Origin of the sequence: Allotabrizicola aquatica (SeqCode) (assembly GCF_965194375.1) — a bacterium.
Lineage (GTDB): Bacteria > Pseudomonadota > Alphaproteobacteria > Rhodobacterales > Rhodobacteraceae > Tabrizicola_A > Tabrizicola_A aquatica.
In genome coordinates, this window is record NZ_CBDAEL010000007.1 from 1 (window position 1) to 55,977 (window position 55,977).

Genomic DNA, 55,977 nt, shown 5'->3' on the forward strand with positions numbered 1-55,977 from the left:
CACACCATATTCGGCTGCCAGCTCCGACACTGTGCGCTCGCCTTTCAGCGCCTCTAACGCAACACGCGCCTTGAACGCCGCGTCATGGTTCCTGCGTTTCTTCATGTTCTGATCTCCTCGTTCTTGGAGACCAGCAGACGTCAGATCGTAGCTTCCGTCACTGTCCGGTTTTCGGGGAGTAGCTCAAACTGTCTTCACGCGTCACGGCAACTAACCAACTGTCAGAGGCAATGATGAGAAAACCGAGTGACAACTTTTCAGCACACGACTGTGCGCCGCATTTGTCATGGTTCTAGATTGAACGCCACTCAAGTTTTGTTCTGCTTTAATTGCTCCAATATCCTGAGGAGAGGCGCTTATTGCCTCCCGCTTGGGGCGCTATGTGCGAATGTTTCCCTGAATAGTTACGGGGTCTTCTAGTCATGCGGTATCCATAAATGGCGCTGTAATACTCTTGTACTATACACTTCTAAAAGTTTGGCGAGCTTCTCCAATATCAATGCATTTTCGCAGTTAATCCCGTTCGATTTCAAGGAAGGCGAGTTTATCATTTTTAGTTTTCTTGATGCGCTTGGCAAGCTTCTTGGTATTGCGAGGATTCCTTTGTCTCCTTAAAATCTGATTAGGTTTCACGGAGTTTTGACTGGCTGCGAGTTTCTTGGGAGAATCTCGCTAATTGATCACAAAGTTTGTTCATCCCATCCCCTTTTACGTGAATGTGAGCAAGGCCCCTGTCCAAGATTCTTCAGGACCAAGATTCACATCCGCGTCGGGCATATCGACCTGTAATCAAGTCAGAGATCACATCGAGCCAGACTGCGGACTATCTGGGCTTCGATTTGGTGATGCGCGACAACATGTCCGAGCAAGCAGTTCAACGGATTGATCGTCGATAAAATTCTGATAATGCTGGGATAAGTTTAGCGGCGCACAGTGCAGCACCTGTGATCACGATGGGAGAGTGCCGCAAGCTGCGAGTTCCATTCGACCAGACGCTTCCCTGACCCCTGAACCTCGTCAAGCGGCACTTTATAGGTCGCAAACTGTCTGGCGTTTCGTGACATGCTCTGAGAACACGAGTTAAAGATCCCTTGATCTAATCGACTTAAGATTGCGTGCCTGTCGCTAGGTTATTTGACATCATGACCTAGTAGAAGCCTCTCAAGAATTGCAGTATGAGTTCCAACTAGGGAGCAGTGTTTCCCGTTTCGGTTGGTGATTGGACCGCGGCATGACGCACGACGACGGTAAAGATGTGCCAGGGCTGTTAAGGCATCGGGACTTTCTGCTTTTTTCATTCAGCCGAGCGTCAAGTGTGACGGCCTCCCAGATGCTGACCGTCGCCGTTGGTTGGATGCTATATGCTAGGACCGGTGATCCGTTTACGCTGGCGCTTGTGGGATTGTTCCGGTTCCTTCCAATCTTTGTGCTCTTTCTTTGGGCTGGCGCCGCCGCAGATCGTTACGACAGGACGTGGATTATCGGGATTTGCTGCCTGACCCAAGCGATGTGTGCAGGGTTGATCGGTCTCGCCCTGCTTTTGCCCGACGGCTTGCTATGGCCGGTCTATCTTCTGCTGACAGTGCATGGTGGTGCGCAAGCCTTTCTGCAGCCCGCCCAGCAGTCAACATTGCCGGACATCGTTCCCAGACCGCTCTGGGCCCAGGCGGTTGCAGCGACATCCACCATCATCCGGGTCGCGCAGCTTGGAGGCCCCGCATTGGCTGGCGTGCTGATCGCCTTCACAGAGAACATGGTCTTTGCTGTCATTTTTGCTTTGTCGCTCGCTGCAGCGGCAAGCGCCGCCATGATCCGAAAGCACTCTCGGCCCAAACAATTGGAAACGTCCGACCGCCTGACACATCTGCTTGCCGGCTTTGGCCATATCCGCCGGACGCCGATTGTGTTCGGCGCAATTTCCATTGACCTTGTGGCAGTTCTGTTCGGCGGGATCGCCGGGTTACTTCCTGTGTTTGCTTTGGATGTTCTTGGCGTCGGCGCAGTGGGCTTGGGCGTCATGAGAGCAATGCCCGCAATCGGAGGTCTTGGTATGGGGCTTTTGCTTGGGGCGATGGCGCCAACGAGCAGATCGGGCCCCTTGTTCTTCTTCGCCCTTGCCATGTTCGGGCTTTCAATCGTTGTCTTCAGCCTGTCCAACGTATTATGGGTGTCGCTGGTGGCGCTCTTCATCTATGGCGCCACAGATATGTTCAGCGTCTACGTGCGACAGACGCTGGTGCAGATCGCGACACCTGACGACCTGCGCGGGCGCGTGAACGCGGTAAACTCGGTCTCGATCAGTGCATCCAATGAACTGGGCGATTTTCGAGCGGGCAGCATGGCTGTCTTGATCGGCACAGTACCGGCGGTCGCCTTGGGTGGCGTGGTAACGCTTGGGGCGGCCGCCCTATGGTGGCGCGTTTTTCCCGATTTGCGGCGGGTGCGATTGACCTAAGGGCGCCGCATCCGTTCAGCCGAAGTTGATGGCTTCAGCAACGCGATCTCTGGTCAAAGGAAGCCGCCGAACTCGCACGCCAAGCGCCTGCGACACAGCGTTGCCGATAGCTGCCGCAACCGGTCCCTGCGCGGCCTCGCCTGTTCCTAAGGGGGGCTCTTCCTTTCGGTTCCCGAGGAAGTGCGTCTCGACTTCGGGAACCTCGGAGAAACGAAGGATTGGATAAGTGCCCCAGTCAAATGCCGGAACGCGGTCGCCTTCAAGCCGTACCTCCTCCTTAAGGGTCCAACTTGCAGCCTGTAGAGCGCCACCTTCAATCTGGCTCCGAGCGCCTTCTGGGTTGACCAGGTAACCCGCATCAAGGCAGAGCCAGAGCCGCTCCAGCCGGACGGCGTCGTCCACGCTAACCTCAGCGACAGCTGCAAGATATGCGCCTTTACCCTTGTAGCGTGCCATTCCGATTCCGCGCCCACGTCCTTCCCGCAGAGCTTTCTGATCAGGCCAGTTGCACATGGCAGCAACCTCCTCCAGAACAGCACGCGCGCGCGGATCGCTGAGGTGATTTAGCCTGAATGCAAGCGGATCAACATCGGCAAGACTGGCGAGTTCATCCATCGCGCATTCGATCGAATAGACATTCAGATAAGCGCCAAGCGACCTGAGCGACGAGGTTCGGATGGGGCTGCTGGTGTCGATTTCAACCTGCACGTGCTGATACGCGAAGTCGTAGATCGCGACCGAGTTTCGTGACGCCCCGCCTCCGGTTGTGGCCGGGAGATCCTCCACCGCATTCGGCAAAAACGCAGCGTTCAGCGCCTCGGCTGAAGTTAGGTTTACGTGTCCTCCAGAACCGGGCCGCTGCGCGTGGGGGGCGCTGCGGACCGTCATCGACCATTCCGAAACCTGACCACCCAGTCCAAGCGTTGCCTCCACCCGGGATGACATGGCGGCACCCAGCGGGCCTCGAGAAAGCTCATCCACGCGTGACCACTGAACTCGGACCGGTCGGCCAGTTTGGTGCATCGCGATAATTGCTGCATCAAGGGCCGCATCATCCGCGCCATTGTGACCGTAGCAGCCAGATCCTTGTGCATGGATCACCCGAACATTCGCCTTGTCCAGACCGAGGCAGCGGGCAATTTGATCGCGTAGTGCAAAGATGCCTTGGGAATGGGTCCAGACTGTCAAGCTGCCCTCGTTCAGCAAAGCGATGCTGCACGACGGGCCGATGGATCCATGCGCAATATTGCCGCGCGCAAAGTCGGCAACGATCCGGTTCGAATTGACGTAGGGGGTGTTTTGGGGCTGGCCAATGATGGTGGCCTTGGGTTCCGAAGTGGTTGCAGGCTTCCAGCGACCAGCGATCTCTTCCCATCTTACAAACGTGTCGGCCGCCTCTTGGGCGCGAGCAACGGCGTACTCATCTCTTGAGATCAGAGCAAGAAAATCGGCTTGCCTAAAGATTGAGATGTCAGGATGGCGGCGGCTCAAAAGGGCTTCGTCGACATCGGCAAGACGGGCGAGCCGGAAAGGTTGCCGGATGACCCGGGCATGGAGCATTTCCGGTAGGTCTAGGTCATGAATGAAGCCGCCAGCCCCGATCTTAGCGACCATGTCGATCCGCATTGCGTTCGTACCGACGATGCGGTGGCGTGAGGAGCCGGGAGTTTGGACATCCGAGCGAATAAGCTGCGACCAGTCCACGTCTGCGGCGACGGACCAAAAATCCAGACCAGTCTCTAGTCCGTCTTGGTAAAGCGCACCGTCGCGCGAGGTCAGCGCCTCGGGCGTGATCCCAAGGCGTCTTGCCCCAGCCTCAATCAGCGCGGCATGTGCTTGGGCTGCGGCCAGGCGAACAGAGGCGCCCGAAATCTCTACGGACTGACTTCCCGCCGTAATCCCCTCGTTAGGCGAAAGAGCCGTATCTGCAGCAGCAATATCGATTAACGCCATGCCGATAGCCAATTCATCTGCGACGATTTGTGCGAGTGCCGTCAGGATGCCTTGACCCAGTTCGACCTTGCCGGTTCGAACAGTCACCCGTCCGGAAATGTCGAACGAAATCCATTGCCCAAGACGCGGATTATCCAAGATGCTTTTCGGAAGTTCGGCAATCATCGTCACACCTCCGCCCCGATCCTTGCAACTGCGCGCTCAACGGCGCGAATGATCGATCCATGTGCCCCACATCGGCAGAGATGGACATCAAGCGCGGCGATGATGGCGGCCCGATCGGCGGTCGGGCAGGCGCGCAGCAAAGCGTGGGCACTGACCAAGATGCCTGAAAGGCAGTAACCACATTGCCCGGCATGTTCATCGCGGAAGGCTTCCAGTAATGCGATGCCCACCGGGTCTTCGCAAAGCCCTTCGGCAGTCAGTACATCCGTGCCTGCAACCGCAGAAAGCGGGCGCGTGCAAGAGTAGGTTGGCTGGCCATCAACAGAGACTATGCAGGCCCCGCAACTTTCCTGCCCGCAGCCAAATCGAGTTGCCTTCAGGCCTAGGTCATTCCGCAGTGCATAGACCAGCGGGGCATCGTCTGATCGATTGACCGTGACGTTTTGTCCGTTCAGGCGAAACGATACAGCATTGTTCATCTCTTGGTCTCCTGTCGGGGGGAGATCATGGGCGTTATGCCAGCAGGCGCGGGTCAGTTAGAAGGCTCACGTAATGAGACAAAAACTTCGCAGCACTGGCCCCGTTGATCACACGGTGGTCGTAAGTCAGGTCAAGCGGGACCATAGGGCGCGGGCAAAAGGTAGCACCGTCCCAAACGGGGGTGATCTCCGTCCGGGTGATCCCCAGAATGGCAACTTCGGGAGGATTGACGATCGGCGTGAACGCTGTTCCACCGATACCTCCTAGGTTCGTAATTGTCATCGACGCGCCGCCCATCGCATCCGGGCGGAGCTTTCGCGCATGGGCTAGGCAAGCAAGATCTGTGATCGCGCGAGAGATGGCAAATAGGCCAAGCTGGTCAGCATTTCTTATCACCGGAACGGCAAGGCCCATCGGGGTATCTACAGCGATCCCGATATGAACATAGTCCTTAATCACCAAGTTTTCGCCATCTGGGGTCAAGGAAGCATTAAAGCGCGGAAACGCGCGAAGCGTACGAGCGAGCGCCTTAACGTGAAAGGAAAGAGTCGTGAGCTTAACTCCCGCTGCCAAGGCGTCTTGACGCAGGCTGGCGCGGAAAGCTTCGATTTCGGTTAGATCGGCGCGGTCATGGTGAGTTACGGCCGGTATCGTCGCGTGTGCAGCAGCCAGGTTAGATGCCGCCACACGGTCAAAGCGGCTGAGAGGTTCTACGCGAACAGCGCCATAGGCAGCGTGATCGACGTCCCAATACTTGGACATGCCTGAGTCCGTTGGGGGTGTCGATCCATTTGGTGCCGCAGCCCCAGGCTGAAGGCTGTGATCGATGTCATCGCGTGTGATTGTCGTCCTACCCAACCGAACGGCCAAGGCTTCTATGTCCACGCCCCGTCTTAGGGCATGAATGCGCGTGGACGGACTTGCAATCACCTCTTTCATCACGCCTACCAGTTGGCCGAGATATACTGCGTTTCTTGGAATTCACGCATGCCTTCGTGCCCGCCTTCACGGCCGAGACCTGATTGCTTGGTTCCGCCAAAGGGCGCAGCAGGATCAGACACAAGCCCTCGGTTCAACCCAACCATACCGTAATCAAGTTGTTCGCAGACCTGCATTCCCCGCTTCATATCTGCGGTGAAGACATACGCGACAAGACCGTACTCTGTATCATTGGCGCGGGCGATAACATCGTCCTGATCGCCAAAAGTCTGGATTGCGGCGACAGGTCCAAAAATCTCGTCACGCACACAAGCAGCATCTGCCGGAACATTGGTCAGAACGGTCGGAGGGTAGAAGAAACCCTTACCGCTCGGTCGCTTGCCACCGAGTAGAACCCGCGCACCCCGCGCCACAGCGTCGTCGACAAAGGCGGCAACCTTGTCACGAGTGTCGGCATTCACCAGCGGACCGACATCGACCTCTGGATCAAGACCATTGCCCATCTTGAGGCGTGCCATCGCCGCAGTGAACCGTTCTGCAAAGGCATCAGCCACTTTCTCGTGCACATAAAATCGGTTTGCAGCCGTGCAGGCCTCGCCCAGATTGCGCATCTTGGCGAGCATGGCGCCCTGTACCGCGACCTCGAGATCGGCATCCTCGAAGACAATAACCGGAGCGTTACCGCCAAGCTCCATCGCAGGCTTCAAAACCTGGTCTGCGGCAGCTTGAAGTAGCTTTCGCCCGACTTGGGTGGATCCAGTGAAGGAAACAACCCGCACGCGTGGGTCGTGCAAAAGATGGTCTACGAGAGCGCCGGTGTTACGTGACGGCAGGACCTGCACGATGCCCGGAGGAACCCCTGCCTCTTCTAGAAGCGGCATCAGTGCAAGCATTGTAAGCGGCGTTTCAGAGGCTGGCTTGATGATCACGGGACAGCCAGCTGCAAGGGCGGGTGCAATTTTGCGGGTGCCCATCGCTGCCGGATAGTTCCACGGCGTAATCAAGACAGCAATCCCCGCGGGTTTGTGCTGAACGACGATCCGCGCGCCAGACGCCGGGGCATGTGCAATATAGCCCTCGTTGCGGACCGCCTCTTCCGAGAACCAACGGAAAAACTCAGCAGCATAAGTCGCCTCGCCCATAGCGTCAGAACGACCTTTGCCATTCTCCAATGTGATGAGACGAGCAAACTCGGGCAAACGGGCCGACATCAGGTCGAAGGCTCGGCGCAGGATGATTGAGCGGTCGCGGGGTGATCGAGCGGCCCATGCGCCAAAGGCAGCTTGTGCCGCGTCCAGCGCCACTCGGGCATCGTCGATCGTGGCCGAGGCGACCGTGGCGATACTGGTTTCGTCAGCGGGATTGAAGACCTCAAAACGTCCACCGTCCGAGGCCGGACGCCACTCGCCATTAATGTAAAGATCGGTATGCATGATCAGCCTGCTTTACAGAAGGTGGCGGAGCGGCTGTTCAATTCGCCGCGCGACGCCAATGATGAGAGCAATGGCAGCAGAGGTCGATAGGCTGCCCTCGGGCCAGGTGAGGGTAAGTCGGTATGCCCCTGCGATACAAAGAACGGGCTGAGTGTCAGCCACCAATGCAAGTTCGTCCAGCGGGCTATCGATCAAGTCGCGTACGATCAAAGTCGGAGCAGACCCAAGTTCGCTGGGAGTGACATTCGACAACGGGGTAAGGTCGGGGTCGACATAGATCGTTGCAGGCGCGTCAGAAAGCATCTCAGTTCGAATGACAATCGAGGTTCCGTCAGCATTGTCCGTCGCGCGAATAGATCCGGACGCAAAGGCTGCCCAAAGGACCGACCTTTGAACCTCGCCAGTTTGCGAATTGAGCAATGCGTGGAAGGACGTGAAGTTGTCGTGAGATGCAGTGGCGGTGACGCGGTTTATGCCAGCCCCTGGCTGCGCGGCGTGCAACGCGGCAAGTCGGTTCAAGTCCGAGACGTGATAGGGCTCTGGGTGGCCAGCAGTTGCGAGGCGGCCAAGGTCAAGGCCTTGTTCCAACGCAAGGCGACGCAGCTTGGGTGATGCGAGGATACGGCCCGGCTTTTTCGGGATTGTGACAGCGTTCGAAATGGGCCCTGATTTTTGGATCGGGGAGGTTACCTCAGGTGCAGGAGCTTGTGCCGCCGCTGGAGCAGAAACAGGGGCTGGCGCAGGTGCTAGTGCCTGCGGCTTTGTAGAGGAAGATGTCAGCGTTGAAGGTTCGGCTATGTCAGGCTTATCAGGTAGGATCATTGCCACAACTTCGCCTACCGGAACGATATCTCCGGGACCATAGCGCAGGTCGGCAAGATAGCCGTCATGGGCGGCTTCGACTTCCATCGTAGCCTTGTCAGTTTCAACTTCCATCAACGGCTCACCAGCGCGCACGGCATCACCATGGGCCTTGAGCCAACTTACAATGACACCTGTTTCCTGCGCCATTCCAAGCATGGGCATGATGACCGTCTGCGCCATCACACCTCTCCCTTGACGCAAGCCCTAGCACGCGCGGCAACAGATTCCGGTGTCGGCACAGTCAGGTCTTCCAATGCAGGCGAGAAGGGCACTGGGACGTCCATAGCACCCATGCGCTGGACCGGGGCATCCAGATGGTAGAAGCATTTCTCAGATATACGGGCAGCTATTTCAGCTGTGACGCCAAAATTCTGATGGCCTTCGTCAATCACAATCGCCCGGCTTGTCTTCCGGACGGACGCTAAGATCGTATCTTCGTCAAGCGGCACAATTGTACGGGGATCGATGACCTCGGCGCTTATGCCCTCTGCCTCGAGCAAAGTTGCCGCCTTGAGCGCGACTTGCACCATCGACGAGGTCGCTACGAACGTGATGTCAGTGCCTTCACGCTTAATCGCCGCGACACCAAACGGGATAAGATACTCTTCTTCCGGTACCGGTGCCTTGTCTTGGTACATGAGCTTGTCTTCAAAGATGACCACGGGATTGTTGTCCCGAATGGCTGTCTTGAGAAGGCCCTTTGCCTCATAAGCCGATGAAGGCAAGGCAACCTTGACGCCTGGAATATGGGCCACAAGCGCATGCAGCGACTGGCTATGTTGAGCGGCAGAACGGCGTGTCGCACCCAGATTCGTGCGCAGAACGAGGGGAACATTCAGTTTGCCACCCGACATGTAATGTGTCTTTGCGGCCTGATTGCAAAGCTGATCCATGACCAGAAACAGAAAGTCACCGAACATGAGATCGACGATGGGGCGGGACCCCGTCATCGCTGCACCAACGGCAAGCCCCATGAAACCGGGCTCAGAAATTGGTGTGTCGATGATGCGTTCCTTGCCGAATTCATCGACAAGACCAGCAAGGACCTTGAAGGGGGTGCCGGCCTCGGCCACATCTTCCCCGATCAGAAAAATTGTCGGGTCCCGGCGCATCTCTTCGGCGATGGCCTCGTTGACCGCTTTAGACAGGGTTATCTCACGCATTTCCTGATCCTTAGGCCGCATAGACGTGTTGGGTGACTTCGCCCGCGTCCGGGTAGGGTGCGGCAAGCGCATAAGCAACGGCGGCACCAGCATCAGCCTTCACCTCGGCTAGAATAGCCTCGAGCTCCTCGCTTGACGCGATTTTCTGCCCTTTCAGCCATTCGCCGAAATTGGTTATCGGATCGCGTTCCGTCTTCCAAAGGGTCTCTTCTTCTTTGGAGCGGTAATACTCGCGATTGATATCGCCAACATGGTGTCCGAAATAACGGTAGGTCCGCAATTCAACAAAGAACGGTCCTTCTCCCGCCCGCGCGCGCGCTACGAGGCTGGTCGCCAGTGCGTTGACCGCAAGCACGTCCTGCCCGTCAACGATGTGCGTTTCAATGCCGAAGGCCTGCGCACGCGCAACGAGTTCGCCTGCCGCCTGTTCGTCAGTCCGGGTGTATTCGCCGTACAAGTTGTTCTCGCAGGCATAAATGACGGGGAGTTTCCATAGCGCGGCCATGTTCATGCATTCATAAAGCAGTCCCTGCCCAAGCGCGCCATCACCAAAGAAGCAGACCGCCACATCGCCTGTGCCCAGTCTTTTTGCTGAGAACGCAGCTCCAGTCGCGATCCCGGCAGAGCCACCAACGATCGCGTTGGCGCCGAGATTGCCGTTCGCCTGGTCGGCGATGTGCATCGAGCCCCCTTTGCCGCGGCAGTATCCCTCGACCCGGCCAAGAAGCTCGCAGAACATCTCGCGGAAATTGGCGCCTTTTGCGACGCAATGGCCGTGGCCGCGATGGGTCGATGTGATCTTGTCAGATACGCGCAACGCTTCGCAAATGCCGACGGCAACCGCTTCTTGTCCAGAATACATGTGGGTCAGACCAGGCATCTTCGCTTCAAGGTAAAGCTGGTTTGCGTGATCTTCAAAAGTGCGTATCCGGGCCATCTGTCGGTACATCCGAAGATACTCGGCGGCATTCGGGACCTGCGCTTCGGGCGGGGCGGCCATGTTTCTTTCCTTCTCACAGGCGTGGACCGGATGCAGGTACATAACCCAACAACCGGTCCAGCAAGGTGTCAGTAGCGGTTGGCGATTGGAAGCTCTTCAGCCGGGAAAAGGCTGATCACAGTGCAGCCCTTGTCCGTAACGACAACTTCTTCTTCGATCCGAGCAGCGGAATAACCGTCGGTGGCAGGGCAATAGGTCTCAAGCGCGAAGACCATGCCCGTCTCAATCACCATCGGGTTTTCAAGGCTGACAGCGCGGCTGATGATCGGCCGCTCATGCAGCGCAAGTCCCAATCCGTGTCCAAACTGCAAGCCGAAGGCCGCAAGTTCGTTCGGAAACCCGAGGCTTTCGGCGGTCGGCCAGACTTGAGCAACCTTGTCAGTTGTGACACCCGGTTTGATGGTGGCGATGGCAGCATCCAGCCATTCGCGCGCCTTCACATAGGCGTCATTCTGCGACGGAGTCGCACGGCCGATATTGAAGGTGCGGTAATAGCAGGTGCGATAGCCCTGATAGCTTTGCAGGATGTCAAAGAACGCCTGGTCACCGGGCCGGAAAAGACGATCTGTGAAGTTGTGCGGGTGCGGGTTGCAGCGTTCGCCCGAGATGGCGTTGATCGCTTCAACGTCGTCAGAGCCCATGTCGTAGAGCATCTTGTTGGCCATCGCGACAATCTCGTTCTCGCGGACACCCGGTTTTAGCTCTTCCCAAATCATGTGGTAAACGCCATCGACCATGCTGGCGGCCTGGTTGAGCAAATGGATCTCATCGACGTTCTTGATCTCGCGCGCTGACAGCATGATCTGCTGACCGTCCACTACCTTGACCCCAGCTTCTTGCAGGGCGAAGAACATGGCTGTTTCAGCATAGTCCACGCCCACCGGCATGTCCGCAACCCCTGCCTTCTTCAAAAGACCGTAGATTTCTTCAGCATAGCGCTTCATCAGGCCGAAGGATGGCGGAATCGTTCCACGCATACCGACCACGCCAGCAAGCATCCGCTCAGGATCCAGCCAGTCGCAATACTGCCGATGGTGAACGGCGGCGGACCCGAAATCCCAGACATACGGCTCTTCATCAGCGGCCAAAAGGGCAAAGCGGCACATCTTGTCTCGCTCCCATTCCCCGATCTTGGTGCCGGAGATGTAGCGGATATTGTTGACGTCAAAAGTCAAAAGAGCGCCGCAGCCCGACTTCTTAAGCGCATCTTTGGCGCGGCTCAGTCGGTATCGACGCAGTCGATCGTGGTCCACTCGCTTTTCAAAGTCGACCGCCATATGCCCCATTGCGGGCAGGCGCTTGTCCCACCGCCAGTTGGGGTCCATGTCACCGGGCTGCAAGATACGGGGTTTAAGTGCGTTCATGAGATGCATCCTTTCATGTCACGGCGCGCAATTCGCGTGCCATCCAGTCGCCCGTCTGCGAGCGGTATTTGTACGGTCGGTTGTTGGCGACATGCGCCCCATCCTCGACCATTGTCAGGGTCACGGGTCCCGAGACCGCACGCGCCAATCTTTCAGCATGATCAGGCGGCACCACTCGGTCAAGTCGCCCACCCACGATGTGTATGGGGCAGGTGACGCGATGGGCGACTTCGCCAAGATCCATACGCGCAGCTACAGCCAACGCCTCCTCTTCGGTCTGGCTAAAGCTGCGCGCAACAAAGACCTCACGTGTCAGTTCGGGGGCACGACCAAAGGTTTCAACAAAGTTGAAAGGACCTGTCAGCGCCACGACCGCCTTGACGCGCGGTTCGAAGGCCGCAGCCCGCGGGGCATAGTAACCACCGAGGCTCACACCCCAGAGCCCAACCCTCTTTGAATCCAGATCATCTCGCCCTTCAATCCAATCGATTACAGCAGCGACTGGGCGTTCGTATTCGGGGCAGATAGGCAAATCATACTCAGCCTCACCCTGCCCAGGCCCATCAAAGGCGAGTGTGGCAAGCCCACGGGCAAGAAAAACTGCCTCGTTCGAGTGCATTTCCTCTTTGGCGGAATCAAGCCCCATGACCATGACCACCACTGCCGGGCGCGCTACGCCAACCGGCTTTCGCAGGTTGCCCCATAGGATTTGCCCGTCATAGGGAATGGCGACCCGTTCGCCTTGCGGAACTAGATGAGGCAGAGAGAGCGTCCGGCAAGACACTGCCTTTTCATGGGCGATCCGCATCTGGTCACGATCTTTGACGAACAAAAACTTTGCAAAATGGTAGCAAGCGGCGGCAGTTGTCAGATGTTCGCCAGCAGTCAGCGTCCTGCCTTCGTCCAGCGCATTCCGGCCAAGGCCCTCGTGCAAGCCGCCGCGTTCCACCCACGCGCTACACCAGTCGTTCCAGGACGTGATCGTTCCCGTCACATCTTGAAAATCCGCCAACGGGACGCCGTTGGTCACCATACGATGTGACCAATGCGCAGAAGCCTGTTCGATTCTGCTGTCGCGGGCACTGGAATTCGGGGCGCTCATGTTCGATCCTTTTTGGCTATCCACGCAAAACCATTGCGGCACCGACAAGCACCAAGAGAAATCCGCAGACGCGGAGAAATGACACTTCACGAACGGCAAGGCCAAAGGCGCCCAGATGGTCCATCAACATCGCCCCGAGCAACTGACCCGCGACGATCAAGATGAAAAACAGAAGCGCCCCCGTCACGGGCGCAATTATGACGCCCGAAGCAACTAACACCGCTCCAACGACACCGCCAAGATAGACCCACCAAGGCAAGCTGGCCAAAACACTGGGCGTGATCTGGCCACGTCCAGTGACTTGGCTGATCAACAAGATCGTACAAAATGCGACGAAAACTGACACGACTGTCGCGCCGTATGGGTTGCCGATCGCCCGGGCAAGGATTGCATTCACGGCTGGCTGAATCGAAGAGGCTGCACCGATCAATAGGGCCGCCAACATATAGAGTGCCGCACCCATCGTGCCTATTCCTTGCCGAGCACCGGTCATTCCGCCGCCTGTGCCGGGACCTCGAGACCTGTTGGGTAGTATTGGTTCTCGCTCTTCAGCGTGAGGCCTGCATGGGTTGCAACGGTTTCCATGATCGCAGCAAAGTCTTGCTGCAAATAGGCTTCAGGATCCGCCGTGAGCGTCGCCATCCCAAAATGCGCTTGAAGCGCTTCACGCGTGGCAGCGGTCACAGGAACCGGTACACCAAGGTTACGTGCTGCGGAGAGACCAAGATCAAGGTCTTTGCGCAGCAGTTCCGCTGTAAAGGTGGTCGTCCAGTCAAGATTGACGATGGCGTTGGTCTTGTAACGCGTGAAAACCGACCCCATGACGGAATTGTTCATGAAGTCCAAGAAATCGAGTCTCGGCACGCCGGCCTTCTCCGCCAGAACTGTGATCTCCGCCAAGTTCTGCATAACGACACCCAAGAAGACGTTATGTGCGATCTTGCAAAAGCGCGACAATTCCCCTTCGCCCACATAAGATACGCCAGCCGGTGCAATTGCTTCGATCAGGGGCTCCACCCGCTCAAACGCCTCGCGCGGCCCAGACGTCACAGAGCTCAGCTTGCCAGCTTTCACACATTTCCCGTTGCCGCTTACCGGGGCAGCCACGAACTGCGCCCCCCGTGCTGCGATACGCTTGCGGAAGTCTGCAGATTGCTCGACAGAAATAGAAGAGCAGTCCACGAAGATTGACGGCACACGGTCCCCGGTCAGGACACCATCCTGCCCGAACAGCACCTGCTCGAGGTCTTTCCCAGTCGATACCATCGTGAAAACAATATCTACGTTCGAAAGATCTCGCGGGCTTTGGACGATTGTGGCCCCTTTGGCGACCAACGGCTCTGCCTTCGCAACAGTGCGGTTCCAGACCCGCACTTCGTGTCCGGCCTTACAAAGGCGTTCAGCCATAGGGAAACCCATTCTTCCCATACCAATCCAGCCAATCGTCATTTTCGCCATTTCATTCTTCTCCCCTAAGAGCATTTTGCACAGATGCTTTGAATTGTGCAATCGATTGCTTGATCCTTAGCAGAACAATTTGGAGCCCGTCAACGCCCAAGGAAGATGTTCGTGAGAACGGCCGTTTCGCGGCGCCAAAGATGCAAAACTGCGGTTGCAGCTTTTTGCGGCCCTAAAGCCGCAATAGCTTGGTTGCGTTACCGCCCAGTATGCGAGCTTTGTCTTCTACCGGCAGGTCAAAACCCTGCATCCATGCCGTCCCATCGGTGTTGCGCACATAGGGCCAGTCCACGGCGAAAAGCAGACGGCTCACGCCCAACTCCTCAAGGCAACAGCGCAGTGCTGAATCGGAGAACGCCCCACTCGTGGTGACGTGGAAGTTTGATCGAAACACCTTCGCAAAATTGACCGGGGCATTGCCTGGCCGAGACAGAGCTTCATCGATTCGCGACAAAAAGAACGGGATACCTTCGCCCAAATGGCCAAGAATCACCTGAAGATCTGGATGCTTGTCAAACAAACCACTCAGAACCAGCCGGATCGCGTGTGTTCCCGTTTCGACACCAAAGCCCCAAGCAGCACGGACAAATGCAGGGTGGCTTTCCGCATAGGGCCCGTAATAGGCGGATGTAACGCCTTTGTCTGGCATCGCCGGATGGAGGTATATCGGTACGCCCAATCGTTCAGCACGCGCAAAGATCGGCCAAAAGCTTGGCGCGTCCAAGAATTGTCCGGCACTTTGCCCATGGATCATTCCGCCGACGAGGCCAAGTTCCTCGACGGCGCGTTGCAATTCGTCTGCGGCCACCTCGGCCGAGGCCGTCGTCGGGATCATGGCAAAACCTGAAAAGCGGTTGGGTGCTTGGCTGATCATTTGGGCGAGCGCATTGTTTGCGGCTTCGCACACGGAAACTGCGATATCCGAGGGCAAGCGCTGGCTTCCCGGTGATTGGTGAGAAAGGACTTGCCGGTCAATTCCAGCTTCGTCCATTTCCCGGATGCGAATGCCGAGAAAGTCGAACAGCCTGTCACTTATCGAAGCTGGCTGCGCCAGTGCCGCCGCCGGAAAATGGTCGGACAGGCTGCTGTGCATAAAGTGTTCTTCGAGAGCGATGACCGGAGCACTTGGGGAATGTGGCGTCGAAGCTGTCGTCATGGTCGATTTCCTTGGGGCATGTGGGCGGATCAATGTGGGAGCCAACGAGGCTGACCCAATCTGAAGACCTGGGCAGCTGAAAGATTGAGATAGCGAACTGTTGACACTATGCGAACGATTGCACAACAGTATAGTAAAGGTAAAGCGCTGCTTATCGCGGTCAGTGTGGGCCTTTCAACAGGAGGAAGCTTGCATGGCATATACTTCGCCCCATTGGGAACAAATCCAAAGCAATTTGGACAAGAACAAAGTGTTCAACACCATGCGGGACACGCCCTATTTCCGAGATGCCGTCTATCCGCAGTTCTCGCGTGCCGAGTATGAACGCCGGTTTGCCGCGCTGCGCGCCAAGATGCAGGAACTAAATCTAGATGTGGTGATCTGCCCAGGCGGGCCCAGCCACTGGAGTTTTGGTGGTGGCATGCTTTGGCTGTCCGGGCATTGGGAATGGCATGCCCTTGCAGCCTATGTCGTTTTTCCCAAAGAAGGAGAGCCGACACTGGTCTATGGCATGGGAGGTACGCACATCGAAGCCGTTCGCCGCTTAACATCGGTCGCTTTGACCGATGTCAGGTCCAGCAGAAACGGCCACTATGGCGAAGTCATGGCCGAGCGGATTGTCGAACTTGGTTTTCAACGTGGCCGAATCGGATTCATGGAAATTGACGCCCGGCACGGGGACTATTTGCCAGTGAACCAGTACGAAGCCATGAAACAGGCACTGCCCGAGGCCGAATTCGTGTTCACGCAAAAGATGATGCACGAACTACTTTCGGTTCACAGCGCCGAAGAACTTGATTGTGTGCGCGAAGCGGGGCGCCTTTGCACCAACGCAATGCAGGCGATTGCAGACCGTGCCCGCCCTGGCGTGACCGAGGTGGAACTCCGCGCCGCGGCGGGGGCCGCGATTCTTGAAGGCGGTGGCGACATCGACTTTATCATCATTGGATCGACACCTATGGCAGACCCGGCTCTGGTCTTTGGCAACCCGCGACCGTCGTGGCGCAAGTTGTCGGAAGGTGACATGATCCTTATGGAGCTCGCCGCTGGGTATCGGGGATACTCTGCTCAGATTGGCCAGCCGATCTGTCTGGGCACCCCTCCAGATGACATTCGCAAATTCTGGGATGAGATTGCGAAGCCGGGCTATGAACGTGTCGTCGAGGCCATCAAACCGGGGCGGCCGGTTGAAGATATGCGTAAGGCTGGCTCATTTTTCAGGCAGATGGGCGTACAGTCACGTCCAATCTTGGTGCATGGCATCGATTTTGTGTCTGACGGTCCGCACGTCTATGTCGAACGAACCGACGTTCATCACTATGAAGAAATCCTGAAGCCGGGAATGGTTCTGATGCCTGAACCCAACCCCATCGCGGCAGACGGCCGCATGGGTATGTTTGTCGGCCACACCGTCATCGTCACAGAGAACGGCCACGAATGCGTTGACCAATGGCCACTCGAATTGACCGTCGTCTAAGAAACAACGCATGAACCTGCGTAAGGATGCATTACCCACTCTTGCTGGGGGGAATGCAGGCGGAATTTTGGATTTTAACTCGATCGTGGTGGCTGGCGGACAGTGAAGCCATTCTACGTTTCAATCCTAAAAACGCCGAAATCTCGGAGTGCCAGACGCATTTTGACCAATGCCGCGCTACGACCCAGCTGATTTGTCGGCCATCGGGGCGCGCCGACCACCACGCTGTCATCGAACCTGCGGACGTCATCCGCGCGACCATATGCCAAAAGCATCCCATGCCGCATTAGGTCGAAGCCTGCGAAACGGGAACTTCAGGACACGTGACTGCTGCCGACTGAAGAACTGGTGAGGTTCAGAACCCGCGACCAAAGGTTCGAATCAACCATGAACGTCATTTGGCAGACTTGATTGTCTCCAAACCTTAGTCAGGGCCTCGCCGTGTAGGTCCGCCCAGCTTGTCAGCTAGCCATGCGAAGGACGCAGGCGCCCATTCGCGGGAATGTTCAAAGGCGCAATGTCCGGCATCGGGATATACGCGCACTTCCTTACCGGCCACGGGTCCTCCTTCCAACATGAAGTAGATGTTGCCGATCGGTGCGAGATGGTCTCGCTTGCCGTTGATCATCAGGACCGGCATCGTGATCCGATCGATCAGGCCGAGCTCTGAAAGGGCCCAGCGTTTAAAGATACGGTTCTCATGTTCTTCGGACCAGACCGGAAAAGACGGTGGCCCCCCTGGCTGTCCAAAGTTATGGACCGCCCGGCGACTGCGGGCCTCGACATAGGTCGACATTTCGGCAGGTGTCATGCGGTAGCCGAAGGGATGTCCGGCAACCGCGACCACAGCCTGAACCTTGTCGGGCGCTGTGCCCGCAAGCTGCATGACGGAGTACCCACCTCTGCTAAGCCCGAATGCGCCGATTCTCTCTGGGTCGACCTCAGGGCGTGCGGCAAGCGCGTCAAGAGCCGCGACCCAAGCACGAACCGATTCGGGTTCCCAAGGAAATGGGTTCTCACCCGTGCCCGGTGCGTCCATCACAAGTGACGCCAGTCCATTTGCCAGAGCCATCTCTGCCGCCCAGCCACGATCCTCCTTAAACACGTCAGACCCACACATGATGAGCACGGCAGGGACCGGGCGATCGGACTTAGGCGCCCGAAAATGAGTTCGGATCGTTTGCTCCTCAAGCTTTAGATCCAGCACCTCAAGCGGAGGATCGAGATGCTCGCAAGCCTTGCGGTAAGCGCGCGCGCAATCTGCGCTAACGTCGGCTTTGGCAGGGGTAATTTCCCCAGGAAATCGCGCGATTGCGAAGTAGGTCTTTGCAAGCAAGTAAGCCTTGCGTGCCGCGATAAGGTCACCCGCGGCAACCAGCCTATCACCCTCGGCCTCGTGGCGCTGGCCCGCGGCACGCCATGGCGGGATCCACAGATCCTCTGTCGTGCCGGTAAGATTCCCGACGATCTCTTTCAGTTCACCGAGGTCGGATATCATCGAAAGCCAACGGCGGTAGAACCCGCCTTTCACGACGGCAAACGGGTTCTCATCGGGCACAAAGTCCAAAAGATCGGGTTCAGACATTCTTTGGTCCTTTTTTAAGGTCGAGCGGCTGCGGTGCATCTTCTCGTAGACAACGCCATTTTGGCTGTGTAGCGTGTGAGCAATCGATTGCATAAATGGAAGAGGCCGTAAAGGTCACGCAACATAGGGAGGAGATCTAATGAAACACGATCAAAGAATAGGGTACTCAGCAGTTGCCATCTTGGCACTGCTGTCTGGGCTGCCAGCCCATGCACAAGAGGTACCGAATCCGGGGCTGCTTGTTTATGCCGCCGATGACGAGCCGAGCACGCTTGACCCGGCCGCAGTAGAGCCGGGTGAAGGGGGCGAAACAATCATCCTTCAGGTCTATGACCGGTTGCTTGAATTCGCGACCGACGGCCCGACGCTGATTCCCTCATTGGCAACTGAGATCCCCTCAATCGAAAATGGGATGATCTCCGCGGACGGATTGACCTACAAGTTTCCGATCCGGCAAGGTGTGGTGTTCCATGATGGCACGCCACTGACGGCGTCCGACGTCAAGGTCTCATGGGACCGCGCCATGACGATGGCATTGCCAGAAGGCAACGCAAGCCTGTTGAGCGACATCGTCGCGTCAACTGAGGTTGTGGATGACTTCACCTTCCAAGTGACCCTCAAAGAACCGAGCGCAGGCTTCCTGAACTCGGTTGTTGTTGCGATGGTTGCCTCTGTTATCAGCGAAGACGCTATTGCCGCCAATGGCGGGGTGGTCGCTGGCGAACCGAATCTGTTTCTGACCGACAGCGCTGTCGGAACCGGCCCTTATCAAATGGCTGCGTGGAATCGGAACGAGAACCTGCAGCTTGAAATCTTTGATGGATATTGGGGCGAGCCTGCAAAGCTTGATGTTCGCATTGATATCGGCGCCAACCCCGACATCCGTGTGCTTGGGCTGCGCGCCGGGGAGTATGACGTCATCGAAACCGATCCGTCATTCATTGCTGACATCGAAGGTGCAGAAGGTGTGAACATCTTCCGCGAAGGGCTGCTGCTTGAGCCGCTGCACATCGGTTTCAACCTCAACATCCCCGAAGGAGCACTGCCTCCGGAAGACACCATCCCGGTCGACTTCTTCCACGATCCTCGGATCCGGCAGGCATTCAACTATGCCTTCAACTACGAGGGCTTCATCAATGGGCCTCTGGGCGGGTACGGCGCGCCGATGCCGCATTACATGCCGATCGGTCTTTTCGGGTACGATCCTGAAGCGCCCGTCTACACCACCGACCTTGCCAAGGCAGAAGCCCTGTTCCGCGAGGCTGGCGTCTGGGATGAAGGCTTCTCGGTCTCGGTCATCACTGAAGAAGGCAACCTTTTTGCCCTGATGTCTCTGGTGTTGAAGGATTCCATCGAAAGCCTGAACCCCAAGTTTAAGATCAATGTGCTCGCCGTTGCCGAGTCGGTTTTCGACGATGCCTTGGTCCAAGAACCCCTGCAATATGCTATGTGGGCTAAGAATGGCGATCCTGCCGCCGACCCGCATGCCTACTTCGCGGCCTATATCCATCCCGATGGAGAGTGGGGTACCGTACATGGTATGCGTAATGGCTACAAGAACGCCGACAAGATCGCAGAGTTGATTGATCAGGGATCTTTGGAACTTGATGTGACCAAGCGGGCGGCGATCTATGCAGAGTTGCAGCGTCTATCGTTCGAAGACCCAATGTGGGTCATCGGTGCACAGGAAGGAATCGTGATGGCTTACCGTGATTACGTTCAGGGCTTTGCCATGCAGCCGCTCTGGCCTCGCCCGAGCCTGAAGTTCGCGATTTTCGACAAGTAATCCTTTTTCAGGGCATCCGGCTTATTCCGGATGCCCTGATTTTTTTCTGAATGGACCAAGCTTATATGCGTGGTCGTCTGTGTTCCCATTCAACGATCTAAAGACAGGACAACTGCAAAATGCAGCTTCGTGACTACATCATACGGCGGCTCTTGATCCTACCGTTTCTTGTTATAGGCGTGTCGGTCATCGTCTTCTTGCTGACGCGGGTGGCTGGGTCTCCCATCGCCATCTACCTTTCTCACGAAATGACAGCCGAAGAAGTTGCGCTGATTGCTGAGCGCTTCCATCTCGATAAATCACTGCCTGTGCAGTATTTTTACTGGGCTTGGGGTGTCCTTCAGGGCGACTTTGGCTGGTCCGGAATTGCTTCGGCGCCGGTGGCAGAAGTTTTCCCCGCCAAGTTCGCCGCCACCATGGAACTGTCGATTGCGTCTGGCCTTGTTGCCGTAGTCCTTGGTCTCTGGATGGGTACTTATTCTGGTGCGCACCGAAATCAGCTGCCTGATCACATCATACGTGTTGTTTCGGTTGCGGGATCAAGCTTGCCGCTGTTTTGGCTTGGTATTGTGCTCCTCATCGTCTTCTGGGCTCATCTCGGGTGGCTTCCTATCGGTCGCAGCGATCCCAACATCTGGGCGAGCATTGAACACCCGACAGGATTTTACCTGATTGATTCTCTCTTGGCCGGAAGCGCCACGGCGTTCGCGGATGCGGTCTGGCACTTGATCCTGCCCGCGCTGACGCTGGGCTTTGGCGCAACGACAATCATCACGCGCATGATGCGCTCTGCTTTGGTAGAGGAACTTCAGCAAGATTACGTTGACGCTGCCCGAGCGAAGGGGCTGCCAGAACGTCTCGTCCTTAAGCGGCACGCACGGCGCAATGCCTTGGTGCCGACTGTTACTGTGATTGGCCTGACATTCGGCTTCCTCTTGCAAGGGGCCATCTCCGCCGAGATCATTTTCCTTTGGCCCGGTCTTGGGCTCTGGATGGCTGATTCCGTGGTCCGCGGAGATCAGGCGACCATTATGACTTATGTTCTGTTTACCAGCGTGTTGTTCCTGACAGTCAATCTCGTGGTCGACGTGGTCTATGCCCACCTTGACCGCCGCGTCGTATTGGGAGGTTAAGCGATGGGTGATGTTCCCCCCGCCGGTCATGTTGAGCACGGTCGTAACGAGCTGCCAACAACCGCTTTTCAGGTTCGCATGCGCCGCAGTCAGGACCTTGCAAGACGTCTGGTCTCAGACCCGACAACGCTGTTCGGTCTCATTATCATCGTTTTGCTGATCCTCATGGCCATCTTTGCACCCTGGCTTACTGTGCCGAACGAGCCTGACCCCTACCAAATGCCTCGCGATTGGGCGGCTGTGCGCATGCCACCGGGAACACCGGGTTACCTCCTTGGGACGACCAATGAAGGTGGGGATGTGCTGTACGGCATCATCTGGGGCAGTAGGACTTCACTTCAGTTGTCCGTGATAGTTGTCGGCTTTGCTGTCGTCTTTGGCACGATCGTCGGCAGCCTTGCCGCAATGATGGGTGGCTGGATCGACGAGGTTCTGATGCGGATCGTGGATGTGCTTCTTGCCATTCCCGAACTGATCTTCGCGCTGGCGATTGCCGCCTTTCTCGGGCCGTCATTCACGAACATCATCATCGCGCTCAGCCTCGTTTTCTGGGTGAAATTTGCGCGCATCATGCGATCGCAAGTCCTGATCGTAAAGAATAGCGATTATGTCGATGCCGCGCGTGCCATCGGAGACAAGCCGCTGAACATCTATCTGCGCGACATCCTACCAAATTCGATAACACCAGTGACGGTTCAGGCAACACTCGACATGGGCAACGTGGTGCTCTTGGGGGCGACTCTTTCCTTCATTGGACTTGCGGAGTCTGGGATCGCCGAATGGGGCGTGCTCGTGTCTGAGGGCCAGTCTGGTATCGCCTCGGGCCGGTGGTGGGCGTCTACATTCCCTGGACTGATGATCTTTCTTTGGGCGCTGGCCTTTAACCTAGTGGGTGATGGGATCCGTGATGTGCTTGATCCGCGGACGGAGGCGGGACGATGACTATCGAAAAGATGAAAATCCCCGCAGTAACTCCGGGTCAGGCGACGGTCGCCTCGGTGGTAGACCTAAGGGTCCACTTCCAGTCTAAGCGAGGCAGGGTTCACTCTGTTGACGGAGTGAACTTTGATATCAGGGACGGTGAAACACTTGGTCTCGTTGGTGAGACTGGCTGCGGAAAAAGCGTCACAGGCCGAGCCTTCATGCGGCTTATTCCCATGCCGCCCGGAATCGTGGCAGGTGGAGAAATCACCTTCCGGCCGCAAGTCCAGTGCCCCGACTGTGGCGGTGAGGGATGCCAGTCTTGCGCGTCAACCGGACGGTGCGCAGCAGCTTGCCCACAATGTAATGGTACAGGCTGTACGACCTGCGCCAGTACGGGCAATGAAACGGTCGACCTTTTGAATGTTCCGCAAGAGCATTTACGCAAGATGCGTGGCGACCGTATCGCCATGATTTTTCAGGACCCAGGCAAGGCTCTCAACCCAACGCTTTGTATTGGAGATCAGGTGTCCGAAGTGTTCTTGCAACACCGCAGCGCCGAACTCATGCGTAGCGCTGGGGTCACCGAGGATCAAAAGGGTTTGCTCGCATGGCTCTTGCGCCGCATGGCCTCCCAACGTGAAGGCATGATCGACCGACTGCTGCTTTCGCTTCCAGGTTTCAGGTCACGCCGCCAGCGGTTGCAAGCAAGCCTTGATTCCATGGTCGCCGAAGCCCTAGCCGAAACGCAGATTCCGAACCCTCGGCAAGTCATGGCCCGGTATCCGCACGAACTCTCGGGCGGCATGAAGCAGCGTGTGATGATCGCGCAAGCACTTGCCTGCAATCCAGATTTGTTGATCGCGGACGAGCCCACGACCGCCCTCGACGTCACAGTCCAAGCGCGTATTCTGGACCTTATCAGCCAATTGCAGAAACGGCGGCGCACCAGCGTCCTCTACATCAGCCATGATCTGTCGTTGGTAAGGCGTATCTGCGACCGGGTCGCCGTAATGTATGCTGGCCGCATCGTTGAGATTGGCGAAACAGAAGCTCTGTTCGCAAATCCGCGCCATCCCTACACACGCGGGCTTCTTGCGGCCCTCCCGGCGGCTGGCGTGCCTCGAGGGCAGTTGGCGGCAATTCGGGGCACAGTCCCTGAGTTGGTCGATCCTCCTGTTGCATGCCGTTTCGTTGGTCGCTGCCCTAGCGCATTGCCCTCTTGTTCGACCGCTGACCCCATGCTCAATCCAGTTGCAAACGGCCATTCCGTGGCCTGTTTTCTGCACCATCCGATGCCAACCAGCGTTGCGCCAAGCCAGAACGGGAGGTCGTAATGGCGATGATCGAAGAAAATATGGTGGCTCCCGGAACTCGGACGGCAGGCGATGTAATACTGGCCGTTCGCGGCGCTAAGAAACACTTCCCGATCCGTGAAGGTGCGCTTCAGCGTGTTGTCGGACAGGTCCGTGCCGTCGATGGCGTCAGCTTTGACATCATGCGTGGTCAGACACTTGGCCTTGTCGGCGAATCCGGTTGTGGCAAAACAACGCTCGGGCGTTGTGTCAGCGGCCTTTCGAACCTGACGGGTGGAAGTGTCTATTTTGACGTGCCGGCGGCCAAGCTCGCGGAACTCGACCGTATCCTTGCTGTGCCAGAAGCAGAGCGAACCGAAGCTGACCGCCAGACGTTTCAACGTATTGAAGCGGCACATAGGATCGACCATCTATCTGCGGACGAACACGCGCGGTTTCGCCGCAATTGCCAAGTCGTATTTCAGGATGCTTTCGCATCACTGAACCCACGCCACCTTGTGATTGACCTCGTAGGTCGACCGTTGAAAGTGCACGGTGTTGCATCTGGAGCAGAACTGACCGAACGCGTTGTGGCTTTGCTGGAACAGGTCGGTCTTGGACGGCAACACCTCTACCGCTACCCTCACCAGTTTTCGGGCGGCCAACGTCAGCGCATCTCGATCGCACGGGCGCTGGCGCTTGATCCTGACCTCATCGTCCTTGACGAACCCACAAGCGCACTGGACGTGTCGGTTCAAGCACAGATCCTGAACCTGCTCAGCGACCTGCAGGCGAAGCGCAACCTTGCGTATCTTTTTGTCACGCATGATCTGTCGGTTGTGCGACATATGGCTGACCGGATCGTGGTTATGTATCTGGGCCGCGTGGCAGAGGCAGGCAGTACCGAAACACTGTTCGAGAAAGCCGAACATCCCTATACGCGCGCATTGATGGCCGCAAAGCCTGATCTCTCGACCAGCCGTGACGCGCCAATGCAGGCGCTGGAAGGGGCGATACCCGACCCCGCACGCCCGCCGCAGGGTTGTTGTTTTCACACCCGATGTGCAGTCGCCACCGCAGCTTGCGGCTGGGAAGTTGATGATGTCGTCCGCTGGCTTGAAGATCGCGATGGCCTTTTCGACACTCTCTCGGCGGTCAATCGCTCAGGGCCATTTGCAGCGGAACTCGGTTTCGCAGATGCGCAATCTGCACATGCCTTGGTCGCGGCGCTGCAATCCGATGCAGTGCCCGCCGCCATGCGTGCTGCGCTGCAAGAGGCGACCGTCAAGGACACCTCTGTTCGCATCCGCTTCCAAGAGGTCGCGCCTGTCACGCTGAGCCAACGCGGCCCTGGACACGTTGCAGCCTGCATTCTCGATCTAAAGTCTGGCCCCGAAGGAAACCCAAGATGAATCATGTAGCAGCCACCTCATCCATTGACTCGGAAAACGTGATCCTAACCGAAGTGATCGACGGAAAGTCGGTTGACCTGATGTACGTCGAGGTATGGGACGGCCTTTACGCACCCATCGGTATGCGGCGACCGGAAGGTCCAGGCCCTTTCCCAGTCGTGCTCTTGGCGTCTGGCAATGGGGGCGAAGGCATGCGCTGGGTGCGCGATGCGATGCAGAACCGCGCCTATACAATCGACCGGCTTGTCGAAGCCGGCTTTGCATGCGCTTGGCTGAGGTACCGCACCGAGGTTGAACTGGGCTATAATGATGGAGGGAAGTTCATTCGGGATAAACGGCAGGGACGCGAGATGTTCAATCGCTCTCCGCTGGAGTACGAGGATGAGATCGCCATCATTGAGTATGTGAAGCGCCTACCCTACGTTGATCCCGACCGGGTCGGTCTGATCGGCCTGAGCCATGGCGGAGAGATGATCCTAAAGCTGACGTCCGAGTATCATGGCGTCGCAGCCGCGGTGGCAAGCGAACCTGCTTCGCATGAATTCCTTGCCCTGACCCCTGACGACACCGCATTCGTAAACGCGGAAACTGGGCTGCGCGACATCGAAAATATGAACATGGCTGACACCGCGAAAGTTCGCCGTCGGATCGATATGCCTCTTGCCCTTGAACGGATCGCGTCTATTGCCACTCCGATCATGGTGATGGGACGGGACGAAGATCACCTGCAAGGAATCTTTCGTACATCTTACGATCTCTTGAAGGAAGCGGGCAAAGATGTTGAGTGGGTCAGCTATGATCATGACCTGCACGGCTATGTGTATCCGCTGCGCGGTGCGGATGGGGCCTATGAGGTCAACGACGTTCAGGTTGACGCGATCAAGACTGTGATCGCGTATCTGTCCCGATATCTGAAGCCCTGACGGTTTAGCAACGACTTGATTTACCGATCAAATCCGTCGACCGTATGACGCTTGTAGCGGAAAAGACTATTTCGGCCAGTCTGGGAGGACCGCAGAGCATCGTACTTTGAGCAAGGACTTGGCCGCTGATGCATGAGATTGCACCAGCGGCCACGCTTGACTAACGCCTTTGTGTGTCGCAGGAACTGCATATGCGACACGGCTCCACACTCAAAGACATTGCGCGCGAAATTGGTGTGCACCCTTCCACGGTTTCCCGCGCCCTTGATCCGCAGAGGCGCGCAAAACTTACGCCAGACGTTATCGAAAAGGTACGCCTTGCAGCAGAAAGGCTGGGGTATCGTCCCAATCGTGTGGCAGCCTCACTGCGGACGAGTCGGAGCATGACGGTCGGCGTGATGATCCCCGACATCACCAACACGATCTTTCCGCCAATCCTGAGAGGCGTCGAAAGTGTCCTTGAGCCGCACGGCTATGCTGCGCTGGTCGTTAGCACTGACAACATACCGGAACGAGAGGCGCGTTTGGTGGAAGTACTGCGCGAACGTGGGGTGGATGGGATCATCCATGCAGGTGCCCAACGTTTAAATCCCATGATCCCCAGGATCGTGGAGGAAGGTACGCCTGTCGTGACGGTGAACCGACGCGTCGATGGGGCCCATATCCCAGCTATCATCAATGATGAAAAGGGCGGCATGCGCCTTCTCGCGGACCATCTTCAATCCTTCGGTCACCAAAAGATCGCCCATATCGCGGGTCCGAATTCCTCATCTACCGGACAAGAGCGTTTTGACGCACTCCGTTTGGCGCTGTCCGAACGCAAAATGTCGCTGGTCGCGGTTGCAGAAGCTGACCGCTACGTTGAGTTGGAAGGGATCCGCTGTACGAAGTCGCTCTTGGATTCCGACACGCAGTTTACAGCGATTGTTTGTGCAAACGACAGATTGGCCATCGGAGCGATCGAAGCTCTCCGCGAAGCCGGACTGCGCTGCCCGGAAGATGTTTCCGTGACGGGCTACAACGATATGCCCCTGATTGATCGCATCCAGCCGGCGCTAACGACCATTCGCATTGAATCATTCGCGACTGGGCAAGCAGCTGCACATGCGCTTTACGCGCTGATGTGCGGCGATCAGGACAAGGTACCGCTCGAAACCATTATGCCGGTCGAGATCGTGATCCGGAACAGTGTTGCACAGTCTTCAAGGCTGACGCTCTGATTGCCCTGATTTCGAGAAAGCCTCCGCCTCAACCTTAGGATCAAACGAATAGTGGCTTAGGCCTGTGTAGAGACTAGGGCCGGGGTGTTTGGCATCCCAAAACCGAACCGGCCCTGTCTGCGATCTCTTTATCGCCTCAAGATATAGCTCATTTGGCAAAGGTGCCGGTCTGAGATTTCCCTTGTAGAGATCATTTATCCAATGGCAGCCGCACGAATTTCTTCGTCGATGAACGGAACGTATTTCGCGAAGTTTGCTGCAAACATCCCGACCAAACGCCGCGCAGAAGCATCATAGGCGCTGGGGTCGGCCCAAGTCTGCCTTGGATCGAGCAGCTTGGGGTCTACCCCGTTGAGTGCCACGGGTACATCAAAACCAAAGAAGGGGTCTTTGCGGAAAGCGCCCCGAGTCAGCGACCCATCCAGCGCGGCGGCCAGCAAGGCGCGCGTTGCCACGATTGGCATGCGTTTCCCCGTGCCGTAAGCGCCACCCGTCCAACCCGTATTCACCAGCCAGCAAGTGGCACCGTGTTTCGCAATCTGGCTTTGCAGCAGCTTGCCATAAACTTCGGGTCGCCGCGGGATAAAGGGTGCCCCAAAGCACGTCGAGAAGGTCGGCTCAGGTTCCGTCACGCCTCGCTCGGTGCCCGCAACCTTGGACGTAAAGCCAGACAGGAAGTGATAGGTCGCTTGGCTCGGCGTCAGCCGTGCAATCGGTGGCAGCACACCAAATGCATCACACGTCAACATGATGATGTTCTTGGGGTGCCCGCACAATCCGGTTTCCGACGCATTGGATATAAAGTCGAGCGGATAAGCGCAGCGCATATTTGCAGTGTACCGCGAATCTTCGAAGTCGAGCTCCCCGGTATCAGGGTCATGAACCATGTTCTCGATGACCGTCGAGAAGCGGGAAGTCGTGGCATAAATCTCGGGTTCAGCAACCGGAGAAAGACTTATGGTCTTGGCATAGCAGCCGCCTTCGAAGTTAAAGACGCCCCGATCTGACCAGCCATGCTCATCGTCCCCAATCAGAACGCGCGTCGGATCTTGCGACAAGGTCGTCTTGCCTGTTCCTGACAAACCAAAGAATACGGCTGCATCCAGCGGGTTACCCGGAGCATGGTTGGCCGAGCAATGCATGGGCATGATCCCGTGCTCGGGCAGAAGGTAGTTCATCAATGTGAACACTGCCTTCTTGTTCTCACCTGCGTACTCGGTTCCAGCGATAAGGATCATCTTGCGGTCAAAATTCATCGCAATCACTGTCTCGGTCCGGCAGCCGTGCCGAACAGGATCAGCAAAGAAAGTCGGGCAATTCAGGATCGTCCAGTCGGGGGTAAAGGTACGCAGTTCCGCGCGCGCCGGTCGGCGCAAGAGATGCCGAATAAACAGCCCATGCCACGCCAATTCGGTGACAATCCGAACGTCAAGCCGGTGCAAGGGATCCGCACCGGCATAGAGATCCTGAACTGTAAGCGTCCGCCCCGCCACATGCGCAATCATGTCACGATATAGAACGTCGAAAGCCTCGGGCGTCATGGGCGCGTTGTTGTCCCACCAGACGTTGTCTTCCGTTAATGGGGTCCTGACAATGTGCTTGTCCTTGGGCGAACGGCCGGTGAACTTGCCCGTGTTGACCAGAAGTACCCCGCCAATTCCGAGCTTACCTTCACTGGCAACGATAGCACGCGCGACGAGATCTGCCTCCGTTTCGTTGTAATGCGCCGTGCCGACACCAACGATTCCTTGCGCTTCAAGTGTCATGGACGGATTGACACGAATTTGGTCCATATTTGGCCTTCCTCACGATAGCACAGGCCACCAAAACGTGACCTACCGAAGCAGATACCATGATGTCTGCAGGCATGAATAGAAGCAATTTTGTCTGTTAGCGCAATCACTTGCATGCTAGCGCAACCAAACTCCTCGCGCGGGTTGATCCGGAACAGCTAGGCGATCTGAACGATCCGAAATGGACACTCAACGGTTGAGTTCTGGCCTCTTGATACCATGACAGCCATTAAGCAGTGAAGAGCCCTTCAATGTTAAGTCGCCCGGCTTGGCAGTCTTGGAGACAGATAGAGACACATCGCCGGCACGTCGTTCGCAGCTGGGTTCCCGCGCCATTCGGTGACCCCCAGTGTAACACAAAAGCCACCCATTGCGCGAGTTGACCGAGCACTTGGGGTCAGCGCCAGGTCGATCTAGACATGGAAGAAGCTGTTATCGCAGCCCGTGAAGGTCGTCGAAAAGACGATACTCTAGATCACCTTCGGACAGCCACAACAACCAACACTGCAGGGCGCTTAGTGGAAGACGGGCTATTTTGAGCCATTGAGGCGGCCATCTGCCACCGCCCTAACATTCTTGTGCACGAATCTTAGAATTGGCAAGCGGTGGAGTGCAATTCTTGACCCATTTCGCTGCCCCCGCAGCGTCCACTCGGCATGCCCAAGAACCACCGCAGATTCCGCCCTTGGACATGTTCGGTTTTGGCGCTAACAAGAGGAAAGACGCATCTCGGGGCCGCCAAGTTGACCAACCCTTCCGCCTTTGATCCCCGTCGCGCCCTGACGCTGCGCGATGTCTCGGAAGCTTCTGGCGTCAGCGAAATGACCGTCAGCCGGGTCTTGCGAAACCGGGGCGACGTGTCCGAGGCAACCCGCGAAAAGGTGCTGCAAGCCGCCCGCGCCCTTGGCTATGTGCCCAATAAGATTGCCGGGGCCTTAGCCAGCCAACGCGTCAATCTGGTGGGGGTGGTGATCCCATCCCTGTCGAACATGGTGTTCCCCGAGGTGATGACCGGCATTTCCGAAGTGCTGGAGGATACCGGCCTGCAACCCGTGGTCGGTGTCACAAATTATTCCCCCGACCGCGAAGAGTCAGTGATCTACGAAATGCTGTCATGGCGGCCGACGGGGCTGATCGTCGCCGGGCTGGAACATTCCGAAGCCGCGCGCGCGATGATGGCGCAGGCCGGTGTGCCGATTGTCGAGATCATGGACATCGACGGCACCCCGATTGACAGCGCGGTGGGCATCTCCCACCGCCGTGCTGGGCGGCAGATGGCCGAGGCGATCGTGGCCGCAGGGTATCGGCGCATTGCCTTCCTTGGCACCCAGATGACCAATGACTTTCGGGCGAAGAAACGGCTTGAGGGCTTTGAAGAGGCCCTCGCCAAAGCCGGGCTCGCGCTTGCGGATCGCGAGTTCTATTCGGGCGGCTCGGCCCTATTGAAGGGTCGCGAGATGACCCATTCGGTGCTGACCCGCAGCCCAGACATTGATTTTCTGTATTACTCCAACGACATGATCGGCGCAGGTGGGCTCCTTTACTGTCTTGAAAAAGGGCTCGACGTACCGGGCAAGATGGGTCTCGCGGGCTTTAACGGCGTCGAACTCTTGGACGGGTTGCCGCGGAAACTGGCCACCATGGATGCCTGCCGTCTGGAAATCGGGCGCCACGCCGCCGAAATCATCGCGGGCAAGTCGCATCAGGGAGTCGTGGGCGGCGAAGTTATTGAGCTTTTCCCCGTGCTGCAGCCGGGCGACACCATCCGCAACTGATCCATCCTCCCCCGCGCCGCGTATCTCTTGCAGTTGCAGGAGGTATTCATGCGCGCCGCCATTTTCGCCCTTTTCCTTGCCGTCCCAACCGCGGCTTTCTCCGCGACTGTTGCTGTCGCCGACACGCCAAGTTTCCAGTTCCCCTCAATTGACGGCGGCAGCTATGCCACCGCCGATTGGCGCGGCAAGCCGGTTTTGGTGGTCAACACCGCCTCGCTCTGCGGCTTTGCAGGCCAGTATGAAAATCTGCAAACCCTGTCAGACCGCTATGAGGGCCGCGCCGTGGTGCTTGCCGTGCCCTCGGACGATTTCGCGCAGGAATTGGCCAGCGAGGCTGAGGTCAAAGAGTTCTGCGAGGTCAACTTTGACCTTAACCTACCGATGACAACCATTCAGAATGTCGCCCAAGGCGAGGTGCACCCGTTTTATGCTTGGGCGCGTGATGTGCATGGCTTCACCCCGGGCTGGAACTTTAACAAGGTGCTGATCGGCCCCGAGGGCGAGTTTGTCAAAGCTTGGGGCTCGACAACCAAACCCGACGACCGCACGATCACCAGTGCGATTGACAGCTTGCTCACGCAATAGGGGGCAGCCACAACGCCTCGGAGGTGACCCAAGGCACCCAACCCTCGCCATGCCGGAAGCGATTAATCCTCGGGCACGCCGTTCAGGCTGATCTCGCCTTTCACTCGCCATGGCCCGGGGGTATCTTGTATCTTGCAAAGGATGGGGACAAAGCATGGCGGCTGTAGAACTGGGCCTAGATACATTCGGGGACGTCAGCCTTGGCCCAAACGGGCAGCTGAAACCCATGGATCAGGTCTTGCGTGACGTGGTCGATGAGGCGGTTCTGGCCGACGAGCTGGGCATCCATTTCATCGGCCTTGGTGAACATCACCGGTCAGACTTTGCCATCGCCGCACCCGAAATCCTGCTGGCCGCCATTGCAGCCCGCACCACCAAGATCAAGCTTGGCACCGCAGTCACGGTCTTGTCCTCAGACGATCCAATCCGCGTCTTTCAACGGTTTTCCACCCTGAACGCACTGTCCAATGGTCGGGCCGAGCCGATTTTGGGCCGTGGCAGCTTTACCGAAAGCTACCCGCTCTTCGGCTATGATCTGCAGGATTACGAGCTTCTCTTCGAAGAAAAACTCGACCTCTTTGCCACGCTTGCGAAACAGAACCCGGTCTCATGGCAAGGGCAGCACCGAAGCCCGCTGGCCAATCAAGCGGTCTACCCGCCACTTGGCCAACCCATGACCGTCTGGGTCGGCGTTGGAGGCAGCCCGGAATCTGTTGTGCGCGTTGTGCGGCAAGATTTGCAGCTGATGCTGGCCATCATCGGCCGCGACCCCCGCCGCTTTGCGCCCTATGTCGATCTCTATCAACGGGCCTGCGCGCAGCTGGGCCGTCCGGTTCGCCCAATCGGCATCCACTCGCCAGGCTTTGTCGCCGCCACCGATGAAGAGGCGCGCGAGGTGCTTTGGCCGCATTACGCCGAAATGTTCGGCCGTATCGGCCGCGAGCGCGGGTGGCCCCCGACCACCAAAGACCGCTACCTTGACGAAATCGCGCATGGATCGCTTTACGTCGGCAGCCCCGAAACCGTGGCCCGCAAGATCGCGTCTGCCGTGCGCGCCTTGGGCGTGCAGCGATTTGACATGAAATACTCCACCGGCCCGGTGCCGCATGGGCAATTGCTGGACTGCATCCGGCTTTACGGCGAGAAGGTCATTCCCATGGTTCAGGATATGCTGGCGCAATGACCGAAAAGATCACCCCAGCGATGCAGGCCTTTTGGGCCAATGACCCTGCCCCGATTGAGATGGGTATTGATCTGATCGAAGCGCGCGACAACCGCGCCGAGCTGCGCCTGCAGCTTGAGCCGCGCCATTTGAACGGCCACCGCAGCACTCACGGCGGCGTGGTGCATCTTTTGGCCGATTGCGCCGCCGGTTTTGCCGCCAATTCCACGGGTGAGCAGGCGGTGACGCAGACCAACACCATCACCTTCCTGACCCCAAGCCATGCTGGGGAAACCCTGACCGCCATCGGCACCTTTGTGGCCCGCAGCGGCCGTTCCTCGTTGTACGATGTGGTAGTGACCGCCGAGGACGGGCGTCAGGTTGCCGTGATGCGTGCCCAAATGCGCCACATCGCCCCAAAGGCCTGAACCGCCGCGCGAAAAGCCAACCCGCTTAGCCTTCGCCTTCCAGCTTGACGCGCATTTCGCGTAAAATGGGCAGAACCGCACGAACTTTGTCGGGGCCAAGGCTTTGAACCACATCGGCAATCATCGGGATCACCGCCGCCACGGCGGCATCGCGCGCCGCCCGCCCTGCGGGCGAGATCGCGACGAACTTCTGCCGAGCATCATCCCAATCGGGGCGAATATGCACATGACCCGCCCATTCCAGCTTGGTCAATGTATTGGTCATCGCCCCGCGCGTCACGTGAAAGGCACGCGCCAACTGAGCCGGAGTGCGCTCTTCGTTCAGCCGGGCAAGATGGTTCAGCACCGAAAAATGCGACAGCTCCATCCCTTTGGGCAACGCCTTGGAGACACGGTTCCGCGCAAGCTGGTCGGCCATGAACAGCTCGCCAAACAAGGAGACAGCCAGATCATCCGTGCGATCGGTCATGGCCCGGTGAACTCCCGGTCATGGGACAGGCTTGGCACGCGGGCGCGCGCCGTGGCCACCTGCGACAGATCAAGATCGACCAGCGTGACGCCCGGATCGGTGCCCGCATCCGCGAGAACCTCGCCCCAAGGGGCGATGGCCAGCGAATGGCCGTAGGTGCGCCGCCCCTTGCCAGCGGTTTCGACGTGAAAGCCGGTTTGCGCGGGCGCCAGCACAAAACATCCCGTTTCAATCGCCCGGGCGCGCAAGAGAACCTCCCAATGCGCTGCGCCGGTGATGTGGTTAAAGGCCGCAGGCACCGTCAAAATTTGCGCCCCGGCCTTTGCCAAATGGCGAAACAGATGCGCAAAGCGCAGGTCATAGCACACCGTCATGCCAATCTTGGCGAAGCCCGCATCGGCCAGAACCGCCGCCGTGCCGGGGCGATAGCCTGCGGATTCCCGGTAAATCTCGGCCTCGGACACATTCACATCGAACATGTGAATCTTGTCATAGCGCGCGACAATCTCTCCGCCCGGACCAATCAGGAACGACCGATTGGCAAAACGGCCATCGGCATCATGGGTCAACACGCCCAGCGAACCGATCAACAGCCAAACCCCGGCCCGCGCCGCCTCATCGCGCAAGGCGGCAAGCGTGGGATCATCCGCCTCATGGCGCAGCACGCTGCGCTGATGGGCGCGGTTGCCTGACAGGGCATTTGTGCATTCCGGGGTCAGCACAAAGCCCGCCCCGCCCGCGACCGCACGGCGCACCAAATCGACCGTTACCGGCAGGTTCACCGCCGGGTCATCGCCCACATTCAGCTGCACCAGCCCCGCGCGCATGGCTTAGGCCAGCATCGGATCAAGCTTGCCCGCGTGATCCAGCGCATGCAGATCATCGCAGCCGCCCACATGGTTCCCGCCGATGAAAATCTGCGGCACCGAGGTGCGCCCCCCTGCGCGCTGCGTCATGGCAGCCCGCAATTGTGGCTGGCCACCCACGTCGATTTCTTTGAAATCGACGCCCTTTTTCACCAACAGCCGCTTGGCCGCAATGCAATAGGGGCAGGTCTGGGTGGTGTAGATCTCAACCGGTTTCATGGCGTGGTCCTTAAGGCAACCTAAGCGTTGGCGCGACTATAAGGATTTAGGCATCCTTCGCAACGCGCGCCATGGTCAGAACCGACACCGCCCGTGCACCCCCCGCCACACAGGCCTCGGCCGCAGCGGCCAAGGTCGCGCCCGAGGTCATGACATCATCAACCAACAGCACATGCCGCCCCTCGGCCCGCGTGCCTTGGCGCGGATGCAGCGCGATGACGCCCTGCATATTGGCAAACCGCGCGTCGCGGCCCCTGCCTTCTTGGCTGGGTGTGGACCGGTTCCGCGTCAAAAGATCCGGGCAATGCTCCAACGCGGCCGCCCGGGCGATGGCCTGCGACAAGAGGACCGACTGGTTGTAACGCCGCCGGAACAGCCGCATCCAATGCAAAGGCACCGGAGCCACCAACATGCCGGGCTCCAAAATGGGCTCTGCCACGCGAAGCATCCATTGCGCGGCCGGTCGCGCCAGATCCAGCCGGTCGCCGTGTTTCAGCGCCAGCACCATTGCCCGGGCGTTGTCTTGATACAAAAGCGCCGATCGCCCGCGTGACCAAGGCCGGGCAATGGTCAGGCAGTCATCGCAATGCTCGGGCTTTCTCGTCTCCTCGCCCGGCATCGGCACGCCACATTGGTCGCAGACCAGCCCGCTGATGAAGGGAGTTTCCCGCCAACAACTGCCACAGAGGCCGAAATCCGTGGTCACCATGGCACCACAGGTCAGGCATTGCGGCGGGTAAAGCAGGTGAAGTGCAGCGGCCATCACACCCCTTTGCATTTGCCCCCGCGCCCCCTATCTTGCCCCGCCATGAACACGTCCCCCCCTCTTTTGACAGATCGCACGGCTTTGGCCCTGCACCGCGCCCGAGCCTCGGCCTTATTTCTGCACGAAGAGGTCGTGGCCGAAGTTCAGGAAAGACTGGAGGAGGTTAACAGAACCTTTACGGCCCCAGTGGTGGTGACAGGTTTTCCCAGCCTTTGGTCGAATTTCCCGACAATCGCCGATGATGACACGCTTGCGCTGCAACCCGCAGCCCATGATCTGGTGATCCACGCCCTTGCATTGCATTGGGCCAATGATCCGGTTGGTCAGTTGGTGCAATGTCGCCGTGCCCTACAACCTGACGGGCTATTTCTGGGGCTGATGTTCGGCGGACAGACCTTGCACGAATTGCGCGCCTGTCTTGCCGAGGCCGAGGCGGAACTGACCGGCGGCTTGTCGCCCCGCGTTCTGCCGATGGGCGAAATCCGCGATCTGGGCGGGCTTTTGGGCCGGGCTGGCTTTGGCTTGCCTGTGGCCGACAGCTTTACCAAGACCGTGCTTTACACCGATGCCCTGCACCTGATGCGCGACTTGCGCGCGATGGGGGAAGGCAATGCCCTTGCCGCCCGCCTGCGCCGCCCAACCCGCAGGTCAGTGCTGCTGCGGGCGGCTGAGATCTATCACCACCGCTTCGCCACCCCCAATGGCCGCATCCCCGCCACCTTTGAGATTATCTGCCTGACAGGATGGGCCCCACATGACAGCCAGCAAAAGCCGCTCCGCCCCGGATCGGCGGCCGCACGGCTTGCAGATGCGCTGAATGCCGCAGAGACCCCGCTTTCCGACCAAAAAGGTTGACCGCGCCGCAGGGCGGGTTATCTCGGGGCTAACAACACGAGGACGAATATGACCGATGTCATGCCCGGTGCCGGCCGATTGGCCCACGCGCCTTCCGATCATCCCAAGGTTAAGGCCGCAAAGGTGGGCATCCTGCTGGCCAATCTCGGCACGCCGGACAATTACGACTATTGGTCGATGCGGCGCTATCTGAACGAATTCCTGTCCGACAAGCGGGTGGTCGATATTGCCGATTGGAAATGGCAGCCGCTGTTGCAGCTGATCATCCTGACCAAACGGCCCTTTACCAGCGGCGCGAACTACAAGCTGATCTGGAACCACGAGAAAAACGAAAGCCCGCTGTTGACGATCACCAAGGATCAGACCGCGGCGATCGCAGCTCAGATCAAGGCGCGGCACGGGGACCGCGTCATGGTTGATTTCTGCATGCGCTACGGCAATCCCTCAACCGCCTCAAAGGTGCAGGAAATGGTGGCGGCCGGGGTCGAAAAGATCTTGTTCTTCCCGCTTTACCCGCATTACGCCGGCGCGACCTCAGCCACAGCCAATGATGCTTTCTTCCGTGCCTTGATGAAGGAAAAACGCCAACCTGCCGCGCGCGTGGTGGCCGAATACTTTGAACATCCCGCCTATATCGAGGCGCTGGCCCAGTCCGTCGAGCGCGCCTATGCCAAGCTTGAGGTTCGCCCAGATGTGTTGGTCGCCAGCTATCACGGCATGCCGATCCGCTATCTGATGGAGGGCGACCCCTATCACTGCCAATGTGCCAAGACGACACGGCTCTTGCGCGAACGTCTGGGCTGGGACAAAGCCGATATCATCACCACCTTCCAATCGGTCTTTGGCCGGGAAGAATGGCTGAAACCCTATACGGTGGATCATGTGGCCGATCTGGCCAAAGAGGGTAAAAAGCGTATCGCCGTGATCGCGCCTGCCTTTTCGGCTGACTGCATCGAGACCTTGGAAGAAATCAACGGCGAGATCCGTGAATCTTTCGAGCATGCTGGGGGTGAGGAGTTCACCTATATCCCCTGCCTGAACGATGATGCCGCGCATGTTGATGCGCTGGTGCAGGTCATTCAGGAAAATCTGGCGGGTTGGATCTGATCGTTCAGAACCGGCCTGCCTTAGTCTTCACACAAAAAGAAAAGAGCGGCAGGAAACCTGCCGCCCAATTCTTGTACCAATCCGGAAAGGATTAGTTCGAAGCAACAGCGGCGGCAACAGCCACCAGCAGCAGCAGCGGGAGAACCATGCCGCCCGACGACGAAGCGCCAGCTGCAACAACGGTTTCTTCCATGACGGGTTCAGCCATGCCGCCAGCGAAAGCGGTGGTAGCAGCAACCGACAGAGCGGCGGCGAGAGCGATCTTCTTCATAGTGACCTCCAGTTATTGCGCAACGTCGAATTTTTCAGAGGCGACGCTACACACCCAAGACAATTCCTCATGTTGCTCTCCTAATCAGCTTGCCGGGCAATTTGCAATCCACCCGTGCAAGCACAACGAGGCTAGAGCCATCATGTCGTCAAATAAGCAACACTTGCGTGCCCACTTTTGCCATATCGAACAGCTCTTGGATGTGTTCGTTGTACAGGCCCACGCAGCCATTGGACGAACGCCGCCCAATCTTGCGCGTGTCATGGGTGCCGTGAATGCGGTAATAGGTCCAGCTCAGATACAGCGCCCGGGTGCCCAAGGGGTTGTCGGGGGAACCACCCTCGACCACTTCGGGCCATTCCGGATTGCGCTCGCGCATCGACGGCGTCGGCCGCCATGTCGGATTCACCACCTTCTCAACGACTTCGGTCCGACCGCGGCGTGTCAGCTCTTCTGAAAGCGGCACCGACGTGGGGTAAAGCCGATAGATCGACTGATCTTCCGACCAGAAATGCAAGGCACGTGACGTGATATCAACCAAAATCGCGCCGTTGCGGGTATTGTCGAAATAATTCTGCCACTCCAGCATGCGGAAGCTGGAGACGTTGTTGCGCACCTGGCCCCCGGCTGCTGGCAGCATTTCGGTGCTGCCGTCCAGCGCCTGGCCAAAAGCGGGCATAGCCGCGGCAGATGTCAGGGCAGCGGCGCCGCTCAGGAACAGGCGGCGGTTCAGCGACTTGCGATTTTCGGCGGTCATCCGCTGATCTCCGTAAAATGGGAACTGCCGCCTTTTACACGCAGGGCCCACAAGGCGCAAATCAAAGGCCTGTCATTAGCCCGCCGATCGGCAAGGTCACGCAGAGTTGGGTTTGCTCCTTGGCACTTCTTTGGGTAAAGACGGGCAAACTATGGCCCCAGTGGCCCATTCGTGGTGGCATAAGATGAACAGACGGACAGTTTTCTTGATGGGTGGCGCTGCCGCCGTTCTCGGTGCCTGCGGTATCGGCATGGGCGAGCCGCAGGTGGGCGCCGATGGCCGGCCCTTGCCGCGCGTCTACAAAATCAACAATTCGACCGCCGAAAAGATCCCCTTCCGGGTGCTTGACTCGGTCAACACTCTGCGCGCGGCCAAAGGTGCGGCGCCCTTGCAGCTGAACGCCGAACTGAATGCCGCCGCCTTGACCCATTCGCGCGATATGTCGGTGCAAAACCGCCCTTGGCACTTTGGCTCGGACGGCTCCTCGCCGCTCCAGCGCGTGCAGCGCGTGGGCTATCCCGGAAAGTTCTTGGGCGAGCTGATCTCGGAAACCTATGAGACCGAGATGGAGTCTCTCGCCGCTTGGATGGCGCAACCCGACACCCGCAACGTCATCTTGGACCCGATGGCGCGCAACCTTGGCTTTGCCTGGTTCCAAGAGCCGGGCGGCAAGATCTGGTGGACGCTGCTGACGGGCGGCTAAGCCATTCGTTTTTCGACAGAACATCGGGGGCCGGTGGCCCCCTTTTTCGTGCCCGCTTATGGCAGGATCAAGATCGGTGTGCCGGGTTTGACCATCGCATAGATGGTTTCCATCTGCCGATCGGTCACTGCAACACAGCCCGCCGTCCAGTCGCGCTTGGTCACCTTCCGGTTCGGCCCGCCATGGATGAAGATATCTCCGCCCGGCGGCTTGCCTTGCGCGGCGGCAAAGGCCCGGTCCTGTGCATTGGGATAGCTGACCCCCAAAGACAGGTAGAACTCTGAATTCGGGTTGCGATGGGTGATGGTGTAAACCCCTTCCGGGGTTTTGCCGTCGCCCTCAAACTGCTTATGCCCCTCGGGGGTAAAGCCAAGGCTGACGTTATACTTTTTCAGCACTTTTTCATTGTGCAGCAGATACATCTTGCGGTCCGCCTTATGCACCTGAATCTGGGTGACCTCGGGGCCGTCATAGGTCTTGAATTTACCGCTGCCACAGGCCGTGATCGCAAAAGCGGCCACGATCAGAAGAAGAATCCGGAAAACGGCCATATGCTGCGACTGCCCTGATTTGCCCATGTTTTTCCGCCGAATAGCGGATTTTCGCCAATCTGGCCAGCACGCTTTGGAGGATCACAGGATCTTTATCTCACGGACCGTGCACAAAGGACCTAGCGGCTCAACCGCGCCGCCAGCTCGACATGTGACGACCAGCGGAACTGATCCACGACCTGCACCCAGTCCAGTTGATACCCTGCCTCAACCAGCACCCGTGCATCGCGGGCAAAGGTCGCGGGGTTGCACGAGACATAGGCAATCACCGGAACTGCGGTTTTGGCCAGCACAGCCACCTGCGCCTCGGCCCCCGCGCGCGGCGGATCGATCACCACGGCCTCCACGCCCTTGAACTCATCCGGCTCCAAGGGGCGGCGAAACAGGTCGCGCGTCTCGGCCGTCAGCCGCTTTAGCCCCTCGGCCATACGCGCGCCCTTTTCCAAGGCGGCGATCATCGTGGCCTCGCCTTCCACGGCATGCACCTCGGCGCGTTCGGCCAAGGGAATGCTGAAGGTGCCTGATCCCGCAAAAAGATCGACGACCTTACGCGCCGAACCAATGGCAAGAGCTACGGCTTGCAACAGCGCCGTCTCCCCCTCGGCCGTGGCCTGCAAGAAGGCCCCCGGCGGCGGGGCGACCAGCGCGCGGCCAAAGCGTTGCACCGGGGCGGCCCGTAAGGCGACCGTCTCACCGTTCCAGGTCAGGCGCGCAATCTTGTGCGCCTCGCACAGCCGCGCCATCTCCATCTGCAAGGCCGCATCCAGCGGCTTGCCCCCCGTTACTGCCACATCCGCCCCGGCAAGGCTGCGCGTCACGGTCAGTTGCACCTCAACCGTGCGCGAGCCGCCCAGTTTCACCAGCATTTCCAAGGCTGGAAAGGCCGCAATCAGATCAGGATGCAACAACTGGCAGTTTGGCACCGCGACCAGCGTATCACTGGCGCGGGCGTGAAAGCCCATTTGCACGCCGCCTTTGGTCTTGCGCGCCGACAGCGTGGCCCGCCGGCGCGACCGCGCGGGCGAGGTGGCCATGGGCCGGAACGTGGCCAACATCCCCTGCGCCGCCAAAGCGCCGACGACGATGCCCTGTTTCCACTCTGCCACAAAGTCATCGGAGACATGCTGCATCAGACAGCCACCGCAGGTGCGCGCGTGGGCGCAGGGCGGTTTCACCCGCTTGGGCGAGGGAGTGATGATCCGTAGATTGGTCAGCGTGTCCTTGACCAGATCGCCCTCAACCACTTCACCGGGCAGGCAACCGGGCGCATAGATCGGCACCATCTTGCCCGCAGCGTCTTCGGCCATGGCAATGCCGTCCCCATGGTGGCCCAGCCTGTCGATCGTCAGTTTCACGCGTCATCCTCATCCGTGCCGATGAACCCGCCCGACTGGCGGTTCCAATAGCGCGCATAGACCCCACCCTTGGCCAAAAGGCCAGCGTGATCGCCCTGCTCGACGATGCGGCCTTGCTCCATCACAATAATCCGGTCCATCGCGGCAATCGTCGACAAGCGGTGCGCGATGGCCAGCACGGTCTTGCCCTGCATCACCCGGCCAAGCGCCTCTTGGATGCTGGCTTCAACCTCGCTGTCCAAAGCACTCGTCGCCTCGTCCAGCACAAGGATCGGCGCGTCCTTCAGGAACGCCCGCGCCAGCGCAATCCGCTGCCGCTGCCCACCCGACAGCTTGACGCCGCGTTCGCCAAGATAGGCCTCATATCCGCGCCGCCCCTGATGATCGAGCATGCCATCAATGAACTCATGCGCCTCGGCGGCCTTGGATGCGGCGATGATTTCAGGATCGGTCGCATCGGGGCGGCCATAGCCGATGTTGTCGCGCGCACTGCGGTTGAACATCGCGGTTTCCTGCGTGACCATCCCGATCTGACGGCGCAAGGACTCTTGGCTCACCGCCCGCACATCCTGCCCATCAACCAAAACCCGGCCCTGTTCGGTGTCATAAAGCCTGAGAAGCAGCGCCACGAGGCTGGATTTCCCTGCCCCCGAAGCGCCCACGATCCCCAGCTTTTCCCCGGCCCGGATTGTCAGATCAATATCCGCAACGCCACCGCGCTGGCGACCATAGGCAAAGGTCACACCTTCAAACCGGATCTCACCCTTGACACGCGCAAGCTCCACCGCGCCCGGCGCATCGGCAAGGCTGTGCGCCACGGCCAAGGTCTGCATCCCGTCCTCCACCTCACCGACCGAGGTGTAGATCGTCATCAGGGTAAAGCTGACCCAGCCGGTCATCTGGGCGATCCGCATGGAAATCGCCCCGGCTGCCGCGATGCTGCCCGGCGTCGCCAGCCCGTCTTGCCACAGCAAAATGGTGCCCCCGATCAGGATCACCGGCAAAATCCCCGCCAGCGTCATCAGCGCCAGCCGGAACCATGCGGCAATGACGCCGTATTCCAGAGACCGGTCGCGAAACACCTCCATCGCTTTCAAGGCAACCCGGTCCTCAAAGGCGGCATGGGCGAAAAGCTTGACCGTCTTGATGTTGGTGATGGTGTCCACCACCTGCCCCGTCACCATAGCCCGACTGCTTGCGCGCGCCGCTGAATTGGCGCGCACCATCGGGATGAAGACCTTGATCAGCAAGAGATAGGCCAAAAGCCAGATCGCCAGCGCCAAGCCAATCCGCAGATCGACCGAAAACAAAAACACGACCGAGGCGATCACCGAGGCCAAAGCAAAGGCCACGGTGTTGATCATTTCGGTCGTGACATCCGTTACCGCCCGCGCCGCCTGCATCTGCTTTTGCGCAATCCGGCCGGCGAAATCATTGTCGAAGAACGTCAATGCTTGGCCCAGCGTCCAGCGGTGCAACCGGCTGAGTACGAGTGGCAACAGGTTTGGCCCCAGCGTGATCTGAACTGAGGCGGATGAAATCGCGTAACTGACCGGCCGCAGGATCAGGTAAAATGCCATCGACCACATGAGAAGATCGAAATGATCGGTGAAAAAGGTCGCAGGATTGCCGCCCACGGCCGCATCAATCACCCAGCCTAGCACCAAGGCCGAAATGACCTCGGTCACCCCGGCCAAAGACGACAGAAAGGCCGAAAACCAAAGCTGCGCCCATGACCCTTGCAGCGCCCAGTTAAAGAAGGCCCCCAAGGTCTGCGGCGGCGCTGATTTGGCGGGTCGAAAGGCATCAATCCAATCGCCCATGCGCAGCAAACTCATGCCTCGTCCTCCAGCCCGATAAAGCCACCCGACTGCCGGGCCCAGAACCGGGCATATAGCCCGCCCTTGGCCAAAAGCCCGGCATGGCTGCCCTCTTCGGCAATCCGCCCATCTTCCAAGACCACAATCCGGTCCATCGCGGCGATGGTGGACAGCCGGTGCGCAATCGCGATCACCGTCTTGCCTTCCATCACGCCATAAAGCGCCTCTTGGATCGCGGCCTCAGCCTCACTGTCCAAGGCACTGGTCGCCTCATCCAAGATCAGGATCGGCGCATCCTTCAGGATCACCCGCGCCAATGTCACCCTTTGGCGCTGCCCACCCGAAAGCTTCACCCCCCGCTCGCCCACATGGGCGTCATAGCCGGTACGGCCCTGCGGATCTTCCAGCGTCAGGATGAACTCATGCGCTTCGGCCTGCTTGGCCGCGGCAATCATCTGATCCTCGCTCGCCTTGGGGCGGCCATACAGAATATTGTCGCGCACCGAGCGGTGCAACAGGCTGCTGTCTTGGCTCACCATACCGATGTGGGCGCGCAGACTGTCTTGGGTCACGCGCGCAATATCTTGCCCGTCAATCGCAATGCGCCCCGATTCCGTGTCGTAAAACCGCAGCATCAGCTTGACCAAGGTCGACTTGCCCGCCCCGGACCGGCCGACAATGCCGATCTTCTCGCCCGGGCGGATCGTCAGCGACAGGTTCTGCAACCCGCCCGAACCGCGCCCATAATGATGGCTGATCCCGTCAATCTCGATCAAGCCGTCACGAAACGCCAAGGGCTTGGCGCCCGGTGCATCGACCAGCCCGATCGGATGGGCAATCGTCTCCATCCCCTCTTGCACGACGCCCAAAGCCTGCACGAGCGAGGTGAAGGCCCACATGATCCAATAGGTCATGTTGTTCAGCCGCAAGACAAGCGCCGTTGCCGCCGCCACAGTGCCTACGCTGGCCGCCCCTTGCACCCAAAGCAAAATCGCCCAGCCCGTCACCGCCACGATCAACCCGCCGTTCAAGGTGGTCAGCGCCAGATCCATCTTGGTGATGATCCGCATCTCTTGCTTGAACGTCTCACGGGCGTGTTCGATGCTCTCTTTGGCATAGGCCATTTCCGTGTCATGTCGGGCAAAGAGCTTGACCGAGTGAATGTTCGTGTAGGCATCGACGACGCGCCCTGTCACCGCAGAGCGCGCATCCGAACTGGCCTTTGACGCCGGGCCCGCGCGCAGCACGGTCCAGCGCACCAAAGCCATATAGAGCACAAACCACACCACCAAAGGCAGCAACAGCCGCGGGTCAGCGTCGGCCAGCATGATCCCCGCGCCGACCACGGTGACACTGGCAAAGGCCACCGCATCAAAGGTCTGAAACACCGCATCCCCAGCGGCGGGCGGGGTTTGCATGATCCGGTTGGCGATGCGCCCGGCAAAATCGGATTCAAACCAACCCACAGGTTGGCGGATCACATGGGCATGGGCGCGCCACCGGATCATGGTGCCAAAATTAGGCAAGATGGTGTTGTGCAACAGCGCAATATTGCCGACCAGCAGCAAAGGCCGCAGGATCAACACGGCCAGCGCCACGCCCACAAGCTCGGCCCCATGCGCCGCCCAGAACCCGGCAGGCCCGGCGGTTGCCAACTGGTCCACCAGCCGCCCGACATACCAAATCAACGCCACATCGGCGAAGGCCGCCAGAACCGACAGCACGGCGGTGGCCGCGAACACCTTGCGAAAGGGGCGGATATAGTCAGCCAAAAACGGCCACAGCTTGCGCGGCGGCGAGTCGGTTTGGGGATAGGGGGCATAGGGGTCAATCAACCCCTCAAAGAACTTGAACATGTTTTTCCTGCTCTGCTGCGCAGAGATAGCGCGTCTTGCAAGCAGGTGCCACCTCCTTGAGCACGTCGTGCACGCGTCGGAAAACCACCGCGAGGGGTGCAGGAACTGCTCGACGAGTGCGCGTCAGTCCAAGAAATCGGCGCGCGTCAGGCGCAGATCGCTGGCCAACCAGCGCGCCTCGATCTCTTTCAACCGCGCGCCCAGCGCCGCCCCCTGCAGATCAGGCATCAAATCAATCGCCGTCACCGGCATCACGCTGGCAGCACCACGAGCAACGTCAGTTTGCCAGTCCGTTGGCAAGGTGCTTTCCAACAGTGCCGCCCTCAGCAACACCGCATCGCGGCCCCCCTCGGCCCCCAGTTTCCAGCCCAGCGCGGCGGGCGACCACCCGCGTCCCACCGCATCCCGCAAGGCAGCAAGAACCGCCGCATCGGCCCGCGACAGGCGCAACCGGTCCTCCACATCTTGGCCGCCCAAAGCCGCCAACCGACGCTGCCAGCGTGGAGGCAGGCCGCTTTCCAGATGCACCAAAGGCGCCAAAGCACGTGTATCAGACCCCGGCAAGACACGGGTTAGAACCCCTGCTTGCGCCATCGCTGCCACGGCGGGGGCGGGGGCGGGCGCGGCAAGAAGCTTACGAATTTCTGACCCGATCCGCTCGCGCGACAGACCATCCACCCCTTCGGCCAATTCGGCTGAGGCGGCCAGCGCTTCGGCATCCATGCCTTGCCCGGGATCACCGTAATGGGCGTGAAACCGAAAGAACCGCAAGATCCGCAGATAATCCTCGCGGATACGCTGATGCGCATCCCCCACAAATCGCAACCGCCGCGCCACAAGGTCCGGCAAGCCACCCAAGGGGTCAATCACATTGCCCCGCAGATCGGCATAAAGCGCGTTCATGGTGAAATCGCGCCGCGCGGCATCTTCCGTGACATCATCGGCAAAGGCCACCACCGCGCGCCGACCATCGGTTTCCACGTCGCGCCGAAAGGTCGTTACCTCATGCGGCACGCCGCCCGCGATGACCGTCACCGTGCCATGCTCGATCCCCGTTGGCACCACGCGCAAACCTGCCGCTTCAGCCAACCGGGTTACGGTTTCAGGCCGGGCATCGGTGGCAATATCGACATCAGCCACCGAAACGCCCAAAAGCGCATTGCGGACACAACCGCCCACGAACAAGGCCCGATACCCTGCCGCTTCCAAGGCCCCGCACAGGGCCTGCGTGCCGGGCTGTGCCAGCCAGTCCCCCGTGATCATCATCGCGCCACCCGCTCGGCCAGCCCACGCAAGATGCGCGCCGTTGCCCCCCAGATGTAATAGGGCCCATAAGGCACCGCATAATAGCGCCGCCATTCGCCGCGCCAGCGCCGTCGCTCGATCACATAAGACTTGGGGTCCAGCACATGCGCCAAGGGCACGGTGAAGACCTCATCCACCTCGCCCGCCTCGGGGATGGGGCGGAAATCAGCTGTAATCTGGCCAAGGACCGGCGTCACAATAAACCCGGTCACGGTTTCATGCGTGGGCAAGCGGCCCCAGATCTCGACCAGCTCCTCGGGCAGGCCCACCTCCTCGCGCGATTCGCGCAAGGCCGCCGCTTCAAGACTGGGGTCTGTCGCATCCAGCTTGCCACCCGGAAAGGCAATTTGCCCCGGATGATGCTTCAGCCGTGATGAGCGTTTGGTCAGCAAAAGCCGATCCCCCCAAACCGCCACCAAAACCGCCGCAGGCCGCAACACGCGGCCGGGCGGCAGCTGGATCGCCGGGTTCAGGTCAAAATCAGACGAGGCGCCAGCGGGACGCAACAAAGCATCACGCAGGCGCGCGGCCTCAGGCATTCTTCGCCTCAAACCCAAGCGTCTTTGGGTCCAATTCGTAATGCGCGCTGCAGAACTGACAATCAGCGGTCACCACGCCCGCCTCGGTCGTCATGTGCTTGATGTCTTTTTGGCTGTAGATCGACATGGCTTGCCGCACCTTGTCTTCCGAGCAAGAGCACCCAAACCGCACCGGCTGGGCGTCAAACACCCGCGGGGCCTCTTCATGGAAGAGCCGAACCAACAGCTCAGTCGGCGAGACCGAAGGTCCGATCAACTCCAACTCTTCGACCGTTTCCAACAGCGCATTGGCCCGAGTCCAATTCTCGCTGTCTTCGCCCGACAGAATATCGACGTGGCTCAAGAGCCCGCCTTCGCCCGACCCGGCCTCAGCCGCCACGGGGCGATTGCCGCCAATAGACGGCATGTGCTGCAGCATCACCCCGCCCGCGCGCCAATGAGACCGGCCGCCCGGCACCTGACTTTTGCCAAAGGTCAGTACAAAGCGGCTGGGCAATTGTTCGGACTGCGCGAAATAGGTTTCGGCACAAGAGGCCAGCGAGCCGCCCGCGATTGGGGTAAAGCCCTGATAGGGCACCATGCCTTCGCCCTGATCGATCATCACGGCAAAATACCCGTCGCCGATTTGGCTAAAGGGGGCAGCGTCATGATCCAGACGGTCCGCATCATAGCTGGCATAGGCGCGAATGCGCGCGGGTTCACCCTCTTCCGCGGGACCGTAATAGTCGGTGGCAATCAGCCGGGCCGCGCCCTTTCCGCGCACCTGCAACGAAAGCTTCCAGCGCAGTTTCACCGATTGGCCGATCAGCGCCGTCAACAGCGCCATCTCGGCCACCAGCGCTTCGATCACGGGCGGATAGCTGTGCTGCTTCAGCACCTGATCCAGAACACCGTCCAGACGGGCGACACGGCCACGCACATCGGCGCGGTCAAGCTGAAAGGGAAGGACGGTATCGTCCCAGGTGATGGTCTGCGCGGTCATATGGGGTTTCCTAAGTCTGCCGTTCTTGGCATACCGCGCCTATATAGTCAGGGCAACCGTCGCACCAAGGGGGCATCATGATCAGACGCTACGGCGAGCCGGTAGTGGCGGGGCAGATTTACCGCCGCCGTCCCGGGGTCTATGCTATCCTGCTGCGCAGCGATGACATCCTGCTGACCCATCAGGCCGAACCAGATAACGAATTCCAGCTTCCCGGCGGCGGCATTGATCCGGGCGAACACCCGCTGCCCGCTTTGCACCGCGAAGTGATGGAGGAAACCGGCTGGCGCATCACCGCTGCGCGCAGGTTCGGTGCCTTCCGCCGCTTTTGCTATATGCCCGACTATGACCGCTGGGCCGAAAAGATTTGCACGATCTATCTCGCCCAGCCCACGCTGCGGCTTGGTCCGCCGACCGAAAAAGGCCATTCCGCCCATTGGATGCCCGCACATCAAGCGCTTGATCTTCTGGGCAATGACGGCGACCGCGCCTTGCTGGCACAAGCGCTCGCCAGCCGCTCTTAACCGGGATCTGGGAGGGTTCAGGCCCCCTGATAATCAAAAATCAGGGCCGAGACATCATCGGGAAACTCCACCCCCCCGGCATGTTTTGACAAATCCCAAACCAGTGCCTCCAAAAGGTCGGCACTGGGCAGCGTGGCATTGGCCATCAAAAGCGCCGTCAACCCTTCGCCCCCAAGCTCTTGGCCGTCAGGGGCCGGGCATTCCGTCATCCCGTCCGAAATCAGGATCAGCCGATCACCCGGCTGCAACTGGCCCGTCACCTGTCCATAGCTGGCCCCCTCAACCAACCCAATCGGCATGCCCCCATCGCCCAGCACATCCACCCGGCCATCGCGGCGCAGCACCAAAGGGTGCGGATGCCCGGCCTGCGTCAGCGCGAAGGCACCGGTGGCCATGTTCACCTCGGCGTAGGCCAAGGTAAAATACTGATCAACTTGCAGATCTTCGATCATCAGGCGATTCAACCGCTCGGCCAACAAGGCCGGCGGATAGGCATCGCGCCGCCCCTGTGGCCCTGGTCTCAACGCAATGTTCTGATCGGGTGATCCGCCAGATAACAACCCCGCCAGCCGCGCCGTCATCATGGCCGAGGCCACACCATGGCCCGACACATCGACCGCAAAGAGCCCCAGCCGGTGCGAATCGATCACGAAGCTGCCCACCAGATCGCCCCCGACATGACCCGAGGGCTTCAAAAGCAAGGACACAGTCCCTGCCCCGTAATCGCGGAACCGGTCGCGCACCAAGCCATCTTGCAGCTTGCGCGCCTCAATCAGATCACGGTCCAGCGAATCATAGAGTTTTTGCAGTTCATCGAGCGTGGTGCCGATCAGCCGGTTTTTCTGCACCAACTCGCGCTGCATGCCCAAGATCCGCTCCCCCGCCCGCAGGCGGGCACGCAACTCGGTCAGGCTGACGGGTTTTGACAGGAAGTCATCCGCCCCAACTTCCAGCCCATCGGCCACCTCGGCCTTTTCCGACTTGGAGGTGAGCAGAATGAAATACCCATAGCCATCACGCGGCAAACCCTTGAAGCTTCGGCAAAACTCAAGGCCAGTCATCCCCGGCATCATCCAGTCTGACACCACCATCTCAAAGTCCGTGGACTGGCACGCGTGCAGTGCCTCTTCGCCGCTGGCGGCCTCAACCACCCGGTAGCCCCAGCGCTGCAACTGCAAGGCAAGAATCCGGCGCTGTGCCGTGCTGTCATCCACAACCAAAACCGGCAAAGGCCCTGAAAAGCCCGCCCCGGTTTGGGCGCCCACGGATGCGGACCTGGCCTCTGTCATACTCAACACCACAATCAACCCCCATCGCCCGACACCCCATGTCAGCCCGTCCTGTTTGCGCCAGACGCCTTAAGACAAAATGAAATCTAAAATCCTTCGCAGCTTGCGACGGCGACTAACCCTTCCTTAAGGCCAGGGGCGCAAGACTGGCCTCGGGCTCGCAGCATGGGGCGTCTGATGATCGACTGGGGTCGCGTGGCCGAACTTCGGGATGAGGTTGGCGCAGAAAACTTTTCCGAAATTGTCGCGCTCTTCTTGGAAGAGGCAGACGAGGCTACCCAGCACCCACTGGCGCCGGGCGATGCCAGATCGCTGGAATCCCTGCTGCATTTCCTTAAGGGCTCCGCCTTGAACCTCGGGTTCTCGGACCTCGCCCTCCTGTGCCAGACGGGTGAGCGCCTTGCCGCGCAAGGCAACACATCGACGGATATGACCCAGATCAGGGCAGTTTATGCGGCATCAAAGGCGGCCTTCACTGCCAGACTTGACAGCTGACCACCAGCGCGGCCTGACCCCCCTTGCGCCCGGCGTTCGTGGCGCTATGTTTTCCCATACCTCGGGGTGCCTGAAAGGGCTGAGATGCAGCGATGCGGACCCGTTGAACCTGAACCGGATCATACCGGCGGAGGGAAGGTGTATGGAAAACCTCCATCCCGACCTATGCCGTCGCAATTGGAGGAAGCTATGAGAACCATCCCCCTTTCTGCGGCTTTTGCGTGCCTTGCCAGCTTGGCAGCCGCGGAAACCCCAGTGCTTGACGTCTATACCTATGACAGCTTTGCCTCAGAATGGGGCCCCGGCCCGGCCATTGAAAAGGGCTTTGAGGAAAGCTGTGCCTGCGATCTGCGCTTTGTGACGGCCGGCGATGGCGCGTCACTTTTGGCGCGCCTGCAGCTTGAAGGTGCAGCCAGCGCCGCCGATGTGGTGGTGGGCCTTGACACCAACCTCACCGCACAGGCTGCCGCCACCGGGCTGTTTACCGCCCACGGCCAGCCCGCAGTCACCGGGCTGCCAACCCCATATGAGGACGCGAATTTCCTGCCCTTTGACTGGGGCTGGTTCGCCTTTGTGCACAACAAATCCCTCGCCAGCCCGCCGAAATCCTTTGAAGAGCTGGCCGCGTCCGACCTGAAGATCGTCATTCAGGACCCGCGCTCCTCGACCCCCGGTCTGGGGCTGGTGATGTGGGTCAAGGCCGCTTACGGCGACCGTGCAGCCGAAATCTGGGCCGGGCTGAAGGACAACATCGTCACCGTCACCCCGGGCTGGTCCGAAGCTTATGGCCTTTTCCTTGAGGGTGAGGCGGATATGGTGCTGTCCTACACCACCTCGCCCGCCTATCACCTGATCGCCGAAAGCGATGACACGAAGACCGCCGCCGCCTTCGACGAAGGCCATTACCTGCAGATTGAGGTGGCGGGCAAACTTGGGGCCAGCGACCAACCCGCGCTGGCCGATGCCTTCCTTGCCTATCTGACTGGCCAAGCGGCGCAAGGTGTTATCCCGACGACCAACTGGATGTATCCGGCCAACCCCTTGGCAGCAGGGCTGCCGCAAGGGTTTGAAACCCTGATACAGCCGGCCAAGTCGCTTTTGTTGTCACAAGAGGAGGCTGGCGCGCTACGCGATGCGGCCGTCGCGGAATGGCAAGCCGCGCTGGCCCAATAACAGCCCGCGCAACGGCCGCCCTTCTGGGGTTGGCCGTTGCCGCGCTGACCCTTGGCAGCGCCGCGCTGACGGCGGGCCATGCGACCGATTGGTCGCTTGGCCCTGCCGACGGCGCGGCGCTGCGCTTTACTGTTTTGCAGGCCGCGCTTTCGGCGCTGGTCTCGTGTCTTTTGGCCATTCCCCTCGCCCGCGCGCTGGCACGCCGCCGCTTTGCCGGGCGTGCGCTGCTTGTTCGCCTCTTGGCAGCACCTTTCCTGTTGCCGGTGGTGGTCGCGGTTCTAGGCCTTTTGGCGGTCTTTGGCCGTGCTGGGCCGGTGAACACCGCCCTCACCGGCCTTGGGCTGCCACCCCTGTCGATCTTTGGCCTGCATGGCGTGGTGCTGGCCCATGTGTTTCTCAACCTGCCACTCGCCACACGCATGATCTTGCAAGGCTGGCAGGCCATCCCGGCCGAACGCTTTCGACTGGCCATGGCGTTGGGCATGCCCCCTGCAGCGCAGTTTCGTCACCTTGAAGCGCCGATGCTGCGCAGCGTCTTGCCCGGTGCGTTGGCCACGATCTTTCTTCTGTGCCTGACCAGCTTTGCCGTCGCTCTGACCCTTGGCGGCGGGCCCAGCGCGTCAACCATCGAGCTTTCGATCTATCAGGCCCTGCGGTTTGAGTTTGATCTTGGCCGCGCCGCCCTTTTGGCCGCGCTGCAATTTGCACTTTGTGCAGCGGTCACGCTGACCACGCTGCGGCTGACCACCGGGGCGGTGTTCGGCCCCGGACTGGGCCGACCGCTTTACATCCCCAACCCACAAGGGTGGCGACGTTTGGTGGATGGGGCGGTCATTGTCTTGGCCGCAGCCTTTCTTCTCGGCCCCCTCCTCGGCGTCACGCTGCGCGGGCTGCCCGGACTAGCCGAGATGCCAGCGGGTGTCTGGCCTGCACTCGCCCGGTCTTTGGCTGTGGCCATTGGTTCGGCCTTGTTGGCCAGTGCCATCGCCCTGACCTTGGCCCTTGCCGTCGCACGCGGGCAAGGCTGGCTTGAACTGACCGCGATGCTGCCGCTCTCGGCCTCGGGTCTGGTGATCGGGACGGGGCTGTTCTTGGCCGTGCATCCCGGCATCCAGCCCGAAACCCTTGCCCTTCCCGTGACTTTGGCCGTCAATGCTGCCATGGCCTTGCCTTATCTCTTTCGCCTTTTGCTGCCCGAAACCCGCGCACTTTTGGCCGATTATGGACGGCTGTCCGAAAGTCTTGGCCTCCATGGCCTAACCCGCCTGCGCCTCATCACCCTGCCACGGCTTGCCCGGCCCTTGGGCTTTGGCGCCGGGCTGGCCGCGGCCTTGTCGATGGGCGATCTGGGCGTCATTGCGCTGTTTGCCTCTGAACGCAGCGAGACGCTGCCGCTTTTGATCCAACGCCTGATGGGTGCCTACCGGATGGAGGCCGCTGCCGGGGCGGCGCTTGTCTTGGTTAGCGCCAGCTTTGCCCTGTTCTGGGCCTTTGACAGATGGGGAACCTCACGTGCTGCGGCTTGAACAGCTTGATATCCGGCAAGAGGGTTTTCACCTGATCGCCCATTGGGAAGTGGCCAAGGGTGCCAAGGTGGCCGTCATCGGGCCCTCGGGGGCGGGCAAATCCACACTTCTTATGGCGCTGGCGGGGTTTGTTCCGCATGGCGGGCGCGTTACGTGGGATGGGCAGGATATGGCAGCACTGGCTCCCGGCGACCGTCCGCTGTCGATCTTGTTTCAGGACCAGAATCTGTTTCCCCACCTGACATTGGCGCAGAACCTTGGCCTTGGGCTCTCACCACGCCTGCAACTGGCTGCCGCCGATCATGCCCACATTGAGACCACCCTCGCGCGCGTCGGCCTTGGCGACATGGGCAGCCGCAAACCCGCGCAACTTTCAGGGGGGCAACTGGGCCGCGCGGCACTGGCCCGTGCTCTGCTCCGCGCCCGGCCGATCCTGTTGCTGGACGAACCCTTTGCCGCCCTTGGCCCCGCGCTTAAGGCGGAAATGCTGGATTTGGTTACCGAGACCGCCAATGAAACGGGTGCCACCGTGCTGATGGTTACCCACGACCCCGCCGATGCCCGCCGGTTTGCCGATCTGACCGTGCTGGTGGCCGATGGTGTCGCCGCCGCCCCGGTGCCGACTGCAGCGCTCTTCGCCAACCCGCCCCCAGCACTTCGCGATTACCTTGGCGCCTAAAGCAAAACCCCCGCCACAAGGGGCGGGGGTTTCAGCATTTACAGATCGCCGACGCCTTAAGCGTGCTTCTTCCCTTTGACGCCAGCCCAAAGCCGCTTGTTCGTCAGATAAAGCAGCGAGGTGAGCAGGACCAAGAAGATCACCGCCACAAAGCCGGTCTGCTTGCGCGCCATCATATGCGGCTCGGCAGCCCACATCAGGAAGGAGGCAACGTCCTCGGACATCTGCGACAGGGTCGCAGGCGTGCCATCGGCGTAGGTCACCTGATCATCCGACAAGGGCGGCCCCATCGAAATCCAGCCGCCTGCAAAGGCGTGGTTTTCGTAGAAGGTGGTGCCGGCTTCTTCCTTCTCCTCACCGGTATAGCCGGTCAGGATCGAATAGATGTGCTCGGCCCCGCCCATGCCGCGGAACAGCTGGTTCATACCAGTGCCATAAGGCCCGCTGAACCCGGCCCGCGCCTTGGCCATCAAGGAAAGGTCAGGTGCGCCCGCCCCGGTGTTGGCCGGGAAGTTGTCGCTGTCCTTGGCTTCCCGCTCTTCACCGGTCTCTTTGTCGATCACGCTGTAGTTCTTGGCATAGGCCCGAACCTGATCGGCCGGCAGATGCGGCCCGCCCTCATCCGCAAGCGTGCGGATGGGGACATATTTCAAGCCATGGCAGCCCGAGCAAACCTCGGTGAACACCTGCAGACCGCGCTGCAGCTGCAGTTGGTCATAGGTGCCGAAGGGGCCTTCAAAGCTAAAGTCGACATCCTCGGTATAGGTCGCCCCACCCGCGGCCATGGCCGCTCCCGAGGACAAGACCAGTGCAGAGACGGCGCTGATTGCGATTTTGCGAAACATCTTGGTCAGTTCCTTTCCGTCACTCACTCGGCCGCGCCGGGATAGTGGGCGTTGAAATCTTCCTCGATCGTCGCCGGGATCGGCAGCGGCTTTTCAAGCACACCCAGAAGCGGCAGGATCACGAGGAAATAGGCGAACCAGTAGGCCGAGGCGATCAGCGAGATCGTGGCATAAGGCTCTTCGGCCGGCATGGCGCCAACCCACATCAGCACAACAAAGTCGATGACCAAGAGCCAGAACCAAGCCTTGAACTTGGGACGATAGCGGCCCGAGCGCACCGACGAGGTGTCCAGCCACGGCACGATCGCCATGACGGCAATTGCACCGAACATCGCCAGCACGCCAAAGAACTTGGCGTCAACGATGCCGAAGGTCAGCCATTCCACCGCGATCACCACCCAAACGTCGGCGGTAAAGGCGCGCAGAATTGCGTAGAACGGCAGGAAGTACCATTCCGGCACAATATGAGCAGGCGTCGCCAACGCGTTTGCTTCGATGTAGTTGTCGGGGTGACCCAGATAGTTGGGCATAAAACCGACAACGGCAAAGAAGATCGCAAGGATGAGGGCCAGTGCGACCAGATCCTTGACCACGTAATAGGGCCAGAACGGTACGGTATCTTTCGCGGCTTCCTCCTTGGACCCACGACGCACGTCAACACCCGTGGGGTTGTTGTTGCCGGTGGTGTGGAAAGCCCAGATGTGAACAGCCACCAAGGCAGCAATCACGAAGGGCAAGAGGTAATGCAGCGAGAAGAAGCGGTTCAGCGTGGCATTGTCCACGGCCGGTCCGCCCAACAGCCATTCCTGAATGACCGGGCCAATGCCGGGGATCGCACCGAACAAACCGGTGATCACCGTTGCACCCCAGAACGACATCTGGCCCCAAGGCAGAACGTAACCCATAAACGCGGTCGCCATCATCAGAATGTAGATCACAATACCGATGATCCACGTCACCTCACGCGGGGCTTTGTAGCTGCCATAGTAGAGGCCGCGGAAGATGTGGAGGTAGACGGCAAAGAAGAACAGCGACGCGCCGTTCATGTGCAAATAGCGGATCATGTGACCGCCGTTCACGTTGCGCATGATGTGCTCGATCGAGGCGAAAGCCATGTCGACATGCGGGGTGTAATGCATGACCAGCACGATGCCGGTGATGATTTGCAGCGCAAGGCAAAACGTTAGAACGATGCCCCAAATCCACATCCAATTCAGGTTCTTGGGGGTTGGGAATGTCAACGTGTCATAGGCCAAGCCGACAATCGGCAGGCGCGTGTGCAGCCAGGTCTGAAAGCCCGGCTTGGGTTCATAATGGTCGTGCGGAATTCCGGCCATTTGGTGTGCTCCTTAGCCCAGCTTGATTGTTGATTCGTCTTCGAACGCGGCAACCGGAACGTCCAGGTTGCGCGGCGCAGGCCCTTTGCGGATGCGACCAGCGGTGTCGTAGTGCGATCCGTGGCAAGGGCAGAACCAGCCGCCAAATTCACCGGCACCGTCGCCAATCGGCACGCAGCCCAGATGGGTGCACACGCCAATCATCACCAGCCACTCACCCGCCTCATCCAGCGTGCGGTTGGCGTCACTGGCATCGGCGTCAGGCTTGTTGGAGTTTGCGGACTTTGCGTCCATGAGATCTGTCAGCGCCACGGCGCGGGCAGCCTCAATTTCTTCGGGGCTGCGGCGGCGGATGAACACCGGCTTGCCGCGCCATTTCACGGTCAGTTGCGTGCCAACCTCGACACCTGAGACATCGACGAAAATCGACGCCAAGGCGCGGGTATCAGCCGAGGGGTTCATCTGATTGACCAGCGGCCAAACCGCTGCGCCAGTGGCAACAGCGCCGGCACCGGCAGTTGCGTAATACAGGAAATCCCTGCGGGTGCCTGCGTCATTCTCTGCGTGGGACACGAGATCTTCTCCCTTCCAAGGCCGCCGGGCGCGACCCATATACCGATGCGGCCGCAGTTTCCCGCAGCCTCGCCGGGCGGGTTGTAGA

At 59.3% G+C, this 55,977-nt stretch carries 53 protein-coding genes, 1 pseudogene and 1 riboswitch; of the genes and pseudogenes, 22 read left to right on the plus strand and 32 right to left on the minus strand.

Features of this window, described 5'->3' with window-relative positions; genetic code table 11:
- A partial coding sequence (locus AC72UB_RS09980; protein ID WP_505189763.1) for a transposase occupies positions 1 to 105 on the minus strand: 105 nt, incomplete at its 3' end.
- A gap of 1,126 nt (positions 106 to 1,231) precedes the next feature.
- On the opposite strand from AC72UB_RS09980, the gene AC72UB_RS09985 reads away from it, so the two are divergent.
- Positions 1,232 to 2,455, plus strand: coding sequence for an MFS transporter (locus AC72UB_RS09985; protein WP_505189644.1), 1,224 nt, complete (start codon positions 1,232 to 1,234; stop codon positions 2,453 to 2,455).
- A gap of 15 nt (positions 2,456 to 2,470) precedes the next feature.
- On the opposite strand, the gene AC72UB_RS09990 is transcribed toward AC72UB_RS09985, so the two are convergent.
- From AC72UB_RS09990 to AC72UB_RS10045, 12 genes are all read right to left on the minus strand, one after another.
- Complete coding sequence (locus AC72UB_RS09990; RefSeq protein ID WP_505189645.1) at positions 2,471 to 4,573, minus strand: xanthine dehydrogenase family protein molybdopterin-binding subunit; 2,103 nt, start codon at positions 4,571 to 4,573, stop codon at positions 2,471 to 2,473.
- Positions 4,574 to 4,575: 2 nt separating this feature from the next.
- Entirely contained in the window at positions 4,576 to 5,052 is a 477-nt protein-coding gene (locus tag AC72UB_RS09995) for a (2Fe-2S)-binding protein (protein ID WP_505189646.1), read from the minus strand.
- A 34-nt stretch (positions 5,053 to 5,086) separates the two neighbouring features.
- A complete protein-coding gene (locus AC72UB_RS10000; protein ID WP_505189647.1) occupies positions 5,087 to 5,815 on the minus strand; it encodes a 2-oxo acid dehydrogenase subunit E2 in 729 nt (242 codons plus the stop codon).
- A 182-nt stretch (positions 5,816 to 5,997) separates the two neighbouring features.
- On the minus strand, positions 5,998 to 7,428 hold the full coding sequence (locus AC72UB_RS10005) for an NAD-dependent succinate-semialdehyde dehydrogenase (protein WP_505189764.1): 1,431 nt from the start codon (positions 7,426 to 7,428) through the stop codon (positions 5,998 to 6,000).
- Between the two features lie 9 nt (positions 7,429 to 7,437).
- Positions 7,438 to 8,469, minus strand: a complete 1,032-nt coding sequence (locus AC72UB_RS10010) for a biotin/lipoyl-containing protein (protein ID WP_505189648.1) — start codon at positions 8,467 to 8,469, stop codon at positions 7,438 to 7,440.
- Positions 8,469 to 9,452: an alpha-ketoacid dehydrogenase subunit beta gene (locus AC72UB_RS10015; protein WP_505189649.1), complete on the minus strand. Its 984-nt coding sequence runs from the start codon at positions 9,450 to 9,452 to the stop codon at positions 8,469 to 8,471. Before AC72UB_RS10015 ends, AC72UB_RS10010 begins: the two co-directional genes overlap by 1 nt.
- Before the next feature lie 10 nt (positions 9,453 to 9,462).
- A complete protein-coding gene (locus AC72UB_RS10020; protein ID WP_505189650.1) occupies positions 9,463 to 10,452 on the minus strand; it encodes a thiamine pyrophosphate-dependent dehydrogenase E1 component subunit alpha in 990 nt (329 codons plus the stop codon).
- 68 nt (positions 10,453 to 10,520) lie between these two features.
- Complete coding sequence (locus AC72UB_RS10025; protein ID WP_505189651.1) at positions 10,521 to 11,825, minus strand: M24 family metallopeptidase; 1,305 nt, start codon at positions 11,823 to 11,825, stop codon at positions 10,521 to 10,523.
- 4 nt (positions 11,826 to 11,829) lie between these two features.
- The gene (locus AC72UB_RS10030; protein WP_505189652.1) at positions 11,830 to 12,918 is read right to left on the minus strand and encodes an alpha/beta hydrolase family protein; all 1,089 of its coding nucleotides are present in this window, start codon (positions 12,916 to 12,918) and stop codon (positions 11,830 to 11,832) included.
- 16 nt (positions 12,919 to 12,934) lie between these two features.
- Entirely contained in the window at positions 12,935 to 13,381 is a 447-nt protein-coding gene (locus AC72UB_RS10035) for a DMT family transporter (protein ID WP_505189653.1), read from the minus strand.
- A gap of 26 nt (positions 13,382 to 13,407) precedes the next feature.
- Complete coding sequence (locus AC72UB_RS10040; RefSeq protein ID WP_505189654.1) at positions 13,408 to 14,376, minus strand: NAD(P)-dependent oxidoreductase; 969 nt, start codon at positions 14,374 to 14,376, stop codon at positions 13,408 to 13,410.
- A gap of 172 nt (positions 14,377 to 14,548) precedes the next feature.
- Positions 14,549 to 15,532 carry an amidohydrolase family protein gene (locus AC72UB_RS10045; RefSeq protein WP_505189655.1) on the minus strand — a complete coding sequence of 328 codons (984 nt, stop codon included), beginning with the start codon at positions 15,530 to 15,532 and terminating at the stop codon, positions 14,549 to 14,551.
- Positions 15,533 to 15,725: 193 nt separating this feature from the next.
- Between AC72UB_RS10045 and AC72UB_RS10050 the strand changes: the two genes are divergently transcribed.
- The gene (locus AC72UB_RS10050; RefSeq protein WP_505189656.1) at positions 15,726 to 17,009 is read left to right on the plus strand and encodes a M24 family metallopeptidase; all 1,284 of its coding nucleotides are present in this window, start codon (positions 15,726 to 15,728) and stop codon (positions 17,007 to 17,009) included.
- Positions 17,010 to 17,433: 424 nt separating this feature from the next.
- Here the strand turns inward: AC72UB_RS10050 and AC72UB_RS10055 are convergent, their stop codons facing one another.
- A complete protein-coding gene (locus AC72UB_RS10055) occupies positions 17,434 to 18,594 on the minus strand; it encodes an alpha/beta hydrolase family protein (protein WP_505189657.1) in 1,161 nt (386 codons plus the stop codon).
- A gap of 139 nt (positions 18,595 to 18,733) precedes the next feature.
- Here AC72UB_RS10055 and AC72UB_RS10060 point away from each other — a divergent pair, with 139 nt between their 5' ends.
- From AC72UB_RS10060 to AC72UB_RS10095, 8 genes and pseudogenes are all read left to right on the plus strand, one after another.
- Positions 18,734 to 20,380, plus strand: coding sequence for an ABC transporter substrate-binding protein (locus AC72UB_RS10060; RefSeq protein WP_505189658.1), 1,647 nt, complete (start codon positions 18,734 to 18,736; stop codon positions 20,378 to 20,380).
- A 119-nt stretch (positions 20,381 to 20,499) separates the two neighbouring features.
- Positions 20,500 to 21,513, plus strand: coding sequence for an ABC transporter permease (locus AC72UB_RS10065; protein ID WP_505189659.1), 1,014 nt, complete (start codon positions 20,500 to 20,502; stop codon positions 21,511 to 21,513).
- 3 nt (positions 21,514 to 21,516) lie between these two features.
- A complete protein-coding gene (locus AC72UB_RS10070; RefSeq protein ID WP_505189660.1) occupies positions 21,517 to 22,455 on the plus strand; it encodes an ABC transporter permease in 939 nt (312 codons plus the stop codon).
- Between the two features lie 11 nt (positions 22,456 to 22,466).
- Positions 22,467 to 22,676, plus strand: a pseudogene (locus AC72UB_RS10075) (ATP-binding cassette domain-containing protein); the annotation flags it as partial.
- Positions 22,677 to 22,883: 207 nt separating this feature from the next.
- Entirely contained in the window at positions 22,884 to 23,771 is an 888-nt protein-coding gene (locus tag AC72UB_RS10080; protein WP_505189765.1) for an ABC transporter ATP-binding protein, read from the plus strand.
- Positions 23,771 to 25,141 carry an ABC transporter ATP-binding protein gene (locus AC72UB_RS10085; protein WP_505189661.1) on the plus strand — a complete coding sequence of 457 codons (1,371 nt, stop codon included), beginning with the start codon at positions 23,771 to 23,773 and terminating at the stop codon, positions 25,139 to 25,141. The genes AC72UB_RS10080 and AC72UB_RS10085 overlap by 1 nt, the downstream gene beginning before the upstream one ends.
- Entirely contained in the window at positions 25,138 to 26,064 is a 927-nt protein-coding gene (locus AC72UB_RS10090) for an alpha/beta hydrolase family protein (RefSeq protein ID WP_505189662.1), read from the plus strand. The genes AC72UB_RS10085 and AC72UB_RS10090 overlap by 4 nt, the downstream gene beginning before the upstream one ends.
- A 173-nt stretch (positions 26,065 to 26,237) precedes the next feature.
- On the plus strand, positions 26,238 to 27,284 hold the full coding sequence (locus AC72UB_RS10095; RefSeq protein ID WP_505189663.1) for a LacI family DNA-binding transcriptional regulator: 1,047 nt from the start codon (positions 26,238 to 26,240) through the stop codon (positions 27,282 to 27,284).
- Between the two features lie 194 nt (positions 27,285 to 27,478).
- On the opposite strand, the gene AC72UB_RS10100 is transcribed toward AC72UB_RS10095, so the two are convergent.
- Positions 27,479 to 29,077 (minus strand): phosphoenolpyruvate carboxykinase, encoded by a 1,599-nt coding sequence (locus AC72UB_RS10100; protein WP_505189664.1) that lies wholly within the window; start codon positions 29,075 to 29,077, stop codon positions 27,479 to 27,481.
- A 743-nt stretch (positions 29,078 to 29,820) separates the two neighbouring features.
- Here AC72UB_RS10100 and AC72UB_RS10105 point away from each other — a divergent pair.
- The 4 genes from AC72UB_RS10105 to AC72UB_RS10120 all read left to right on the plus strand — a co-directional run bounded on the left by AC72UB_RS10105 (position 29,821) and on the right by AC72UB_RS10120 (position 33,027).
- The gene (locus tag AC72UB_RS10105; RefSeq protein WP_505189665.1) at positions 29,821 to 30,852 is read left to right on the plus strand and encodes a LacI family DNA-binding transcriptional regulator; all 1,032 of its coding nucleotides are present in this window, start codon (positions 29,821 to 29,823) and stop codon (positions 30,850 to 30,852) included.
- Positions 30,853 to 30,900: 48 nt separating this feature from the next.
- Entirely contained in the window at positions 30,901 to 31,437 is a 537-nt protein-coding gene (locus tag AC72UB_RS10110; protein ID WP_505189666.1) for a glutathione peroxidase, read from the plus strand.
- A gap of 154 nt (positions 31,438 to 31,591) precedes the next feature.
- Positions 31,592 to 32,620, plus strand: coding sequence for an LLM class flavin-dependent oxidoreductase (locus AC72UB_RS10115; RefSeq protein WP_505189667.1), 1,029 nt, complete (start codon positions 31,592 to 31,594; stop codon positions 32,618 to 32,620).
- A complete protein-coding gene (locus AC72UB_RS10120; RefSeq protein WP_505189668.1) occupies positions 32,617 to 33,027 on the plus strand; it encodes a PaaI family thioesterase in 411 nt (136 codons plus the stop codon). The genes AC72UB_RS10115 and AC72UB_RS10120 overlap by 4 nt, the downstream gene beginning before the upstream one ends.
- A 25-nt stretch (positions 33,028 to 33,052) precedes the next feature.
- Here AC72UB_RS10120 and AC72UB_RS10125 read toward each other — a convergent pair whose 3' ends face one another.
- Genes AC72UB_RS10125 through AC72UB_RS10140 form a run of 4 tightly spaced genes read right to left on the minus strand, consistent with a single transcriptional unit; the run spans position 33,053 to position 35,344 of the window.
- A complete protein-coding gene (locus AC72UB_RS10125; protein WP_505189669.1) occupies positions 33,053 to 33,496 on the minus strand; it encodes a MarR family winged helix-turn-helix transcriptional regulator in 444 nt (147 codons plus the stop codon).
- On the minus strand, positions 33,493 to 34,323 hold the full coding sequence (locus AC72UB_RS10130; RefSeq protein WP_505189670.1) for a carbon-nitrogen hydrolase family protein: 831 nt from the start codon (positions 34,321 to 34,323) through the stop codon (positions 33,493 to 33,495). The genes AC72UB_RS10125 and AC72UB_RS10130 overlap by 4 nt, the downstream gene beginning before the upstream one ends.
- A 3-nt stretch (positions 34,324 to 34,326) precedes the next feature.
- Entirely contained in the window at positions 34,327 to 34,581 is a 255-nt protein-coding gene (gene grxC, locus AC72UB_RS10135) for a glutaredoxin 3 (protein ID WP_463288701.1), read from the minus strand.
- Between the two features lie 46 nt (positions 34,582 to 34,627).
- Complete coding sequence (locus AC72UB_RS10140) at positions 34,628 to 35,344, minus strand: ComF family protein (RefSeq protein ID WP_505189671.1); 717 nt, start codon at positions 35,342 to 35,344, stop codon at positions 34,628 to 34,630.
- A gap of 45 nt (positions 35,345 to 35,389) precedes the next feature.
- On the opposite strand from AC72UB_RS10140, the gene AC72UB_RS10145 reads away from it, so the two are divergent.
- The gene (locus AC72UB_RS10145; protein ID WP_505189672.1) at positions 35,390 to 36,202 is read left to right on the plus strand and encodes a methyltransferase domain-containing protein; all 813 of its coding nucleotides are present in this window, start codon (positions 35,390 to 35,392) and stop codon (positions 36,200 to 36,202) included.
- A 48-nt stretch (positions 36,203 to 36,250) separates the two neighbouring features.
- Positions 36,251 to 37,309, plus strand: a complete 1,059-nt coding sequence (hemH, locus tag AC72UB_RS10150) for a ferrochelatase (RefSeq protein WP_505189673.1) — start codon at positions 36,251 to 36,253, stop codon at positions 37,307 to 37,309.
- A 91-nt stretch (positions 37,310 to 37,400) separates the two neighbouring features.
- On the opposite strand, the gene AC72UB_RS10155 is transcribed toward hemH, so the two are convergent.
- Both AC72UB_RS10155 and AC72UB_RS10160 read right to left on the minus strand, forming a co-directional pair.
- Positions 37,401 to 37,580, minus strand: coding sequence for a hypothetical protein (locus AC72UB_RS10155; RefSeq protein WP_463288705.1), 180 nt, complete (start codon positions 37,578 to 37,580; stop codon positions 37,401 to 37,403).
- A gap of 148 nt (positions 37,581 to 37,728) precedes the next feature.
- Positions 37,729 to 38,337, minus strand: coding sequence for a L,D-transpeptidase (locus AC72UB_RS10160; RefSeq protein WP_463288706.1), 609 nt, complete (start codon positions 38,335 to 38,337; stop codon positions 37,729 to 37,731).
- A gap of 184 nt (positions 38,338 to 38,521) precedes the next feature.
- On the opposite strand from AC72UB_RS10160, the gene dalA reads away from it, so the two are divergent.
- Complete coding sequence (dalA, locus tag AC72UB_RS10165) at positions 38,522 to 39,040, plus strand: divisome-associated lipoprotein DalA (protein WP_505189674.1); 519 nt, start codon at positions 38,522 to 38,524, stop codon at positions 39,038 to 39,040.
- Between the two features lie 56 nt (positions 39,041 to 39,096).
- Here the strand turns inward: dalA and AC72UB_RS10170 are convergent, their stop codons facing one another.
- The 7 genes from AC72UB_RS10170 to hslO form a co-directional block, all read right to left on the minus strand.
- Complete coding sequence (locus tag AC72UB_RS10170; protein WP_505189675.1) at positions 39,097 to 39,591, minus strand: L,D-transpeptidase family protein; 495 nt, start codon at positions 39,589 to 39,591, stop codon at positions 39,097 to 39,099.
- 119 nt (positions 39,592 to 39,710) lie between these two features.
- The gene (locus AC72UB_RS10175; RefSeq protein ID WP_505189676.1) at positions 39,711 to 40,946 is read right to left on the minus strand and encodes a class I SAM-dependent RNA methyltransferase; all 1,236 of its coding nucleotides are present in this window, start codon (positions 40,944 to 40,946) and stop codon (positions 39,711 to 39,713) included.
- The gene (locus AC72UB_RS10180; protein WP_505189677.1) at positions 40,943 to 42,784 is read right to left on the minus strand and encodes an ABC transporter ATP-binding protein; all 1,842 of its coding nucleotides are present in this window, start codon (positions 42,782 to 42,784) and stop codon (positions 40,943 to 40,945) included. Before AC72UB_RS10180 ends, AC72UB_RS10175 begins: the two co-directional genes overlap by 4 nt.
- Positions 42,781 to 44,622 carry an ABC transporter ATP-binding protein gene (locus AC72UB_RS10185; RefSeq protein ID WP_505189678.1) on the minus strand — a complete coding sequence of 614 codons (1,842 nt, stop codon included), beginning with the start codon at positions 44,620 to 44,622 and terminating at the stop codon, positions 42,781 to 42,783. The genes AC72UB_RS10180 and AC72UB_RS10185 overlap by 4 nt, the downstream gene beginning before the upstream one ends.
- A 123-nt stretch (positions 44,623 to 44,745) precedes the next feature.
- The gene (locus AC72UB_RS10190; protein WP_505189679.1) at positions 44,746 to 45,888 is read right to left on the minus strand and encodes a CCA tRNA nucleotidyltransferase; all 1,143 of its coding nucleotides are present in this window, start codon (positions 45,886 to 45,888) and stop codon (positions 44,746 to 44,748) included.
- Positions 45,885 to 46,466 (minus strand): CoA pyrophosphatase, encoded by a 582-nt coding sequence (locus tag AC72UB_RS10195; RefSeq protein WP_505189680.1) that lies wholly within the window; start codon positions 46,464 to 46,466, stop codon positions 45,885 to 45,887. Before AC72UB_RS10195 ends, AC72UB_RS10190 begins: the two co-directional genes overlap by 4 nt.
- On the minus strand, positions 46,459 to 47,448 hold the full coding sequence (hslO, locus tag AC72UB_RS10200) for an Hsp33 family molecular chaperone HslO (RefSeq protein WP_463288714.1): 990 nt from the start codon (positions 47,446 to 47,448) through the stop codon (positions 46,459 to 46,461). Before hslO ends, AC72UB_RS10195 begins: the two co-directional genes overlap by 8 nt.
- A gap of 77 nt (positions 47,449 to 47,525) precedes the next feature.
- Here hslO and AC72UB_RS10205 point away from each other — a divergent pair, with 77 nt between their 5' ends.
- Complete coding sequence (locus AC72UB_RS10205; protein WP_505189681.1) at positions 47,526 to 47,972, plus strand: NUDIX hydrolase; 447 nt, start codon at positions 47,526 to 47,528, stop codon at positions 47,970 to 47,972.
- 17 nt (positions 47,973 to 47,989) lie between these two features.
- Here the strand turns inward: AC72UB_RS10205 and AC72UB_RS10210 are convergent, their stop codons facing one another.
- Positions 47,990 to 49,261, minus strand: coding sequence for a PP2C family protein-serine/threonine phosphatase (locus AC72UB_RS10210; RefSeq protein ID WP_505189682.1), 1,272 nt, complete (start codon positions 49,259 to 49,261; stop codon positions 47,990 to 47,992).
- Between the two features lie 177 nt (positions 49,262 to 49,438).
- Between AC72UB_RS10210 and AC72UB_RS10215 the strand changes: the two genes are divergently transcribed.
- From AC72UB_RS10215 to AC72UB_RS10230, 4 genes are all read left to right on the plus strand, one after another.
- Positions 49,439 to 49,756, plus strand: a complete 318-nt coding sequence (locus AC72UB_RS10215; protein WP_505189683.1) for an Hpt domain-containing protein — start codon at positions 49,439 to 49,441, stop codon at positions 49,754 to 49,756.
- 52 nt (positions 49,757 to 49,808) lie between these two features.
- Positions 49,809 to 49,909, plus strand: a riboswitch (TPP riboswitch).
- A gap of 36 nt (positions 49,910 to 49,945) precedes the next feature.
- Positions 49,946 to 50,929 carry a thiamine ABC transporter substrate binding subunit gene (gene thiB, locus AC72UB_RS10220; RefSeq protein WP_505189684.1) on the plus strand — a complete coding sequence of 328 codons (984 nt, stop codon included), beginning with the start codon at positions 49,946 to 49,948 and terminating at the stop codon, positions 50,927 to 50,929.
- Positions 50,905 to 52,455: an ABC transporter permease family protein gene (locus tag AC72UB_RS10225; RefSeq protein ID WP_505189685.1), complete on the plus strand. Its 1,551-nt coding sequence runs from the start codon at positions 50,905 to 50,907 to the stop codon at positions 52,453 to 52,455. The genes thiB and AC72UB_RS10225 overlap by 25 nt, the downstream gene beginning before the upstream one ends.
- Entirely contained in the window at positions 52,442 to 53,134 is a 693-nt protein-coding gene (locus tag AC72UB_RS10230; protein ID WP_505189686.1) for a thiamine ABC transporter ATP-binding protein, read from the plus strand. Before AC72UB_RS10225 ends, AC72UB_RS10230 begins: the two co-directional genes overlap by 14 nt.
- A 56-nt stretch (positions 53,135 to 53,190) precedes the next feature.
- On the opposite strand, the gene AC72UB_RS10235 is transcribed toward AC72UB_RS10230, so the two are convergent.
- From AC72UB_RS10235 to petA, 3 genes are read right to left on the minus strand one after another with little or no spacing between them, the layout of a single operon-like run.
- Complete coding sequence (locus tag AC72UB_RS10235; RefSeq protein ID WP_505189687.1) at positions 53,191 to 53,979, minus strand: cytochrome c1; 789 nt, start codon at positions 53,977 to 53,979, stop codon at positions 53,191 to 53,193.
- Between the two features lie 23 nt (positions 53,980 to 54,002).
- The gene (petB, locus tag AC72UB_RS10240; RefSeq protein WP_505189688.1) at positions 54,003 to 55,316 is read right to left on the minus strand and encodes a cytochrome b; all 1,314 of its coding nucleotides are present in this window, start codon (positions 55,314 to 55,316) and stop codon (positions 54,003 to 54,005) included.
- Positions 55,317 to 55,328: 12 nt separating this feature from the next.
- Entirely contained in the window at positions 55,329 to 55,889 is a 561-nt protein-coding gene (gene petA, locus AC72UB_RS10245; RefSeq protein ID WP_505189689.1) for a ubiquinol-cytochrome c reductase iron-sulfur subunit, read from the minus strand.
- Positions 55,890 to 55,977 lie beyond the last annotated feature (88 nt).

Bases quoted from the DNA above. Each gene is read 5' to 3' on its own strand.
- AC72UB_RS09985 (WP_505189644.1), top strand. From the start codon at position 1,232: ATGACGCACGACGACGGTAAAGATGTGCCAGGGCTGTTAAGGCATCGG.
- AC72UB_RS09990 (WP_505189645.1), bottom strand. From the start codon at position 4,573: ATGATTGCCGAACTTCCGAAAAGCATCTTGGATAATCCGCGTCTTGGG.
- AC72UB_RS09995 (WP_505189646.1), bottom strand. From the start codon at position 5,052: ATGAACAATGCTGTATCGTTTCGCCTGAACGGACAAAACGTCACGGTC.
- AC72UB_RS10000 (WP_505189647.1), bottom strand. From the start codon at position 5,815: ATGTCCAAGTATTGGGACGTCGATCACGCTGCCTATGGCGCTGTTCGC.
- AC72UB_RS10010 (WP_505189648.1), bottom strand. From the start codon at position 8,469: ATGGCGCAGACGGTCATCATGCCCATGCTTGGAATGGCGCAGGAAACA.
- AC72UB_RS10015 (WP_505189649.1), bottom strand. From the start codon at position 9,452: ATGCGTGAGATAACCCTGTCTAAAGCGGTCAACGAGGCCATCGCCGAA.
- AC72UB_RS10020 (WP_505189650.1), bottom strand. From the start codon at position 10,452: ATGGCCGCCCCGCCCGAAGCGCAGGTCCCGAATGCCGCCGAGTATCTT.
- AC72UB_RS10025 (WP_505189651.1), bottom strand. From the start codon at position 11,825: ATGCATCTCATGAACGCACTTAAACCCCGTATCTTGCAGCCCGGTGAC.
- AC72UB_RS10030 (WP_505189652.1), bottom strand. From the start codon at position 12,918: ATGAGCGCCCCGAATTCCAGTGCCCGCGACAGCAGAATCGAACAGGCT.
- AC72UB_RS10035 (WP_505189653.1), bottom strand. From the start codon at position 13,381: ATGGGTGCGGCACTCTATATGTTGGCGGCCCTATTGATCGGTGCAGCC.
- AC72UB_RS10040 (WP_505189654.1), bottom strand. From the start codon at position 14,376: ATGGCGAAAATGACGATTGGCTGGATTGGTATGGGAAGAATGGGTTTC.
- AC72UB_RS10045 (WP_505189655.1), bottom strand. From the start codon at position 15,532: ATGACGACAGCTTCGACGCCACATTCCCCAAGTGCTCCGGTCATCGCT.
- AC72UB_RS10050 (WP_505189656.1), top strand. From the start codon at position 15,726: ATGGCATATACTTCGCCCCATTGGGAACAAATCCAAAGCAATTTGGAC.
- AC72UB_RS10055 (WP_505189657.1), bottom strand. From the start codon at position 18,594: ATGTCTGAACCCGATCTTTTGGACTTTGTGCCCGATGAGAACCCGTTT.
- AC72UB_RS10060 (WP_505189658.1), top strand. From the start codon at position 18,734: ATGAAACACGATCAAAGAATAGGGTACTCAGCAGTTGCCATCTTGGCA.
- AC72UB_RS10065 (WP_505189659.1), top strand. From the start codon at position 20,500: ATGCAGCTTCGTGACTACATCATACGGCGGCTCTTGATCCTACCGTTT.
- AC72UB_RS10070 (WP_505189660.1), top strand. From the start codon at position 21,517: ATGGGTGATGTTCCCCCCGCCGGTCATGTTGAGCACGGTCGTAACGAG.
- AC72UB_RS10080 (WP_505189765.1), top strand. From the start codon at position 22,884: ATGCGTGGCGACCGTATCGCCATGATTTTTCAGGACCCAGGCAAGGCT.
- AC72UB_RS10085 (WP_505189661.1), top strand. From the start codon at position 23,771: ATGGCGATGATCGAAGAAAATATGGTGGCTCCCGGAACTCGGACGGCA.
- AC72UB_RS10090 (WP_505189662.1), top strand. From the start codon at position 25,138: ATGAATCATGTAGCAGCCACCTCATCCATTGACTCGGAAAACGTGATC.
- AC72UB_RS10100 (WP_505189664.1), bottom strand. From the start codon at position 29,077: ATGGACCAAATTCGTGTCAATCCGTCCATGACACTTGAAGCGCAAGGA.
- AC72UB_RS10110 (WP_505189666.1), top strand. From the start codon at position 30,901: ATGCGCGCCGCCATTTTCGCCCTTTTCCTTGCCGTCCCAACCGCGGCT.
- AC72UB_RS10115 (WP_505189667.1), top strand. From the start codon at position 31,592: ATGGCGGCTGTAGAACTGGGCCTAGATACATTCGGGGACGTCAGCCTT.
- AC72UB_RS10120 (WP_505189668.1), top strand. From the start codon at position 32,617: ATGACCGAAAAGATCACCCCAGCGATGCAGGCCTTTTGGGCCAATGAC.
- AC72UB_RS10125 (WP_505189669.1), bottom strand. From the start codon at position 33,496: ATGACCGATCGCACGGATGATCTGGCTGTCTCCTTGTTTGGCGAGCTG.
- AC72UB_RS10130 (WP_505189670.1), bottom strand. From the start codon at position 34,323: ATGCGCGCGGGGCTGGTGCAGCTGAATGTGGGCGATGACCCGGCGGTG.
- grxC (WP_463288701.1), bottom strand. From the start codon at position 34,581: ATGAAACCGGTTGAGATCTACACCACCCAGACCTGCCCCTATTGCATT.
- AC72UB_RS10140 (WP_505189671.1), bottom strand. From the start codon at position 35,344: ATGGCCGCTGCACTTCACCTGCTTTACCCGCCGCAATGCCTGACCTGT.
- AC72UB_RS10145 (WP_505189672.1), top strand. From the start codon at position 35,390: ATGAACACGTCCCCCCCTCTTTTGACAGATCGCACGGCTTTGGCCCTG.
- hemH (WP_505189673.1), top strand. From the start codon at position 36,251: ATGACCGATGTCATGCCCGGTGCCGGCCGATTGGCCCACGCGCCTTCC.
- AC72UB_RS10155 (WP_463288705.1), bottom strand. From the start codon at position 37,580: ATGAAGAAGATCGCTCTCGCCGCCGCTCTGTCGGTTGCTGCTACCACC.
- AC72UB_RS10160 (WP_463288706.1), bottom strand. From the start codon at position 38,337: ATGACCGCCGAAAATCGCAAGTCGCTGAACCGCCGCCTGTTCCTGAGC.
- dalA (WP_505189674.1), top strand. From the start codon at position 38,522: ATGAACAGACGGACAGTTTTCTTGATGGGTGGCGCTGCCGCCGTTCTC.
- AC72UB_RS10170 (WP_505189675.1), bottom strand. From the start codon at position 39,591: ATGGCCGTTTTCCGGATTCTTCTTCTGATCGTGGCCGCTTTTGCGATC.
- AC72UB_RS10180 (WP_505189677.1), bottom strand. From the start codon at position 42,784: ATGAGTTTGCTGCGCATGGGCGATTGGATTGATGCCTTTCGACCCGCC.
- AC72UB_RS10185 (WP_505189678.1), bottom strand. From the start codon at position 44,622: ATGTTCAAGTTCTTTGAGGGGTTGATTGACCCCTATGCCCCCTATCCC.
- AC72UB_RS10190 (WP_505189679.1), bottom strand. From the start codon at position 45,888: ATGATGATCACGGGGGACTGGCTGGCACAGCCCGGCACGCAGGCCCTG.
- AC72UB_RS10195 (WP_505189680.1), bottom strand. From the start codon at position 46,466: ATGCCTGAGGCCGCGCGCCTGCGTGATGCTTTGTTGCGTCCCGCTGGC.
- hslO (WP_463288714.1), bottom strand. From the start codon at position 47,448: ATGACCGCGCAGACCATCACCTGGGACGATACCGTCCTTCCCTTTCAG.
- AC72UB_RS10205 (WP_505189681.1), top strand. From the start codon at position 47,526: ATGATCAGACGCTACGGCGAGCCGGTAGTGGCGGGGCAGATTTACCGC.
- AC72UB_RS10210 (WP_505189682.1), bottom strand. From the start codon at position 49,261: ATGACAGAGGCCAGGTCCGCATCCGTGGGCGCCCAAACCGGGGCGGGC.
- AC72UB_RS10215 (WP_505189683.1), top strand. From the start codon at position 49,439: ATGATCGACTGGGGTCGCGTGGCCGAACTTCGGGATGAGGTTGGCGCA.
- thiB (WP_505189684.1), top strand. From the start codon at position 49,946: ATGAGAACCATCCCCCTTTCTGCGGCTTTTGCGTGCCTTGCCAGCTTG.
- AC72UB_RS10225 (WP_505189685.1), top strand. From the start codon at position 50,905: ATGGCAAGCCGCGCTGGCCCAATAACAGCCCGCGCAACGGCCGCCCTT.
- AC72UB_RS10235 (WP_505189687.1), bottom strand. From the start codon at position 53,979: ATGTTTCGCAAAATCGCAATCAGCGCCGTCTCTGCACTGGTCTTGTCC.
- petB (WP_505189688.1), bottom strand. From the start codon at position 55,316: ATGGCCGGAATTCCGCACGACCATTATGAACCCAAGCCGGGCTTTCAG.